This is a genomic window from Paenibacillus sp. FSL H8-0283 (assembly GCF_045040675.1).
In the GTDB taxonomy this organism is placed as follows: domain Bacteria; phylum Bacillota; class Bacilli; order Paenibacillales; family Paenibacillaceae; genus Paenibacillus; species Paenibacillus amylolyticus.
The window spans coordinates 6,570,480-6,628,150 of record NZ_CP150295.1 but is presented as its reverse complement, the minus strand read 5'-3'; the positions used below and the strand labels follow the sequence as shown (position 1 = coordinate 6,628,150).

Below are 57,671 nucleotides of genomic sequence, written 5' to 3'. Positions count from 1 at the left end.
TTGTCTCTTTACTTGGTGCTTGTCGTTCTTCATTGGTTCGTATGTATTGTATATCAAATATACAGTTTTCTACTTGAAATATCGGCATCCGGTCCATAAAGAATTAGCTCCCGAGTCAATTTGATCCGGGAGCTAGTTTCGTTTCAATCCTATATTGACCATGCTCATCATTGGAACACACCTCATTGTCACTACATAGAGGGGCTTCACATGACTGAGTGATTACGTCATTACATCGTTCCGCCGCCCTGGCGAACAGAGGCAGGAATCTTTTCAGGTCCCTGATTAATATATTTATTGATAAAAGTACCTACTTTGGCATCGTCGAATTGGTCGAGCTTCATTGTTTTGGTCCATGCGGTCACCACGACTTCACTGCCCTCGGGAATATCCTTGTTGGGTACAGCCAGAATACCTGCTCCGGCTTCGCGGAATTTGGCTAGGTATTTCAGATGTTCCTTCAAATCCTCGCTTGCGTTCTCACGATAATAGATGATGATGTCCCCGTGCTCCAGATTGTGTACCAGATAATTATAGCCTGGGAAGTCGGTGTAAAATCCAAACTTGATATCATGCGGATTATGCGGTCCCGATGTTGGAATTGTCATCTCATACTGAATGGGGTCCTCCGTATGGTCTGCCCCGTAATATTTATCGTCCGTTACGTCGATTGTCGCGTTGGACTCCAGATCGGCTACATTATATGTTTTACCTGCTCCTTGCATGAAGAACAGGCCAAACGTAATAATCGATACAGCCATCATTACATGTGCAGCCAGCCGAAGGGATCGACTTTTTTTTTGGATGTCCGCCCGCTCTTTCTTTTTCATGTGGCCCAGAATTTTGCCCTGTGTGCGTGATGCCCAGATATAGGCGGCGATGGAGAACAGCAATACAATTACACCTACGATGAGCCACAGGTAGGATGTACCTGCCTCGTGCTCCATTTGCATATGATTCATATGAGTCATGTCCATAGAGAGTTCCTCTGCTTTCTTTGTAAAATGAGTGATTAATACACTACATAATGTAGTGTTGGTGGCAGTGGTGAATCCACTCATTACGTAACGGGAGTTGCTAGTTCCGTGTTTGTTACGTAAATAAGAACATACATGTTGCACTACACATTATAGTGTATGATACATGCTCGGCGCAACGCTGCCATAGAAAACCTAAAAAAGGCCTTCCCGGCATGAGCAAGGAAGGCCTTAATATAAATCCAAAGAGTCAGTAAGATTTATATTTATTGAAATAACCATTTACACGAAACGTAGAGGACAGAAAGAACCTGAAGAAGCGGAAGCGTTCGCCTTTTTCTCCAGATTTTCACCTTTGTAAAAGTGAATAAAAAAATCTGGAGATAACAGCGATCGGAAGGTTGTTCTGTCATCGAAGTAACGAGTGTAAACAGCTTTATTCCAACTGATATAGTTTACAGACGTCCAAACGGCGAAAGCATCAAGCGGATCAGCCCAATAACAATCTCACCCAACAATCGATACAGAATAAAGAATACGACCACATTGGCGATCAGCACGCTGTACATGCTGTCGATGGCTGCTTGGGTACGATTCAGTGGATATTGGAACAGCACCGCGTTCAGCGCAACAAAGATAATAATATACGAGACAGCAAGTAATGAGATCGCGATGGAATACGAGATGATAATAAACAGATTCGCCAGAACAAGGGATACGACAGCAGGAACAAGCAATGTACCAAACTGGGCAACCAGTGTTTTGGGACGGAAGGTTATTTTTTCAATCTTCAGAATAGCGTACATCAGTGCAATAGAGGCAATCAGGATAATGACGGTGAACAACAACGGTCTTAAAAATCCACCAATGAACAAGCCGTCCATGCCTATGCGACTAAAGGTAATTAAGAAGTATGTAGAAGATAGAACTGCAATTAGCGCCATCGTTAGCCATCCGTTTAGGGAATGCTGGTCACCAACGGTTTTCATCGTCTGATAAGGACGGGCCAATACACTGAGGAAATAGGATAGATACTGTTTGCTTACTTCTTTGGCTTGCTGAACTTTCTCATTCTGCACAATATTATTCCACTGATTGGAGCTATTGTCTCCTGCAGAAGCATGGTCATTGGTACCTGTTGATTCTCTCGCCTGTTCCTTGTGAATGGAGACGGATGGTGTGTTGGATGGAACGGATGCCTGCGAAGAGGTAGCCTGCGTGCTGGACCAACGGGTATATTCGGGTTCGGAAGCAGCAGATTCCGAGTTCGGTACAGGAGTTGGTGATGAGGTTGTTTGCGTTAGATTAGAGCCGCACCTCTCGCAAAAATGGGCATCTCCATTTTCGTGATTACATACTGGACATTTCATGGTATAAGCCTCCAATTTCTAGAAAATAAAAACATGTCAACATTGTGTCTCATTTTAACGGTTAATGACGAAGTTTGTCTATGTTTCGCAGGAATTAGTACCCATTTAGGGAAAGTTGAAACAAAGCCTCGAATCCTGTGTATGAAAACGGATTGTAGAAGCAACAATAGTATAGGAATGACATGCAGGCATATTAATGTAAATTCACTGCGGTTTAAGACGAATTGTTTTTAGTTGTTAATGTCTCATCGTTCGCTTTTATGTGTTATTCTCATGTTAACTATATCTTTTGGGTTGCCTATGATCGTATATTTATGTATAATCAATCGTGTTAACACGTCGAATGTACGGTAGTAAGAGATGTGGGTGAGTTCATGGAACTACTGGACAGCAATGAGAGCAAGAAGAAGATGTGCCAGTATTATAACGAAATCTCGAAGGAACTGTTCGGATTTGGCACCACTCTCCTGAGAGTGACCATTGACCAGAATATTGTGACCTTCTACGCGAAGCACCGACGTTCACCGCGCTCTGACGCCCTGGAAGGGGAGGCCCCCGGCTTAAAGCTGGAAGTGGACTTCCGCATGTCTGTCTTATATAAGAAGAAATTCCGGGAGAAGCTCGAGCAACACATGGGTTTGCCAATTGAAGCTATATTGCGGGATTATGATGCGTCCACTCAGTGGGCAATCACAAATGTGATTCTGGAACAGGCCTAAGGATGGATCGGCAGGATTGATTCTTGTTGATGTATGCAGAGGTTATGGCCCGGATTCAGGATTAGGTTCCGTACAAATTTCATATGATGGCGTCTGTCTTTGGATTGATTCTGAAGCAGAAACCGATGATGTACCGGCAGCGGGTGTCGCTTTCCTTTGTTTACGAAGAAAAGTGTTCTTGTTTATACAAGAGCACTTTTCTTTTTGTTTTTTCATACACATCACATATATCAGGGGGAATCAGGATCATGATGAAAAAGTGGATTAGCGGTTTGGCAGCAGTGGCAATGACATCGGTATTACTTGCAGGTTGTGGCAGCAGCACGGATGATGCAACAGGCGGATCAGGTAGTGGGGGAACCGCAGCGAACAAATTGGTTATCTCCACTTGGGGCTTCTCTGAAGATTTCTTCAATGAAGAAGTATTTGGTCCATTCGAAAAAGAACATAATGTAGACATCGTGCTCGAAGTCGGCAATAATGCTGAACGTCTGAACAAAATCCGTCAAGGTACATCAAATGTCGATGTCATCTACCTGTCTGATTACTATGCACAACAAGGTATCGATGAAGGTCTGTTTGAGAAAATTGACCGCTCCAAAATTCCAAATGTAAATGACATTTATGATATTGCCAAAGCACCACTTGGTGAGGATTATGGCCCGGCCTACACGGTTGGACAGCTCGGTATCGCTTATAACCCGGATCTCGTATCCAAAGAAGTGACTTCATGGAGTGACCTGTGGGACCCGGCGTTCGAAGGTAACCTGACCATTCCGAATATTACGGCAACAGCAGGCCCGATGGTTGTGGATGCAGCTTCCCGTGTAGCTGGAAACGATACGTTTAATGAAGATGCGGCATTTGCTGAACTGAAAAAACTGAGCGGCAATGTGGTGAAATTCTACAGTCAAACATCCGAATTTGTGAACATGTTCTCCCAAGAAGAGATTGCTGGCGGACCGATCATGGAAATGTATTTCAAAGATCTGAAAGCAGCCGTGCCTAATGCGAAGTTTGTTACACCTAGCGAAGGTGCATATGCCGTGATGAACACAATCAATGTCGTGAAGGGCAGCAAAAACAAAGAGCTGGCTGAAGAGTTCATCAACTGGCAGCTTAGCCAGGATGTACAAGCAAAATCTGCCAAAGCTAAAGTCGATTCCCCGGTTAATGCAAAGGTTGAACTGACTGCTGAAGAAGCAGAAGGCGTAACATACGGCGCTGAAGTTGTTGAGAAGCTGAACAAGCTGGATATGGAATTCGTGAATCAACAGGTTAAAGGCTGGACAGATCGCTGGAACCGCGAGATTGCACAATAAACAAGTAACCGACTGACTTAAAAGTTATCTTTGGTCAACATGTTTAACTTATATCATTTGCAGCAAGCAACCATATCACCGCATAGGAGTTGAGAACGGATGAGTGAAGCGCAAAATCGCATCATTCTGGACGTGGACACGGGGATTGACGATGCACTGGCGATTTTGCTGGCAGTTAAAAGCCGGAAGCTGGACATCCTCGGCATCACCACAGTCTGTGGGAACGTATCACTCCAGCAGGCAACAGAGAATACATGCAAAATTCTTGAACTCGCGGGTGCACCTGAAATTCCGGTCATTGCCGGAGCAGCTGGGCCGCTCACTCGCAAGTCGCATTATGAACACCGGGTACATGGACAGGACGGATTGGGCGGTGCGCTGCCTGATCCGGCCGTGTCTAAGAAAGCCGAGGAAGGTTTTGCGCCAGACTTTATCGTGGAACAAGCCAAGCAATATCCGGGCGAACTGACATTAATCATGACCGCACCCTTAACGAACTTGGCACTCGCGCTGATGAAGTGTCCTGAATTGCCTTCTTTATTGAAGGAAGTCATCTTCATGGGTGGCGTAGTTCGTGGACATGGCAACATCACACCAACCGCCGAGTACAACACCTACGCTGATCCAGAGGCCGCACGCATCGTACTGCACGCAGGCATCGAGAAGCTTACCCAAGTCGGATTGGATGTGACGCGTCAAACATTGCTGAATGAAGCAACGATTGAGCGTCTCACTGATCCTGCACTGCGCGCATACGTTGCTCAAAGCACGGAGATTTACATCAACCGTTACGAACAAATGAACGGCGTCCGCGCTTGCGCTTTACATGATCCACTAGCCGTGGGCGTAGCCCTTGCCCCGGAACTGGTAGGACGTAAATCGTATTATGTCGATGTCGAAACCGCCAGCCGCCTGTGCGATGGCCAGATGGTATGTGACTTCCAAAACCGTTTAGGCGAGCAGCCCAACACCCTCGTCTGCGAAACCGTAGATGCGGAAGCATTCCTTGAACTGTTTATCAACGCGTTAAACGCGTAGCTATGAACTTCACGGCATTGGAGTTCAGTCTAAAATCAACCCACCTATTTCGCTGGTAGTGTAGGGGACGAAATCGATTCTGAAGAAGCAAAGCGTTCGCCTAAAAGCTTTCTGAAAGAAAGCTGCTTCGGAAGGCATACGCTATCCTTGGATTTTTTCCTTCTATTAAGAAGGAGATCAAGAAAATCCAAGGATAACAGCGATCGTAAGAACGATTCGTAACCGGAACGGCTGGTGCGATGAGTGAACGTTTATTTTTGAAATGTGCGCCAGTGAAACGTGTGAATAAAACCATTTTAAAAGTCAGGAGTATCGCGATGAAGAAATCAGTAATCTACTGGCTATTGCTGCCGGGATTCGTGTTTTTGGCGGCATTTATGATCATTCCGATTGTCCTGACGATCGGATCGACGTTTTTCCAAGAAAACTCCTTCACGTTTGAAGGATACATGCATTTTTTCAGAGACCCATACTTTTTGAAAATATTGCTTACGACGCTGCAAGTCAGCGTGGTCACCACCATCGTCTGTGTGGTGCTCGGATTCCCGACAGCTTATTATATTTCGCAGAAAGCGCCGCGCCGCAAAGGCATTTTGTTGGCACTGGCGATCTTCCCACTGCTGACGAGCCCGGTCGTGCGCTCGTTTAGCTGGATGATCATTCTTGGACGCAAAGGGTTGATCAATAACACCCTTGTTGGTCTGGGTATCGTGGACAAGCCGCTGGATATTCTGTATACACCAGCAGCGATGATGATTGGTCTGACGCATCTGTTCCTGCCACTGATGATTATCTCTCTGGTGGGGGTGCTGGAGAACATTGACGGTGACCTGCTCAAAGCAGCACAAAGTCTGGGTGCATCGCGCATTACGGCATTCCGCCGGGTCGTGTTCCCACTGGCTGTGCCAGGACTTGTGATCGGAGCCGTGCTTGTCTTTGTCGGAAGCCTGACGGCATATACCACACCTGCCCTCCTTGGAGGAAAACAGCGTGTAATTGCTACGTTCCTGTATCAAAACGCCATGACCCTCAACGACTGGTATCTGGCCTCGGTTGTTGCCGCGATTATGATTGTGATTACATTTGTCGTGGTTGGTGTCATGAACAAAATGGCCAAAACTTTAAATCCGAAGGGGTAGACATATGCGGGAGAAACATATCGGGCTGGGCCTGTTCAGTCTGCTGGTCTTTATCTTTCTGCTGGGCCCGCTTCTGATCATATCGGTCACTTCGTTTGAACCGGGAACGGTACTCAAATTTCCGCCGGAAGGGTTCTCCTTCCGCTGGTATGAGAATATTTTCAACACAGGCGGTTTCCTTCGCACATTCCAGACGTCCATCATCATTTCCTTACTGGGAAACTTGTTGGCACTGGTGCTCGGAGTTCCGGCTGCGTATGCACTTAGTCGTTACGATTTCAAAGGCAAGTCCGTGCTGAACGCACTGTTCCTGTCCCCGGTACTGATCCCGGGAATCGTGCTTGGTTTTACATTAATGAAATACCTGATCGTAATCTACCATCTGCCGATGTATCTCGGATTGTTGATTGGTCATACGATTATCATGCTTCCATTTATCATTCGGGTTATCGCGTCGAGTCTGTCGAGCTTTGACTTTGCAGTGGAAGAAGCTGCGCTGAGTCTTGGTGCGGGACGGGTAAGAACGTTCTTCACGATCGTGCTTCCTAACATCCGCTCAGGAATTATCGCTGCCGTGCTGATTGCCTTCCTGGAGTCCTTCAACAACGTGGACATCTCGGTGTTCATGACCGGACCAGGGGTAAGCACATTACCGATCCAGATGCTGACGTATGTGGAGAATTATTTTGACCCAACGATTGCAGCGATTTCCGTGCTATTGATGGTACTGACCGGACTCTTAATGTTCGTGATCGAACGGATCATGGGCGGATTTTCATACTTTACTAAACGTTAATTGGAGGCGCAGAACGCTATGGCATTGCTGACATTAGACCACGTATCCGTGGCATACGATAAGCAGACAATCCTGAAGGATTTTCAGTTGGAGCTGGAAAAAGGTAAACTGCTCTCCCTGCTCGGACCGAGCGGTTGCGGCAAAACAACTACGCTGCGCCTCATCGCCGGATTTCTGGAAGCATCACAGGGCAAGTTTATGTTCGGCGGCAAGGATTATACGAAGGTTCCGGCGAACAAGCGGAACTTCGGATTTGTATTTCAGAGTTATGCGTTATTCCCGCATCTGTCTGTCTATGACAACGTGGCCTTTGGCCTGCGGATGCGTAAGGTAAAAGACAAGGATATTTCTTCCCGTGTGATGCGAATCTTGGAAGTCGTTAACCTGAATGGATTTGAGAAACGTTTTCCACAAGAACTGTCCGGTGGACAGCGTCAGCGTGTAGCCATTGCTCGTGCGTTGGTCATTGAGCCTGACCTGCTCTTGTTCGACGAACCACTCAGTAACCTGGATGCCAACCTGCGCCTTAACATGCGGGTGGAGATTCGCCGTATTCAGCAAGAGTTGGGCATCACAACGCTGTATGTCTCTCATGACCAGGAAGAGTGTTTCTCGATCTCGGATCAGGTAGCGATTATGAACAAAGGCGTGGTCGAGCAGCTCGACCGCCCGGAAACGATTTTCAAATATCCGGCAACGGAGTTTGTAGCACGATTCATCGGGTTCCATAATTTCATTGAATTCGCGGAGCGCAGTGATGCAGGTGAAGTGATTACACTGACCGCAGGTGGACGCACATTTACAGCAACCGCACATCCTGGAACAGCACGTCCTGGTGCACGCAAAGGTGCGATTCGCCCGGATGATCTGATCGTTAGTGGAGATACTTCTGCGGATGTGGTGAATGCTTTGCCGGGGATTATCAAGGTCAGCACGTATCTGGGACGCAGTTATCAGTATGTGATCGAGACGGAACTCGGTGACTTTACAGCAAATCAGGAGATGGAAACACCATACCTTAGCGGGCAACGTGTTAGCCTGATCTTCCCACAGGACAAGCTTGTGCTGGTGGAGTAGTCGTGAATGTAAGGAACAGTATTAAGAAATAAGAGCAGCAAAGAAGGCATTTCATGCGGTGATTCCGGACGAGGCAGTGGTACGCAATCAAGTGTAGTGCATCTGATTAAAGTGCAGGTTCATTGTTCAGTCCGGATCTCGGTGAAATGCTTGTGAAAAAGGAGATTATGCCCCATGCGTGCAGATCAACTGATTGTGAATGTACATGTGTATAACAGTTATTATAAACGGTTTGAAATGAACAACGTCGCTGTATTGGACGGCAGATTCCTATATGTTGGACCCGGTGGACCTGAGATGATTCAGGCAGACGAAGTCATTGATGCGCGGGGAAGATACATGATTCCTGGCTTGATCGATATCCATCTGCATATCGAAAGTACGATGGTGACACCGGAAACCTTCTCCCATGGTCTGATTGGCTGCGGGGTAACGTCCATTGTCGCAGAACCGCATGAGATGGCGAATGTGTTCGGGCTGGAGGGTGTGCAGGAGATGATGGCTGTGAGTCGGGAGACGACAGTAGATATGTTCTATGCGATCCCGAGTTCCGTTCCGGCAACCCCGATGGAGACAACAGGTGGTTCGATTGAGATTGAAGATATGGACGTGTTGCTCGCGACTGGAGAGATCATCTGTCTGGGCGAGATCATGAACTATGTCGATGTCATTCGTGATCCGGAGTGCAAGACAAACCAGATTTTACAGCATATTCGCAAAAACTATCCCGATCTGGTGATCGAAGGTCACACACCGAAACTGCTTGGACTTGATCTGCATCGACTGATCTACGCAGGTATCGATTCCGATCATACTCATCAGAGCATTGAGGGATTACAGGCGCGGATTGCGGCAGGTATGTTTATTGAAATTCAGGAGAAATCAATGACCCCGGAAGTCATGGAGTACCTGATTCAACATGATGTGGCGCAGCATTTCTGCTTTGTAACGGATGATGTGATGCCGGATTCACTGGTGGAGCATGGTCATCTGAATCATATCGTACGTAAAGCGATTCAGATGGGGATGCGTCCGGAAGATGCGATCTACGCCGCAACATCTACCCCTGCTTCCCGGATGAAAATGACCGATCGTGGCAGCGTGGCCCCGGGCAAAGTGGCCGATTATGTGTTGGTATCCAACTTGAATGATCTCTCTATTGATCAGGTGTACAAAAACGGCCGCAAAGCTTATGACGATTACGAACCGTATAAGCAGGAACGAATAACCGGGCAGTTCTCACCTCACTTCTATAAGAGTGTACAGTTGGAGAAGCTGGGCGTAACAGATTTTGCAATTCAGTTGTCAGATCCAAAAGTCAGTGGATCAGGGGTTGATCTCGCTGGTGAAGGTGAGTACCAATGCCGTGTCATGATGGTGAAGGATGGTTCTACTTTTGTGGAAGAACATATTGCACCGGTTCAGTCTGCGGATGGCGAGTTGTTATGGGAAGAAAGTGGGTATGCGCAGATTGCTACCTTCGAACGTTATGGTGTGAACGGCAATCGTGCACACGGTCTGATCGGCGGAGACACCATCAAGCGTGGAGCTATTGCAACGACATACTCACATGATAATCACAACCTGCTGGTTGTAGGACGTAATCGTGAAGATATGATATTGGCAGCTAACACAGTGATTTCGAGCCAGGGTGGGTTCTGTGTGGTGGAAGACGGCAAGGTGTTGTCCCATCTGGAACTTCCCGTAGGTGGCATTTTGACGGAGGAACCACTTGCAGTGGTATCCCATCAAGTGAAGGAACTGAGAGCAGCGATGTTGTCTCTTGGGTACGTGCATTACAATCCGATCATGTCGATTAGCACGCACTCCCTTGCGGTAAGTCCCGCGCTGAAGATTACGGACTATGGCCTGATTGATGTGAATGCAGGTAAGGTTGTATCGTTGATTGTTTAGACTGAAGACACATATGTCGTGAAAAAACACTCTATTTCACAATTGTGAGCTAGGGTGTTTTTGTCTGTGCTTGTTGGAATTATTATTTTAGCAACTTCTCTGGGTTCTTCACTTTAATGGAAACAACTTCGCCGCAATCCAGACAAACCGTGTACATTTTTTCCACACCGAGAGTCATTTTCTTATCCAATGGACGAAGGTTGATGTAATCCGATGCTTCTACGAAAGATGTTCCTCCGCAATCATGACATTTCTTTTCTGATATACTCATAAGTTCATTCCACCTTTTATTCATTTGTAATGTGTTCATTAATATAATATTCATTAAATGGAAATACAAAATTATCTAATTATTCATCGTAGATTAGGGTCCGTTAGTCCGTGTAACCTAAATTTTTATTTTGCCTTCTAAAGTCCACTCCAAATATTTGGACACTGAAGGTGCGACCCATTTTCGGCTGTCATTTTCATGATTCCACACAAACACGTCATCTCTACACGTTCCATCCCCTGTCACAGGAAAAGCAAATAAATCGCCAATCCCACTTTCCCCGAAGAAGAGCAGGTGATCAAAGGGCATGTAGTAATCTTGGGAGTGGTCATCCCGATAATGTCTGTTTTCATTCTTAATTTGATCTTCTGACCAGATAAGTCCCAAATCGTAAATAGCTCTGACTCCATTGGTTTCGAGCAATATTTCTTTTAATTCACGAGGGAGCGTAACCTGTAAGGAGTCTTCCACCTTTGCAATGTCATCACCAGATGCAGGGGGACTGAACGTATACTCCTTCGAAATGCTATGAAGATGCTCTTTCCACATGAATAAAGGCCTCCTCGATATATTCTAACTGTCAGTAACGAATGAAACGGTATGTAATTGATTGAAAAAAGAATTCCTTCTTAACTTAAAAGGCTACTGATTTTGATGTAGCGCAGTAATGTTATGTAAGGACTACTCTTCTAACTCCAGTTTACCAAGTTAGCCAACCGCTCGTTCGTTTATAGTTGTGCAGAAGATCGTATTGCTCGTGGTGCATGAGACGCTTCATTTTGGTTCTATACAGACGATAATCATGTTTACGATCGGGTTTACTTTCTTTGTTGTAATGCGTGCTCTTGATTCCTTTACGGTGATCTTTCAGCTTTTCTTTTCTTGGATCAATGAACTTCTTGTTGTGTCTCTGTGCAAAAGCTGTTTCATTTTCCCATGATTGAATCTCTTCCTGTGTGAACATCTTCATCCTCGTTGTACCGGGCTAGATTTTGGCTTGAGTAGCCAGTGCCTTGAGCACAACTAATAGAAGAAGAATTTTGGGTTGAACATCGTCATCACCTCAGATTTAATCATCCTTATTTTAACATATAAAGCCGTCCGATCAATTCTGGTCTAAGCGTTATTATGGGCACTGTTCTGGAGTAGAGATGATCACGCAACAAATCCCTTTTGGACGAGGCATAGGAATACATATATAGTAGTAAGAAAAGAGTGTTTGGACGCAAAAGCAGGAGGATAGACAACCATTATGAGTGAAATAAATAATGCTAAAACCATATTTTTCGACGTAGATGATACGTTATATGATCACTTGCAGCCACTTCGTGGCGCGTTGCAGGACGTTCTCGGCCTGCCCGATGAGTTCCCTTATGCTGAGGCCTATCATCGTTTTCGTTATTATAGTGACTGGCTGTCTGCACAAGAAGATCTGTCCGCTGTACCAGAAGCGGATGCAGTAGAGCGAATGCGCCGTCGGAGGTTTGAGTTGACGATGGAAGAGTTCGGACTCCCCCTACAATCGGGACAGGCTGAAGAACTACAAGCACAGTATCTGAGCAGACAGTTTGAGATTGTACCTTTTGAAGGAGCGTATGAGCTGATCAGAAGGCTTCAGACAGAAGGCCATACCGTTGGTCTAATCACCAATGGAGAAGGAGAGCATCAGCGCCGCAAGCTTGAAGCACTGGATGTGCTCAGTTTCGTGGACGAGCATCTGGTCTTTATTTCCGGTACGACTGGTTATGCGAAGCCGGATCGCAGGTTGTTCGAATATGTGAGTAAGCAGACAGGGACTGATGCCCGTTCCAGCTATTACATCGGAGACTCGTGGCGTAATGATGTGGTAGGTGCAGTGGATGCAGGTTGGACAGTCATCTGGTTTAACCATCGGGAGGCGCTGCCGGAGTCCGATCATCAACCTCATTTTGTAGCATCAAGCTATGAAGAGATCAGTCGTATTCTGACTTTTGAGTGTGTTAAGCAATAAAATTGTACAGGTGGGTTCATGCAGTCCTATCATCTCGCGGAGATGAAGGGCTGTTTTTGCGTTATTTGCACTGTGAGAATATTCGCAGTATGTGAGCGTAATTAAAGGTATAAATAAAAAGTGGGATCTGGTGCAGGAAGTACTACACACCCTCATTAATCAGCCGTGTGGACAGTGTAACTCCCCTTTTTATAATGATATAGGATGAAGCTCAGCTTCATGGAATCTTCATGTACAAGACAGGGCTAAATCCTTCCCAAACAGGATATGCGGTGTTATAATTAAAACAAGATTTAGATTAAGTCTAAATTAAAAAGAAGCGAATCAAAGCAATCCATTATAAAATTCAAATTCTATTTTTATATTCGAGAGGGGATAAATTCCATGAGCACAATCCAAACTAGAAACAACACTTTTGCTAACAATGCCACCGCACTTCAAGAGGTCCTGAACCGTCAGATCGCAGGTTGGTCCGTATTGTACACGAAACTGCATAACTTCCACTGGTATGTCCAAGGGCCTCATTTCTTCACACTGCATGCCAAATTCGAAGAACTGTACAACTTGGCTACGGCAAATATGGACGAAGTTGCAGAACGTTTGCTTGCTATTGGTGGACGTCCAGTGGCTACGATGGGTGAACAGCTGCGTCTGTCTCCGATTGAAGAGGCACAAGGTCCGTTAACTGCTGAGCGTATGGTAGAGTCGGTAGTTGCTGATCTGCGCACAATGGTGGAAGTGATTCGTCAAGGCATTCACGAAGCAGGAGAAGCGGAAGATAACGCAACGGAAGATATGCTGATTGGATTCACCGCTGCGCTGGATAAAGAGGTCTGGATGTTAACCGCATTTCTGGGCAAATAAGCAAAGTCACCCTACATCCTGACAACGATATGTAGAGTCCGTGAACAAAGTGTCCGTTCGCTTACAAATCCGGTGCGCTTGCCGTATAATGATGGCATTCAAGATGTACAGAATGGGGAATGAACGATGCGGTCAGACCTGGAACAATTGCAGGAAGAAGCTGAACGGTTTATATATACATGTTATGAAGAGCTGGGCCATTCGCGTGAAGACGCAGAGGCCCGGCTTGTTGCCGTTATGGGAGAGATCGAAGTAACTGGTACTTATGTGCATACCACAGAGGAATTGGAGCAGGGTTGTAAAATGGCATGGCGGAACAGCAACCGCTGCATCGGGCGTCTGTTTTGGGATAAATTGCGGATCGTGGACGCCCGTCACGCTGATACGGCAGGAACGGCAGCGGAAGCTGTGCTGAATCATATCCATGTGGCATCCAACGGTGGCAAAGTAATCCCGATGATTACCATCCTTCCAGCGGATGGGCCGAATGGAACTCCGGTACGCCTCTGGAATCATCAGCTTATTCGTTATGCGGGATATGAGACAGAGCAAGGTATTATCGGAGATCCTGCTTCGGTGGAGCTGACCAAGGCGGCGATGTCACTTGGCTGGCAAGGGGCAGGTAGCCCCTATGATGTGTTACCGCTCATTATTCAGGCACAAGGACAAGCCCCAGAGTGGTATGTTGTACCTGAAGAAGAGATTGTGGAAGTGATAATTGAGCACCCGGAGCAGAAGGAGATTGCTGAGCTGGGTATGCGTTGGTACGGCGTTCCGATGATCGCCGATATGCGTCTTGAGATTGGTGGCATATCTTATCCGGCAGCGCCGTTTAATGGTTGGTATATGGGTACCGAGATCGGCGCCCGTAATCTGGCGGATACGTTCCGGTATAACAAGCTGCCTGCGGTGGCGGAAGCGTTTGGATTGAATACGTCGAGTGAAACGACGCTGTGGAAGGATCGTGCGTTAGTTGAGCTGAATGTGGCTGTGCTGCATTCGTTCAAAAAAGCAGGTGTGAGCATTGTGGATCACCACACGGCGGCAGCGCAATTTGCTATGTTTGAACAGCGGGAAGAGAAGGCTGAGAGAGAGCTGACCGGGGATTGGGTGTGGCTGATTCCGCCAGTATCTCCGGCGACAACACATATTTTCCACAGCTCCTATCGTAATGAGATCGTGAAGCCGAACTTTTTCCATCAAGATCAGGCGTATACCCTGAAAGATGGTGTAGCATCTGCCCCAGAACTGCGAAGCAGTGAGCAGCAGAATGCACAGGTAGAGAATTCCCAGCCACAGGCCGGAGATACACCAATGAAATGCCCGTTTGCACACTAAATTGTGCAGACGGGTTATTTTTTGTGATCCTTTTTTATCAAACGAAGGACTACCCCTCTTTCAATCGATATCGACTGCGCATCGCAGCCTGAACTACAATGGCAGCAGCAATCAGCACCAGATTGAACACAAACACGGAGTACAGCGAGCCAACTTCCATAAGTAGCGCTGCAACCAGTGGAGACACGATGGAGCCGATCTCGGCAGCAGAGACAATTTTGCCTATGACAGAACTTCGACTCTCGTCCGGGATATGATCGCCAATATGAGCAAAGAACGAATCCATGTAACATGCACCACCAACCCCGCCAATGAGCATGCCAACGTAGACCCATAGATGGGAGGACGTGCTTAGAAATACAGCAACTTCGATTCCAATCAGGAACATGCCGAGCATGCAAAGCAACAGACGATCGCCCATCCGGTCTGAGAGATAACCAACAAAGGGAGCAGCGGCAAGAGTAGAGATCCCGGATACAGTGAAGGCGAGACTGGTTGCAAAGGGGTCCCAATGCATGATGTGAGCTGCATACAGTGCAAAATAGGTGAGAAATACGGCGTAGGCGCTCATCTCCAGAAAATGTACCGTACCGTAGCCAACAAGCTGTTGCCGCCGGGTAAGCCTTGTAGTTGGGCCAGACATTGTTGAATTGAGAGCTTGGTTGGATAGGGCGGTATCCGCAGCTTGCGTATGCAGTGCATCAGAAGGTGATGAAGATAAAGGAGGCGCAGTTGATACAGTAGTATGAGGGTGGGAGTCATTTGTGGTGGGTTCTACAACTTCATCCGTGGAGATTAGTGAATGTGTTAAGTTGTCCAGAGGTTCTTGCTTTACGCCAGCTGAAAGCTCTTCCATCAGAGGATCACTTAGCGTATCCCCAGACTCATGATTAGCTCTAGCTTGTGCCGTCGTCTTCATCCCCATCGCAGCGACCACAGCCATCAGACAACACACGGTAACGAGTAAAAAAGGCACCGACAATGGCCAGTGCAGCGCGAGCCAGCCACTTATGACCGGACCGAGCACCATGCCGCCGCCCTCACTACTGCTGATATATCCATTGTACAGGCCGCGGTTGCCTACATTACCCTCATCTCCGATGATGGAACGTACGACCACGGTAAGGCCCGTGGAAGCGAGCCCCTGTAGAAGTCGGAGCAGGCCGAATAACACCGCAGCAGTAGACAGCGCGAAGCCGCCCATACAGACAGCCAGCAGGATCAGCATCAGGATGAGAGCTTTTTTACCACCTAGTTTCTTATAAATTGCCGCTGCTGGAACGCCACCAATTACTTTCCCCACATAAAAGAGTGCAAAAATAACCCCCATCATCCAGCCGGACAGGCCGAATTCCTCAATAAACAAAGGAAATAGGGGCAGGATCATGAATCCGCCCATCTGACTTAAGAAACAAATGGTCATCAGCAAAGGCAGGTTACGACGAATATCCAAGAGCCAAGACTCCTCTCACACATAAAATGGAATCCTAAAAATCCTTCATTTACTCCATATGGGTACGTATTATCGACATTACCCGTAATGTATGCAGAATTTTTGAAAATAAGAAGAAATGACACGCGGCGTTTACATCAAAACCATTGCGGATATACCTGAATCATATATAATAGATGGGTTATCTATAAGGATGCATGAACGAAAAGTGTACAGACTTAAGATGTACCTCAAGTATAAGGGGGCGATGTGAAGCATGTCAGAACAACAACCGATTATCCGCTTCGAAGCGGTGACTCAGCAATACGATCAGGATGAAGCCGTATTGAAGGCGGTCAGCTTTGAGATTGAGCGGGGTAAATTTTATACGCTTCTTGGCCCATCGGGCTGCGGGAAAACAACGATATTGCGGCTGATTGCCGGTTTTGCGGAGCCGACACAGGGTAGTATTTATTTTAACGGTGCGCTCATCAACCGAGTGCCTGCCCACCAGCGGCAGGTGAATACCGTATTTCAGGATTATGCGTTATTTCCACATTTGAATGTATTTGAGAACGTAGCCTTTGGTTTGCGGATCAAAAAGATGAAAACGGCTGAAATTCGCAGCAAAGTGTTGGAAGCCCTCAAATTCGTCAATCTATCCGGGTATGAAAACCGGGAAATTGGCGAAATGTCCGGCGGACAACGACAACGTGTCGCGATTGCACGCGCGATTGTGAACGAACCTGAAATTCTGCTACTGGACGAGCCGCTTTCGGCACTTGATCTGAAATTACGGACCGAAATGCAGTACGAGCTACGGGAGCTGCAACAGCGACTGGGCATCACGTTTATCTTTGTTACGCATGATCAGGAAGAAGCCTTGGCGATGTCCGACGAGATTTTTGTCCTGAATGGCGGCGTGATTCAACAGAGCGGTACACCGAATGATATCTATGATGAGCCGATTAACCGCTTTGTAGCAGACTTTATCGGTGAATCGAACATTGTATCGGGCAAAATGAAGCAGGACTTTGTGGTGGAATTCGCTGGCGCACAGCACGAGTGTGTCGATCAGGGTCTCCAGCGGGACGAGCCGGTAGAGATTGTCATTCGCCCAGAGGATCTGGAGATTACAACCGAAGACCAAGGCAAACTCAAGGTCAATGTGGATTCCCAGTTATTCCGCGGGGTGCATTACGAGATATCCACGTACGACGATGCGGGCAATGAGTGGCTTGTTCATTCAACCAAGAAAGCCGTTGTCGGCGCACGGATTGGACTGTATTTTGACCCGGAAGCAGTACACGTCATGCGCTTTAACGAGACCGAAGAAGAGTTCGACAAACGACTCGAAGCCTACCAAGAGGCCGCTCATGCAGACTAAGGCCAGCACACGCAATGCGTATCTGATTCCATATGTATTATGGATGGTGTTGTTTGTTGTGGCGCCGGTTCTGCTGGTCATCTATTATTCGTTCTTCGATGTGGAGGGTAACTTCACGTTTGGCAACTACACCAGATTTTTCACACCGGTGTACTTGCAGATGACGCTCAGTTCGTTCTGGTATGCATTTCTGATTACGGCGTTCTCACTGCTGATCTCGTATCCAACGGCGTATATGCTGACCCGGACGAAGCACAAGCAGCTATGGTTGCTGCTGATCATTCTGCCAAGCTGGATCAATCTTTTGCTAAAAGCATACGCCTTCATCGGCCTGTTCGGAACGTACGGTCTGACCAACTCCCTGCTTGAAGTGGTGGGTATTGGTACACAGCAGATTTTGTTCACCGATTTCAGCTTTATTTTTGTCTCGGTGTACATCTTCATTCCATTCATGATCCTGCCGATCTTCAATGCGCTGGAAGAGATGAATCCATCGTTAATCTACGCGGCGCGCGATCTGGGGGCCTCATCGTGGCTGACTTTCCGCCGGGTTATCTTTCCACTGACCATTAGTGGAGTAAAATCAGGCTGTCAGGCTGTATTTATTCCTGCGCTGTCTCTGTTCATGATTACCCGCCTTATTGCGGGGAACCGTGTAATTACGCTGGGTACAGCGATTGAACAGCATTTTCTCGTCACCCAGGACTGGGGGATGGGTTCTACGATTGCCGTCTTTTTGATTATTGCGATGGCGATTATTATGTTCCTGACTGGGTCAGGCAAGAAGGAGGTGCGTAATGGGAAGAAACGGAAAGCTGTCTAACGTCTATCTAGCCGTTGTATTCGCCATACTGTACGCACCGATTGCGTATCTGATCTTCTATTCCTTCAATAGTGGCGGCCATATGCGCAGCTTCGAAGGATTCACGCTCGAATGGTACAGAGAGGTGTTCGCCGATACTCGGCTACTCATCATTGTGCTGAATACATTTATCATTGCGCTCCTGTCATCAGCGATCTCGACGATCCTTGGTGTAGCAGGAGCACTGGCGATCTACCATGTGCGTCGCAAACGGACCAAGAACACGCTACTGTCACTCAATAACGTGCTCATCGTTAGTCCGGATGTCATCATTGGTGCATCGTTCCTGATCCTGTTCACCATGATTGGTATCAAACTGGGCTTCACTTCGGTTCTGCTGTCTCATATTGCATTCAGCGTACCAATTGTCGTGATCATGGTACTGCCGAAGCTGCAGGAGATGAGTCCAACTCTGATGGACGCGGCACGCGATCTGGGTGCTGGTTCATGGCAGATTCTGACGCGTGTGGTGTTGCCATACGTGAAACCGGGTATTTTTGCCGGATTCTTCATGGCATTGACGTACTCGCTCGATGATTTCGCAGTAACATTCTTCGTCACGGGTAATGGATACTCCACACTCTCGGTAGAGATATACTCCAGAGCAAGGCAGGGCGTTTCGTTGTCCATCAATGCATTGTCTACCCTGTTATTCCTGCTCACGGTTCTGTTGGTGGTCGGATATTACTTCATTAACCGCCGTGCAACACGGATAGCTCCCGGAGGAAAGGGGCTGCGACCATGAAGCAACTGGTACGGACATTTGCGCTTGTTTTTGTGGCCGCGTTTGCCCTGATGATCCTGGCTTCGTATCTGAATAAGAGTCAGGGTTATTCTGGCGGCAACACGCTGACCATCTATAACTGGGGCGATTATATCGACCCCGATCTGCTCAAGGAGTTTGAGGACGAGACCGGCATTAAGGTCATCTATCAGACGTTTGACTCCAATGAAGCGATGCTGACCAAGATTGAGCAGGGCGGTACTACGTTTGATGTGGCGATTCCTTCTGAATATGCGATTAGCAAAATGAAAGAGGAAGACCTACTCGTTCCACTCGATCATAGCAAATTGACCCACCTGGATAACATTGATCCGCGGTTCATGGACTTGTCCTTTGATGAAGGCAACAAGTACTCCATCCCTTATTTCTGGGGAACGGTGGGGGTTGTGTACAATCCCGAACTGGTGGATGGATTAACGTTTGATAGCTGGAATGACCTGTGGGACCCGCGCTTGAAAAATCAAATCCTGCTCCTTGACGGTGCACGCGAAGTCATTGGTATGGGATTGAACAGTCTCGGGTATTCTCTGAACGATACCAACGAATATCATCTGCAAGAAGCGCTGAAGAAGCTGTCTACATTGACACCAAACGTCAGAGCAATTGTCGGAGACGAGATCAAAATGTTACTCGCGAATGAGGAAGCAGCAGTTGGACTCGTGTGGTCCGGAGATGCGTCCGAGATTATGGATGAGAACGACAAGCTGGATTACATGGTGCCGGAAGAAGGCTCGAACCTCTGGTTCGATAACATGGTTATTCCCAAAACAGCGAGTAATATTGAAGGGGCACACCAGTTTATCAACTTTATGCTGGACCCGGATCATGCCGCTCGCAATGCCGAGTATGTCGGGTATTCCACTCCGAACGCCGAGGCGCTTAAGCTACTGCCAGAGGACATCTCGGAGGATGAACGTTTCTATCCAGACGAGACACTGACAGGCAAGCTGGAGGTCTACGATAATCTGGGTAAAAAAATGCTCTCACATTATAACGACCTATTTCTGGAGTTTAAAATGCATAGCAAATAACCGCCAATAACGTGTGCACAGTTCGTTAGATTCTGAAAAAAAGACAAAAAGGGTTGCTGCTCGTCATTTCATTTGAATGACAAGCAGCAACCCTTTTTTATTACTTACTTCAGAGCAATAGCGCTTGAAGTGCCATATAAGATGAACATTTAAGATCAAACGTTAACGGAGGGGACAGAACAAACGAAGGAAGCGAAGCGGTCGCCTTTATCAACGGATTTTCCCATTGCTAGATGGGATTCAAAAAAATCCGGGGATAACAGCGATCCGAAGTTGTGCTGTCACCGCAGTGACTCAGTTAATCGCACCCCATTCATCTTATATAATTGCCACTACATGCGTTTTTTGCGACCCACCATGATCCATGCCCCACCCATAATCAACACAATCGCCACGAACGGTTGAATAAAACTCAAGCTGCTCAGCATCGTGCCAATCGACATCACAGCGAAGAATAGCAACGATATCACCGTTAGAATGTTGATGGGAATCAGCAACCATTTGTTCCGACCACCGAACCAATACAATTCGAACAAACCAACAGCAACAGCCAGGATAAAGCCCGGCCACATCGTACCCCAGTTGTTAAACAGCATAGCGATCTGACAGACGATACCAACCGTGAGCAACAAGCCACCAGGAACCAGTAGTCCAACACCTCTGCCAATCATGGAGAAGTAGAGCCAGTGGAAGAACAGCCCGAGTGGGATCACGAATAACGTGGGCCAGAATGTAGCGAAGATTGTACCCGGACCGAGTGAACCTCCCTGGTTCAGAATCAGGTACACGCCCAGCAAAATGAGAACAGGCGCAAGGATCGTACGTTTAGCCATAATATCTCTCCTTCTTAATACAAGATCAATTTTCCGAACGGTTGTATGTAGAGCAATTACTTTCGTTATTCACAGCATACCATGAACTGGAAAACTCTATCCTCCGTCTTTGGAGTTAAAATGAACCTAGACCAAAGTCTAGGTTCGAAAGATACTCAGTCGTTTTTTCATGCAAACAATCTGTGCCAAACGGTGGTGAACAAGTTACACAGAAAAATGTGATTTAGGCTTGCATGTTGCAAGAGAGAATTATCATTGCTTTCGTAGCAGATGCTCCCAGTTTGTAGGGAATCCCAAAAGGGATATATCAACTATAGTGTAAGCTTCGATTAATGAGGATAGCTCAGTCACCCAACTATCCCAGATTGTTCTATCCTTTATCAGGTACTTCGCATTGTAGATAGCTCCAAAAAGAAAGGCTTTGTGTAAGCCTAATAATTCATCATTTCGTGTGTATCTTATGGTAACAGGGATTCTATAATTAAAAAGTCTGCTGTAGTGAGCACATCTATTCCTAAAAACAGTTAAGACGTGGAACCAGTTCTCAAGTTCCCTATAACTTATGTTTCGAGAAGGGTAGTATTCTCGATCAATAGATTTTTTGTCAGACGTTTTTAAATTTTTATAGAGTGAGGACATCATAGAAATTGTACTAACTTCAAAGGCCGCCCAGATAGGATATCTATCTTGGTAATTCTCTCTATGATGAGCAATAAGCACTTCTTTGTGCTGTTTTTGAATGCATTTTTGCAAATCCTCCATAAAGCGTTGGTGAAATTGAATTTTAGAAAAATTAGCGGCATTCGTATATCCAAGAGCACCATACTTGTGGGCGAGCTTGTATGAAATTTGTGATCTTAAGGCAATCTCGATGTACTCGACAATCTTCATAAAGTGATTTCTAAGGGCTGCATCAAACAAATAATGCTTATACACTTTGTTGAAAGTCGTTCCTTCAATGTAGTTGTCCGAGGTATCCTGTTTAAAAGTTAAGGCATATGCAGTAAACCTGTAATAGTGAATGCGTTTCAGGATTGTAATTGCTTCTACATCATTTTCAATTGTCATTTTTCGGTTTTTAAACTTTTCGAGCTGTTCTTCATATGTAGTATTCGCTTTCATTTCACGTAGCTGAACATCATCTGGCAAGGAAAATACCCCCATAACGCAAAAATGTCTCGCCCTGTTCCACATGCATAAGCAGAGGTGCGGGCGAGATCTGTTATTAAGAATATACGATTCGTTGATTGTTTATTCAACAGTTAAACTTAAATTGAGCAACTACTGAATGGTAAAGCTGAGTCATCCAAAACGAAGCTTGTTATTTCACCACATCCGAATGTTTCTTGCCCCAGCTGTTCACACCGTCATCCTCAATAATGGAGATGGCAGCGTCAGCGATGTCGGGGTTTGTCATCAGTTTCTCCTGAATACGGAACTTGATGTCATCCGCATCAGCCAGGCTGAGTCCTTTGGTAAGTTCAATCAGACCTTCGACATGATAATAACGGCCTTCCTGAATGATACGCATCATCTGAATGTCAGCAACGTGTGTGTCTGCGAGAATAGTCTGGGACACTTTGTCCTCAATATCCTGTGGAGCCGCAACACCGATCAATCCGATCATATTATCGTAACCGACACGGAAGGCTACAGCGATCATCAGACATCCAATAAGCGTTGTCACAATGCCATCGAGCAATGCAAAATTGGTTAATGCAATGACTACAACGGAGATCAAGGCGAGTGTCGCACCGAGTACTGCTACAACATCTTCGTAGAATACGAGACGGGTTGGTGGCGCAGCACGGCCTACATTTTTAATGGCAGCAGGGACCAAGGCAAATCCGGCGGCTTTGGGTGCGCGTGCTTCTTTTAGAATTTCCTTCATGGCTTTGATCAGGATGGCCCCGTCAATGACAATGTTCAGAACAAGCACTCCGATGTTAATCCAGAGACCGCCGGTATGACCAACAGGATGCTGCAAAAGATGGATGCCTTCATGGATCGTTTCATACGCCATAATGGTAACTACAATAACGGCGATCATGCAGAAAATGTTAATGACCCGTCCGAATCCGGTCGGGAAGCGGCGTGTAGGTTTTTTCTCGGACAACACACTTCCGACAAAGACAAACCCTTGGTTAATGGCATCAGCGAGTGAATGCATCGCCGAAGCGAACATGGCACCACTGCCACTGAATAGGAAGGCTCCCCCTTTGCACACAGCAAGAACAGCATTACCTGCCATCGCTACGGCGGAGGATGTGTTTCCTTTTTTGATGAGAGACATAAAGCTCTCAGACTTCGGTTGTTCAGCCACTTCGTATGTTCCTCCCAGATCAATGTATTAGGTGTAGAAAAGGCAGTCTTATCTATACAGCATGTGCATTTCCACTAAATGTTATTATAACCGCTTTGACATATCCCAGCATTATGCAAAAAAGGTCATATCATCATGCGCATTTCAGTACTCAATGGCTTCCAAGGCACGTAAATTGCGGTTGGATTGTTCCAATAGTTCCGTAAACGTCCCAGCGACATAATATACAAAATCCGGGTCATGCACGTACATAATAATCTGTCCAACCGTTCCTTGCTCTGTCGGATCAAAGTCGAACATCAGATACAGCGAACCACCTCCAAGCATGCCAAACGTGATCCATTTCTTTTGAAAAAGGTAGGGTTTGATTCGGGGATCAAGCTCACGGATCTCTTCTTCGGTAAAATAATCATCCATGCGGTTCTCCACCAGCGTGGACTGCTCCTTTTGAATTTTTTCCAGGGATAACAGGTAAAATGGCTCGGATTCCCGTCCTTCCTCAAGGCTTGGGTACAAGACGTGAAAGCCATAACCACTCCCATTTTTACGTTTATAAAACGCACGAAAATCAGCAGGTAATCGAATACCGTGTTCACGCTCGAATGCGTCGAGCTGCTCATCCGTTACGCCTTCAAACTCGCGATAAGCCTCCAAGAGCTCCCGGTTTTCCTCATCCTGTACCTTCTCCTCCAGCAACATATCCAGTTCATCCATCAATTCATATATACGTTGTTCTGGCATCCAATTCCCCTCCGTATGAGCTATTCAGATAATAGGGTGAGTGATATGCGAGCAAACTGTGCCTAATTTCACCTCATATTATAGTTATAATCCGAAAAAGCACACAAGAAACCGGAGTCCTTGCTTACATGCAACAATGGTCTCATTATTTAAAGGTGGTTGTTGCATATCAGCACACCTGTCTCCATCCCAATCGATTATGTACATCCATCATGGCAGTCACTCCTAACAACAAATAAAGCATGTGTTACAGGGGCAATCCCTGTAACACATGCTTTATTTTTTATCTACTATATAAGTGAAACTAACCTTTTACATAGTCCTCTTTATTCAAACTTCCAACAGGACAAGCTCAGGTTGCCATACTGATAGGCTTTAAACAGGAGCGATGCACGTTTGTTCTGATCTCCCGCACCCATGGCGAGTAACAGCGGTACAAAATGCTCCGGCGTAGGCACGGCGGCTTGAGCTGAAGGTGCCAGTTTATCATAGGAGAAGAGAGACTCCGTATCCCAGCTCACCAGCTTGTCATGCAGCCAGTTGTCGAACTCTGATGCCCACGGGTCAACGCCGTTACTTTCCCAGTTCAATCGACGTAGATTGTGGACGGTTCCTCCGCTACCAATGACAAGAATGTCTTGCTCACGCAAGGAAGCGAGCGCTTGTCCGACCTGATATTGCTGCTCACCTGTCAGATAGCGATTCACGGACAAGGCAATTACAGGAATATCCGCATCTGGGTAGAGCAGGCGTAGAACGACCCAAGCGCCGTGATCCAGTCCACGAACGTCATCGGTCTGTACCGGAATCCCGGCTTCTGTGAATAAACGTTCTACCTCGGCTGTGGTCTCTGCCTGTCCTTGAGCCGGGTACTTGATCTGATACAGCTCGGGCTGGAAACCGCCGAAATCATAAATGGTCTCATAGTTGGCTACCGAGGATACAAGCTGAGTTGTGGATTCCCAGTGAGCAGAGAACAATACGATTGCTTTGGGTTTCGGCAGTTCCTGTCCAAGTTTTTGCAAAAATTCGGTGTACACATTCTCCTCCAGTGCCAGTGATGGGGCACCGTGAGCAATAAAAAGAGATGGCATCATTATGAATTCAGTCCTTTCGGGTCTTCGGTAGTCAGATTTGCATCCGTCCGAAGCCAGTGTTGGAATTGTTGATATAGTTCGGGGGTCACCTGGTGTCCACCGTTGTAAGGTACATATGTGACGTGATTGGTGTGTTGACGGAAGAAATTGGCGTTATCTTCGCCCAGTTGCAGCGGGAATAGATGATCCTGATCTCCATGCGAGATGAACACAGACAGCTCCGAATCGGGGTGCAGCATGTACTCGTCTTTCACAAATTGCGGGATGTACCCACTCATCGCTACAATGCCTTTAATTGCATCTCCCATCACCAGCGATAGGGTCATTGCCATAATGGCGCCCTGGCTGAATCCGGCGATATAACGCCGCGTGGGATCAATAGCATATTTGGCGGACAGATCAACAATCAACTGTTGCAGTCCCAACACGGAGGCATCATACAATTCACGGATAGGGTTGCCAATGCTTTTGATCTGAAAATAAGCATAACCACTACCCTGAACGATAGGTCCACGGATGGCGACGATAATAAAATCAGACTGCATAGGCTCCATTAAACGAAGCATATCTTGCTCATCTGATCCCATGCCATGTAAGGCGAAAATGACAGGATAACGTTGATCTGGATTGTAATGAGATGGTAATCGGACTTCATGTATATAAGGAGAATTCATTAAAAACACCACCTGAAGAGGAATGAGTTAAATATATCGTTCTGACAATAAAGTTCACCAATATGAAATAAATATTCTTATTTATGAACAAAATTTATCATGGTTTCATTGTAGGGTCAATACTTTTTTTGTATGATGAATATATGTTGTTTATAAAAAATCTTGAATGGTTCTACACTAAATGCCGCTACGAATGGTTCATATCTTATTCCCGAGGACGTGATCAGGATGTTAAAGAGTATCGTGCCTATTTTGAGAATATTTGATGAAAATAAAGCTAGAGAGTTTTACCTTGAATACCTGGGTTTCCAATTGGATTGGGAACATCGATTTGAGCAAGAAATGCCCTTATATATGCAGGTTTCGCTCGATTCCATCGTGATTCATCTCTCCGAACATCATGGAGATTGTACACCTGGAGCTGCCTTGCGCGTGGAAACAGATAACTTGGATACATTTCATGGTGCACTTCGTCAGAAAGAGTACAAAAATGCGAGACCCGGTATAGAGGAGACCCCTTGGCAATCAAGAGAAATGACCGTGACAGATCCGTTTGGTAATCGGATTATATTTGTTGAGGCAAGCGCCGAATAGATAACCTGTAGTAGCTAAGCTTACGTCTGGTGTCTTATATAGATGAATAGAAGGGGAGGGACGCGATATGGATATTGGCTTGGCTATTCGTACGATCCGCAAGCAGAAACAGATTACGATCATGCAGATGTGCGAGGGAACGGGGTTGTCCAAAGGTTTTATCAGCAACGTGGAAAACAACAAAACGTCACCTTCCATTGCTACGCTTGAAAGTATTGCGGATTATCTGGAAGTGCCACTTCCTTATTTGCTACTGACACCAGAGCAACGGATGAACGTGGTACGCAAGAACGAGCGTAAGGAGACGACAGCAGGAAGCGGACAGATCAAAGTGCAGCAGCTTACAGCCAAAGGTGCGATGCGTATGTCCATTGTGGAGTTACCGCCAGGTGCTTCGACTGGGATTAGCAAACATGCTGGGGAGGAGAGCCATCTGGTGTTGCAGGGCAAGATTCGTGCGGAGCAAAGCGAAGATGTGGAAGTTCTTGAAGTGGGTGATTCGTTTACCTGGAATGCGATCGTGCCCCATGAAGTGACCAATATCGGTGAGGAGCCTGCGGTGGTGCTCATTGCGGTGTCCAGAGAATTGGGTCTGGATCATCTGTAAAATACAAAAAGGACGGCTCCCAAGTCATGAACATGAGAACCTGCATACATGTACAATGGGAAACGTCCTTTATATTTCTAACGAACTGAGCGAACCCTATTAGGTGAGTTTAAGCAGGTGCAGAGATGTAACGAACCTCATACGCTTTATTTCACTGCTGTATGTGTATTTTGGCTACAGTTCACAGACTTTTAGCGAAATAACGTTGCTGAGATTCGTTACGTTTCTCATTTCCTGCATATGACAACAATAAGGTGCGAGAGATTCCTTAGAAAGGTCAGAAGCACCTGTCTATTGTGGATTAGTTGTCCAGATGCCTGCTGTTTTAACGAAGACACGGTCGGACAGCTTGAGCGTTGCGAGTGCAAGTTCAGCTACATCTTCCGCTTGCATCATGCGATCTTCGTCGCCAATTTTCAGTCCGGCATTGGTCGCAAGCTCCGTATTAACGGTGCTTGGAGTCAGTGCCGTTACACGAATGTTGGACTTGCGCACTTCCTGCATCAGAGATTCGGTCATGCCAAGCAATGCAAACTTGGACGCGCAGTATGCCGAACCTGTAGCGAATCCGCGCTCACCTGCAGTGGAAGCAATATTGATAATGCTGCCGCTACTTTCCTTGATCATGCTCGGAAGGACAGCGCGTGTAACGTAATATGTACCCATAACGTTAACATGCAGGATGCGCTCCCACTCTTCCGGCTCCATCTCCATGAACGTTCCGAACTTTCCGATCCCCGCATTATTGATAAGGATATCCACCGCACCGAGTTCCATCTCGATGGCTGCTACAGCGGCTTCGGCCTGCGTGCGATCCGAGATATCTGCTACTGCACTGGTTACTTTCACACCGTATTCTTGACTCAGAGACTGTTGCAGAGCCTGAAGATCGGAAGCGGTACGTGCAATAAGGCCGAGGTGCACTCCTTCTTTGGCAAGAGCTTCAGCGATCGCACGGCCGATACCTTTTCCGGCACCTGTGATGATCGCTGTTTTATTTTTAAGTTCCATGTGGGTAATTCCTCCTTAGAAATGGACTAGCATTCAATTATACTATTATTACCCACAGTTCGGAAATTGGCTTCATCACTATCTGGTAATCTCGATGCTACCAGAAGAAGTACGGGCCTTGATCACTTCGCGGCTCACCATTGGCGATTCAGGTACATCGACACTTCCGGAAGTAGCCTTAGCATCATAGATTCCGTCAAAATCAGGTGCAGCTTGAATGAAAATATCTCCAGATGTTCCGGATGCATTGATTGGCGCAGCATGGGACTGTTCAATATGAATGCTACCCGAGGTGAATTTAACATCGGCCGCACCATTCAATTCAGTGATCTCAATATCTCCTGATTTAATCTCACTGTTGACTTGACCGACTATCTGATCAGCAGTGAAGCTTCCGGATGTCTGTTTCACGGTCATGTCTCCATCAATCATGGAAGCGTTAATGTCACCAGAAGTTAGAACCAATTCAATATTGGGCGCCTTAATATTTTCCAGACGTATGGAACCTGAGGTATTGTTCAGCTCAAGCTGATTGGCATTCAGACCTGTCAGATCCCAGTCACTTGAAGAGGAGTCCAGCTTAACCTCATTTAATTGGTGTCCTTCAGGCAGAGCAACCGTTATTGTGGAGTCTTGATCATTCCAGTACAAGGTGAAAAATTGCAATCGTTCACGTGCTGTCTGAGACAGTTGGAATGTGCCTTTGGATAAAGTGGCTTGTTCGAAGCTTTTGACTACGGTAGGGTCCCATTTACCATCCACTTCGATATAACCATTCGAATCGGGGCTTATGACAAATTCAATATCTGCACTGAAATTAGCATTCATGATAATGTTCTGCAATTCATCTGCTTTGAAATCCCATCGTTTAGAATAATGCTCCCGTTCATCCCCGAACTGAACGCCATAGATGGATGTCCCGAGCAAACCTATTCCGATACATATCACGGCAAGCGCAAGCCATTTTTTGGTACTCATGCGGAAACATCTCCTTTCATCATATTTTTATTCCATTGAATGTATTGAAGAGTAGTGTTTTTGAAGGCTCTAAAAACATACTTCGATGCGATGGCAAACAAAATGCCGACACCGAAAGCGCCAATCGCAACGAAAATCTCCGGTTTATCAAGTTGGCTCAGGAATAAGAAATCCACAACCGCTGCCACAGGAGCCAATACCAGCAAGGAAAGGCTGGCAATAACAAGCCATACCGACCACATCATGAGACCAAGAGGAATGCCAAGAATCAGATTCAGGAATAAAAGGCCGATGGCTGTGAAAAATTTGCGAGTGGCTCTGGTGTTGTTTCTAGGTGACCGCATTTCGCGATACGTCGGTGCATAGAACGCATCTGAACCCGGCGTATGCATGTCATAACGATCACCGAGTGCTTCCTTGGCGATTTCTTCCGGGTGTCCCAGTTCCCGAGCGATCTCTTCTTCCAGCCTGCCTTCTCGTAGTCCAAGCTCGAAATGTTGATCATAGTCGGCGAGCAACTCAGCCCGTTCGAATGGGTCCATCGGCCGTAGATGAATTTCCATGGCTTTCATAAATTGTTGTCTATTCATTAGGGGTTCCTTCCTCAATCAGATTTGCGACATTGCGCACAAATTCATTCCATTCTGTCGTCAGTGCCGTCATGTAGTCGCGACCTGTATCGGACAGTCGGTAATACTTGCGCGGCGGGCCTTCAGTTGATTCTTGAAGGTAGGTGGTGCAGTAACCGTCATTCACAAGCCGGCGAAGCAAGGGATACAGTGCACCTTCAGCAACTTCGATATGTTTGGAGACCGCCTGAGCCAGTTCGTAGCCATACCGATCCTGGCGGTTAATTAATACCAGGACGCACAGCTCCAATACTCCTTTTTTGAACTGGATGTTCACATTCACACAGGTTCCTCCTTCGTAGCATCATTTATAGCTAGTGTATATTGTTCAGTAGTGGTGAAGTCATCATAGCATCCAGTACTGTTTAATGCAAGGTAGTGACTTTAAAATAGTTCCGTATCACGATTGATCGATAATAAGTTTGTTTAAATGCGGATGCTTAGCCGAGGCTGTCTGTTTAGCTATATAATTCAGCATACGCAAAAACCGGATCGGTTGCTTCCGTCTGAAGGCGGATTCCGATCCGGTCTGTGAGATGAACTTTTGTTTCTTTGGTTACAGGTTAATCGCTAAATGTCGGTTATTCTTGTGCATCCAGAACTTTAAGGTCTTCCACAGCAGGGCCCTCAATGACATGGCCTGCATAATCGAAGCGGGAACCATGGCATGGGCAATCCCACGAACGCTCGCCCTCGTTCCATTCGACTTCGCAACCCAGATGGGTGCAGGTGGTATCCACCAGAAACAGCTTGCCACTGGCGTCCTTGTAGGCGCCAGCACGTTTGCCGTTATGACGAACGACGGCTCCTTCGTCTTCGCCAATATCAGTAACGTTTTTGTGCACAATGCCTACTTTACCGGAGATTAATTCCTTGGCTACATTCACATTTTCCACAATAAAATGTTTCATGCCAGGATCAGCTTTGAATCTTGCCGGATCGAATATGGCAGCATGAGGGTTGTCACGTCCAGTGATGCGATCCGCAAGAAGGTGTCCTGCCATCGTACCAGTCGTCATTCCCCATTTGGCAAACCCGGTCGCCACATAGACACGTTCATGTCTTCCGGTAATCGGTCCAATGTAAGGCACCTTGTCGATAGAGATCAGATCCTGGGCTGACCAGCGAAAAGGGATGTTGCGGATGCCAAATGTCTCCGCTGCAAACTGCTCGAGTCGTTCATAATGTCCGAAGGTGCAGATGCCTTGTCCGGTTTTGTGATTTTCGCCGCCAAAGAGGATAAGTTCCTTACCGTCATGTAAGACGGTACGCAAGGAGCGGTATGGTGTATCGTCCGAGATGTACATGCCGCCCGCATAGGGTTTCTCCGGTTCCACTAATACAGCGTAGGATCGTTCGGCGTGTAATCGTGTGAAATAAAATCCGGGATCATAGACGGGAAAATGAGAAGCCACAACAATATGTTCCGCTGTTACAGATGGGCCATCTCCATAAGTTCTGACATGTAGTGAAGCGTCTTCCTCTACATCCGTAACTGTCGTATGCTCGTAGATCTGTACCCCTTGTTTCACAGCGGAATCGAGCAAGTAGTGCAGGTAGGCCAGCGGATCAAAGCGTGCCTGACCCGGCATGCGGATACCCGCTCTGGCAGGAACTGGAATAGGGAGTGGATCTACCCACTCACCAGGGATATTGAGTTTGCCATAGGCGGTCAGCTCGATCTCCAGTTTTTTGATGTTTTCCTCGGACTGAATATAGACGTAGGCATCTTCCTCTGCCCACTGGCAATCAATCCGTTTTTCCTTCACCAGATTGCGCATCCAATTAGCGGCATCGGCATTGCCTTCATAGTACATCCGAGCCTGTTCTTGTCCGAAGTGATGCATAATTTCATCAAATATGACGCCGTGCTGTGCAGATACCTTGGCCGTGGTATGACCGGTCGTGCCATCCAATACTTTTCCAGCTTCCAGCACGACTACACGCATACCCGTCTGCGCGAGCAGATAGGCTGTAGTGATCCCGGCAATACCGGCACCAATAATCGCTACATCAGCGGTGATATCTTCGGTCAGTTTTGGATAGGCATCGAATTGATGCGTAGCACGCCACAGCGATTCGGGGACCGGGGGCAGACCCGTCTTGGGCTGCTGATTGTCGCTCATTTTTTTTCCTCCTTGATTATCTTCAATCTATCGCATGGGATGTTGTTCAGCGCACATCGTTGTACTCTTATTCATGATTGCCAGACTATGCCAGGAAAAAACGGTGTTGTTCAGATTTTGCAGAGGGGATGTTCACAATTTCCTGCACAGTACCTCTGTTTTTTTTGTTAAACATGCTATATGATAGGATTACCGAAATCGTTTTAGGTTTTGAAAAGGAGATCAAGTTTTACACCTGTAAACGTTGATTATAAAAGGATTAATCTATCCATCGGAAGAAAGATTTCATCCGAATTAATCCCCGTTTTTTCTTGATATATGTATTCGCTATCATTTTAATTTACTACCGATAACCAAAGGAGATTCTATATGACGACCAACCAAACGAAATATCCGTTTCAAGATACAGCACTAGAGTTAGACATGCGTGTGAAGGACCTTGTATCCCGCTTGACGGAAGATGAAAAAATTGAATCCATGTTGCAATATCAACCGGCAGTAGACCGTTTGGGTGTACCTGCATACAAACATGGTACAGAAGCGGCCCACGGCTTGGCCTGGCTTGGAGAAGCAACATCTTTCCCACAACCGGTGGGGCTTGCATGCACATGGGATGCGGATCTGATGAAGGAGATTGGCTCCGTACTAGGAGACGAGGCGCGTGTATTTTATAAACGAAATCCGGCAGTGAACGGTCTTACGCTGTGGGCACCTACAGTGGATATGGAACGTGACCCGCGCTGGGGACGGAATGAAGAGGCGTATGGTGAAGACCCGGAACTGACAGCCGAGCTGACGACAGCATTGGTCAAAGGAATCCAGGGCGACCATCCAAAGTATTACAAAGCGGTCGCTACCTTGAAGCATTTCCTCGCCAATAATAACGAAGTGGATCGCGGAAGTGGTTCGTCCAGCATTGATCCACGTAACATGCGTGAATATTATCTGAAGGCGTTTGAGAAGCCATTTAAGGAAGGCGGCGCACAGTCCATGATGACGGCGTACAACTCCATTAATGGTACGCCAGCGTTGTTGCATCCTTTTGTGAACGAGATTGTCAAAGGCGAATGGGGCATGGATGGTTTCATTGTCAGTGATGCAGGCGACGTAATGGGCATCAAGAATGATCATAAATACTATGATTCCCACACACCAGGTACCGTAGAATCCGTGAAGGCCGGAATTGATAGCATCACCGATGATGCTGAGCTGTCCAAACAGGCACTGCGTGAAGGATTGGAACAAGGTACACTCACGATGGATGACATCGATAAGGCGTTGTTCAATACGTTCCGTGTGCGTTTCCGTCTAGGCGAGTTCGATCCGGAAGAAGACAACCCGTACGCTGCTATTGGTGAAGAGTCCATGATGACGGAGAAAGCAAAAGAACTGTCGCTCAGAGCCGCAAGAGAACAAGTGGTATTGCTCAAAAACGACAAAGGCACGCTCCCGCTGGACAAAACAAAAGCTGGTAAAGTGGCTGTGATTGGTCAATTGGGCGGAACCGTCTATCGTGACTGGTATGCAGGCACCATGCCGTATAACGTATCCCCACTTGAGGCGATCCGTGGCAAAGTAGGCAGCGACAAAGTATCGTTCAAGGATGGTAATGACCGTATTACGTTAACTTCCGTAGCCAATGGGAAGAAAATTGGACTGGCAGAAGGTGAGAAATCACCTGTGATTGCTTCGGGAGAAGCGGAGACGTTTATGGTTTCCGACTGGGGCTTCGGAAGTTATACCTTGCAGGCGGAAAGCAACGGCAAATATCTGACCACAGATGAAGAGACCGTAACGGCTTCCGCTGATGAAGTGTACGGCTGGTTCGTGAAGGAAGTATTCCACCTGTTGCCACAACAGGACGGCAGTGTAGGTCTGACCACTTGGAATGGCAAAACGGTGACTGCACCTAATGGTGGAAACGATGCATTAGTAGTGTCCGAAGAACTGAAAACCTTTGGTGCCACAGAGACGTTCAAGCAGGATGTGATTGTGAACGGACTTGAAGAAGCGGTAGCAGCGGCTAAGGCTGCGGAAACGGCGATTGTCTTTGTTGGTAATAATCCGCTTGTAAATGGTAAAGAAGAGATTGACCGTCCAAGTCTGGATCTCGCCGAATCCCAGCAACGTCTGGTTGAGGCGGTCTATGCCGCGAACCCGAACACGGTAGTTGTCATCGTGGGTAGTTATCCGTTCACATCCAACTGGGTTCAGGAGAACATCCCGGCGGTATTGTATACTTCACACGCAGGACAGGAACTGGGTAACGCAGTAGCAGACGTACTCTATGGCGACTATGCGCCAGCAGGCCGTTTGAACATGACATGGGTACAATCAGCAGATCAACTGACCGACATCAAGGATTACGATATCATTCAATCCGGTCGTACGTATCAATATTTTGAAGGTAATGTATTGTATCCGTTTGGACATGGTCTGACGTATGCAACGTTTAAATACAGCAATTTGGAACTTAGCCCAGCTCAAGTGGGTACAGAGGGCAGCGTTACGGTAACTGTAGATGTAACCAATACGGGTTCAATTGCCAGTGACGAGGTTGTTCAGTTGTACGTTCGTGCAGGCAAATCCCGGGTGAAACGTCCACTCAAAACGTTAAAAGGATTCCGTCGTCTTCATATCGAAGCGGGAGCTACAGCGAAGGTCAGCTTTACTTTGCCTGTTCAGGAACTGGCAATCTGGGATGTAACTCGTGATCGGTATGTCGTGGAAGGTGGAACTTACTCTATTATGGTTGCCAAGTCATCCTCCGATGTTCAGCTGGTTGCAGACCTGACGGTAGAAGGAGAGACGATCCCTGCCCGTAATCTGGGTGTGGCTACTCGTGCCGAGAATTATGATGCATACTTGGGTGTTGATCTGGATGAGAGCAAAGAGGGCGGAAGTGCTGTCCGTGTAGTTGGTGAGCAAGGATGGATTGCCTTTAAGGATGCCGATCTGGGTAGTGGGGCAGCAGCAATTGAAGCTCGTGTATCCGCGGAACAAGCAGGCGCTGTGTTGGAAGTTCGACTCGGTTCACCAGACGGTACGCTCGCAGGACGTGTGGAACTGGCACAAGGTGAAGCCCAGCAGTGGTCTACCGTGAAGGCGGAACTCACAGGTGCATCAGGTGCGCAGGATGTATACATTGTGTTGTCTGCGGGTGTGCGCATCAGTCACTTTGAGATTCGTTAAGTCAAATAGCTCATGAAAAAGCCTCCGAATGCATTCGGAGGCTTTTGTTGGTCTATACGCTGGTTGGATCGGGATGCTTCTTCCTGTCCAACTCTTTTATCCTGAGCGGTAACACTAGAATTATACAAAATGCTTTGCCATCGCACGTATTTTTATTTACCGTCAAACGTAATCATTTTTTGCACAAATTGCTTCAATTGTTTGTTGGTTTCATTCAGTTGCTCAATTGTGCTCATGAAATTGTTTACGAGTTCAGCCTGCTCTTGGGAGCTTGCAGTGATCTCACCAAGTTCATTCTCCATGCCTTGAATGGATTGCCGAACCGAGAGAAGAGAATCTTCAATACGGGCCGTTGCTTCTTTGGTATCGACAGACAGTTTGCGAATTTCTTTGGCAACAACGCCAAAACCTGCACCAGCTTCCCCTACACGGGCAGCTTCTATAGCTGCATTCAAGCCAAGCAGATTGGTTTGCTCGGAGATTTCACGAATGAAACTGGCGACCTGAGTGACATTGCCTGATTTCTGTACGGCTTGTTTGGAATTGTTCCGGATCTCTTCGGTTGTGGCACTGAGTTCCTCGGAGTGTGCAGCTACATGCTGTACACTGTCAATTAACTGGTTAGTCAGATTTTCGGTAGCATCCATGAGCTGTTGCAACTGGTCTTGGTCATCCATACTGTAGAGCAGATTAAACAGGGCGATGACTTCACCTTTTTCATTTTTAATGGGGATAAAAGCCACATCAAAAGGAACACCGAATAAATCTTTAGGGTAGTGATCGAATCGTTTGACTGTACCGCCGTTGAGATCAGCAAAATTTCGATTTCCATCCAATAGAGGGTCGCCGGGTTGATAATTCAGTTGTTTTAACGATTCCCCTGCTGAGAAATATAGGAATTTCTCATGATCAATCACGGAGAGGGTTACATCCTGACGAATCGTATCTCGAAAGAAAGGCATACATGTAATTAATGCTTGAACAATATCCATATAAAAGATGATTCCTCCCTGGTTACCTTATGTAAACGGTTAAATTTTAAATGCTAACTTAATAACTACCTATATTATATATCGTCATGCAATAGAGAAGAAAATAGAGAGAATGGATAAAACCTATTTCTTAAAGAAGACCGCTATACGCCAAAAAGACACGAGTCCGCTGGGGACCCGTGCCTTGTTAGTTGGTGAGGGGAATAAAACCAATGTTACAGCATACTGAGCTACATTGTAACGATGGTTCGAGTGGCAAGTGTTGCACTGACATCAATCAAACGCTGATTCCGGCTGCCGCGGAAGGGAAGGGAAACATCACGCTCCGCTTCAACGTATCGACCGTCAATAATCACATCGCACAACCGGGCAAGCTCCGCTCTTGCAGGGTCGGTAATCAGTTCTTCATATTCGAATCCCGTGTAGGCCCATACCGTCAGATCAGGACGTGCAGCGCGGAGCTGCTGGACCCAAGACGTACATTCTGCTGCCGAGAAAAAGGGATCACCACCACACAACGTAACGCCATCCAGCAATGGATGGGTCGTCACTTCATGCAGAATCTGCTGCTGCTGCCGCTCTGTAAAGGGCTCACCCGCTCGAAAGCTCCATGAATCCGGACTGAAGCAGCCCGGACAGGCGTGACGACATCCGCTGATGAACAACACGGCACGCAGGCCGGTCCCTTCATTTACCGATTCCGGGATGTAACCATATAGATTCACCGGTGTTTCACCCGATCCCGCACTTCGGCCTGCTTTGCAGCATTGAAGCGTACTTTGTAATCTCCGGTCAGATAGCCAGTTACGCGGCGTAACCGCTGGAAGTGTACATGGTTCTCGTGGGCTTCACAGTTTGGGCATACATCCCCAATGACGCCTTCATAACCACATGCAGGGCAGCGATCAATTGGATGATTAATGGAGAAATAACCGATATCCTGCGCCAGTGCATACTGTACAATTCGCAGGAAAGCTGCGGTGTTGGCCCGAACGTTTCCGTCAAGCTCCACATAGGAGATCGCACCCGCGTTACATAAAGTGTGGAATGGAGCCTCCAGTTCAATCTTCCGATATGCTGGAAGCGTGTGGTAGACCGGGATATGGAATGAATTCGTATAATACTCCCGATCATTCACTCCGGGAATAATGCCATAACGCTCTCTGTCGATCTTCGTGAATTTGCCGGACAGCCCTTCAGCAGGTGTGGCAAACAGTGTGATATTCAAATTATGCTGCTCGCTCATCCGGTCACAGAACTCTCTCATGGTCCGAATAATGTTGAGCGCTTCGCGATGTACATGAGGGTCCTGCCCATGATGGCGCCCATAGAGAGCTGTCATACATTCCGCGAGACCGATAAAACCAAGAGATAATGTTCCATGCTTTAACAGCTCGGCAACCGGCTCGTTCGGGCCAAGCTGTTCTCCACCTTCCCATACACCCTCCCGCATCATGAAGTCCGATGCCTTGGCAGGCTGCAATGTCTGAATTCGGTAGCGGTGCAACAGGCCGGAAGCGGCATTATGCATAACTGACTCCAAAGCAGTATAGAATCCGGCTCGGTCAGCGACAGCTCTTGCACCTTGGCAGATGCCAAACCGGATGCCGAGCTTCACGAGGTTAATGGTGTTGAAGGACAGATTACCTTTACCACTTTGACGATTGCGACCAAACCGGTCAGCCAGTGTACGTGTGCGGCATCCCATGGTTGCGATGATCGTATCCGGATCTTCCGGATGATAGAAAGGCAGATTGAAAGAGGCATCCACATTGACAAAGTTAGGATACATCCGCCGGGATGAACAGCTGACTGCGAGCCGGAACAGATCATAGTTCGGCTCTCCTTGAGCCTGATTGATCCCCTGTTTACATTGGAAAATATGTTGAGGGAACACGGGAGTCTCCCCGTTGCCCAGGCCACGAATGGTTGCTTCCAGCAACGAGCGTGATACCAACCGTCCTTCCGCAGAAGTACATAATCCATAGTTCAGTGAAGTAAATGGAATCTGACCACCCGCCCGGCTACTCATCGTATTCAGGTTATGAATCAGTGATTCAGCAGCTTGTCCTGTCTCCAATTCAGTCTCTTCATAGGCGAAGGCATATGCCCGCGGACATTGATTCTTCGCTTCGATGCTATCCAGATGAAGCTGTTCATCCCCGATCAGAACATTTTCACCAAAGAGCCGTTGCCCTTTGCGGTAGTGTTTGCGGAATGATCGCTGTACATAAGGGGCCAGATCCCAGTCAATTTTATTGGCCGATACACCGCCATATTGACTGTTCTGCTGGGATTGGAAGATGATCGCAACCAGAGCCATGGCAGACATGATCGTCTGAGGTGTGCGAACCGATCCGTTACCTGTGTTGAAACCCGCAGCAAGGAGACGGTCAAACGGGATAAAGATACAGTTGGTCGTTCCAAGTGCATACTGATCCAGATCGTGTACATACAGATCCCCATTCTCCACAGCTTGGGCAAGCTCTTCCGGCAACACATGACGCAGAGCATGCCACTTGGCGGTCTCCGAACCGAGCCTGCTCATCTTACCACTGAAGGAATCCCCGTTCAGATTCGCATTTTCCCTCAGCGTATCGGCGTCTTCTGCGCCAATAATTCGTCTTCCCAGGTCGGATAATAGATCGGATGCCAGTGGGGTGGCATACTCAAGCATGTTCATGTAAGGTTCCTCCTAAAATGATTTTGGTTATCATTCAATTCACGTTAAATACTATATGTAGATTCGTCTTATCCATTTATAAACTATATGTGGTTTTTTGGGTGTGATAATGATCACACAGCTTACTGAACAAAGTGGACTTTCCTTTAATTGCTGCGGATAAAGGTTCCCAAAGTCTGAGCGGAAGCGTATAATTTCTAGTTATTCTGCAAGTATAATATCCGAAGTCGGACAAGATGGACTTTAATCGAGCTGAAAAGGCGAGTTGCAATGAATTCGCGGTCGTTAAACCATCCGTTTAAGACCTGCTTTTGTTCACAAATGGGCAATAGGCAGGGAGTATGATTCTCTTATACTTCTACGGTGTTAATCATATAAGTATAGATTGTGACAGCTATTCGGATTTTTGATGACCCCTGTACGTGATTAAACATTCTGAAATACAGATTTGAAAGTGCAGCTTAGATAAGAGGGGTGAATCATGGGGACGGCAGAAGGCATTACAAGAGGCTTCTATGAAGATATAAAGGAAGCTGCGGCCCATATCGTAGACGTATTAAGTGGTATATTGAAGGTCAATACCATCTTTGTTGCCACGAATGACGGGGTGACCAATGTCATTTTGGAGGCCTTTAATCGTACGGAAGAGTTAGTTGTTAAAGGCAGTGCACTTCCATTTACGGATTCATATTGCAGCCTGGTATTAAGAGACAACGGTAGCGTTCTTACGATCCCGGATACATGTGAACATCCGATGACACGATCCATGGGCGTTACGAGCGGACTTGGCAATCGCTTCTTCGTGGGCGTGCCTATTATGAGAAGATCGGGCGAAACATTTGGCACCATCTGTCTGATGGATGATCCTGGTTATGTGATCAGCGAAACCGATATGAAGACACTGAAGGCGATGGCTGTATTCCTGGGTTATGTTGTTGATCTGGAAAGCACGTTGCATGTTCAGGAGCAGAAATTGAGTGATTCGGAACAAATGCAAGAACAGCTCCAGGCAGAGAAAGAACGTGCCGAATCTGAGGCTATGACCAAAACACAGATGTTGAAGCTAATGAGTCACGAGATTCGCAATCCTTTGAACGGTATTTTGGGACTGACAGATCTGATGCGCACACCGGATATGCCTGAGGAGCAGTCCGAATATGTGAACATGATTGAGACAAGCGGCAATATTCTGCTTTCCTTGCTGAATAATATGATGAATTTCAACATTAATGAAGCAGGTAAAACGGTTATACATGATGATCCGTTTGATCTGGTAGGCACCATTGAGAATACCGTGTATCTCTATGCCGGGATTGCGACGGGCAAGAACATTGAGCTGGGATTAAATCTTGAACTGAATGTATCTCAAGTGTTCGTTGGTGATGAAGTCAAGATTGGACAGTTGCTTGCACACGTCATTCAGTATGCTCTCGATTCAACGCGTGAAGGTTCCGTTCTGATCACAGCAGTGGTGAACGGAGAAGAATTGGAGGAGACCGGTACACTTCAGCTCAAGGTGAAGTACACGGGTCAGATGTTATCGGACAAGAAGACACCAACCTGTAACAGCCAAGATGAAAATTTGAATATCCAAAAACTGATTGGAAGCAATCTGGGTTTAGCTGTAAGCCAGAATCTTGCCATTCTCATGCATGGCCGTATTCAGGTGAGTAGTGTGAAGGAAAATGAGACGGAATTCAACATCTCCCTTCCATTGCGCAGATACTGGGAGTTACCTCAACTCGCAAGTGTTCAGCAACGGTTAAAAGAGAAAAAGGTGTTGCTTGCTAAGGACCCTGACATTTTGCAAGGTGTCTCTTCCCTGATGCGCAGGTGGGAGATGGATGTACACATGACCTCGGGTGTGACATTAGCGCATGATTGGATCAAGGAAGGATTCATGCCGGATGTAGCCGTTGTGGATATGGGATTAATGGAAGGCGGCGCGGTTGATTTTGTACATGAACTGAAACAGCGACTGGAGAATCTGCCCGTCATTGTTCTTGTTCCTTATGGTATGCACATTGAATTGCATGAAGCAGAAGCCTTTGATGCTGTTCTGACCAAGCCGGTCAGACAGGCTGATCTGTTGAATGCATTGAGCATTACTTTGCCTTAGATCATGATCATAGATCTTTATTCGGCGCACCTTATAGGTGCGCTTTTTTTCATTTTCCATTTTCTGAGCCAAAGCCCTTTTATTCCGAGCTGGTTACGTTACAATAGAAAGTGAACTTCATCTTTATAACCAACAGAGGAGGATATGCAATCAATGGATTATCGCAGATTAGGTGGAAGCGGACTGAAAGTAAGCGAGATCAGCCTGGGAAGCTGGCTGACGTACGGAGGGTATGTGGAACGTGAGAATGCGGTGAAATCAATTGAAACTGCATTTGATGAAGGCATTAACTTTTTTGATACTGCCAATGTATATGAACGGGGTGCAGCAGAAGAACTGCTGGGGCAGACGCTCAAAGCGTATTCCCGTGACTCTTATGTACTTGCAACCAAAGTATTTGGCAAAATGGGTGATGGTCCGAATGACCAGGGGTTGTCTCGCAAACATATCAAGGAGCAATGTGAAGCCAGCTTGAAGCGCCTGGGCGTTGAATATGTGGATATCTATTACTGCCATCGTTATCATACCGAAACACCAATTGAAGAAACACTCCGCGCGCTCGATGATCTGGTACGCCAAGGCAAAGTGTTATATGTAGGCGTCAGCCAGTGGACAGCGGCTCAGATGGAAGCTGCGTTGGGTACAGCAGATCGTCTGCTCCTGGATCGTATCGTGGTCAATCAGCCGGTGTACAACATGTTTGACCGTTATATCGAAAATGAGATTATCCCGCTCGGCGAGCGTAAAGGCATCGGACAAGTTGTATACTCCCCGCTTGCTCAAGGTCTATTGACCGGGAAATATACGTCCGTTTCCGATATCCCAGAGAATAGCCGTGCTGCCAAGCTAGGATGGGACGAAGGAAAGATCAATGCGGATCGTATCGGGAAAGTTCGTCAACTGATTGAAGTGGCGGACAAGCTGGATCTGAAGGTTGGGCAACTGGCCCTTGCCTGGATTCTTCGCCAGAACAATGTATCCAGTGCACTTGTAGGGGCGAGTCGTCCCGAGCAGGTAAAAGAGAACGCGGCTGCATCTGGCGTGAAGCTGGATGCTGCCATTGTGGAGGAGATTGAGAGTATCCTTGCTTGACCTCCTGTTAGCACACAAGCTGAGATGATATCTAATGATCTATAAAGAAAGGGATGTCCTGTGCGCCTGAATAGGCGAACGAGACATCCCTTTTTTGGAGAACATTGAAAGGCTAGTTTATTGAAAGGTTAGATCGGAATTTAAAGTGTAAGAGGCAAGGAACGAAAAGTTAAGGCACACACACGGTTACGCCCTGTATTCTTGGCTTCATATAAAGCGCGATCGGCCTGTTCGAAGAAATCATCATCGTCATGATCATCACAATGATCGGGATATACGGCTACACCAATGGAGATGGTTAGACGTGTCGTGTGCCCGTCGGGAAGAGCAAAATGGTATTTCTCTACAGCCTGTCGTATAGATTCGGCGGTAGCCACGGCCTGACGGTGTCCACAGTCGAGCAAGAGAATGGCGAATTCTTCCCCACCGTTTCGTGATACGATATCAGCAGAACGTGCATGCTCAACAAGCAGTTGTCCAAGTTGCTTCAGGACCGCATCGCCAGCGGAATGACCATAGGTGTCGTTTACCTTTTTGAATCGGTCAATATCAATGGCAAGCAAGGAAAGCTTCTGTTGGTAATCCCGCGCACGCTGGAGTTCCAGTTGAAGTGATTTTTCGAACTGTCGTCGATTGCTCAGGTTGGTAAGATGATCGGTAGAAGCTCTTTTTTCCAATAGAAATAACATTTCATTGGATTTATTAATGAATTCTGCAATGAAATAGATAAATATTCCACCAGCAAAAGAAATGGTCATTTGTAACGGATATATCTTCATTAATGAATTCATGCTGTCCGTGTTCAACATAAGGATGATAAAGATTAATGTCATGCCAAGCAGATTCATTGTAATTATTTTAGTCAGTCTGGACCAAGGTGCATAGGCGAAGTATACACCGGACAGTCCGATCAGAGTCATGACAAAACCTGCATCTATGGCAGAGGATGATAAGCCGAACATCAGAATACGAATGATCGAGATCATGAGTCCCGTAACGACCGAAGCCAATCCTCCCATATATACCGCTGCGGTAACGATGGCCAGATGCCGTAGATCTACAATCGTAGTTTCGTTCAGAGGGAATGAATAGTTCATGAGTACTGTGCCATATATACCGAATAATAAGCCGCCGATCAACTGAACACGTAACGAGGGAAAAGGCAATCGGATACTATAGAACTTTGCGATGATCCCGGACACATACATAAACGTAATCATGACACAGATATTAATGAAAAAAGTGCTAAACAACCGACATTCCCCCTTTTTACGCACATCCCTATATTTTATCTGAAAATTTGCGCTGTAGCGAACCATATTATCCCAAATTTATGAGGGGATTGCTGGTAAAGGTGGTTTATTTGCATATACAGGATGTTAGAGTGATATTGACTTCAATATGCAATGAGATTTATACTTAATCTAAATCAAAATATATTCCTTCTTTTTGGGAAGACCATCATAAGTAGAAGATCAGTGTCTGATTTCATATAAAATGGATCAATAATAAAGGAGAAATGGTTGTGAGAACTTTAAATCTGACGATACAACGGCAAGCGGTATATGATGTGGTGCGCCATTCAGAGGATCATCCGACAGCTGCTGATGTCATGAATCGACTCGTGGAACAAGGATATAATCTGGCCTATGGTACGGTGTATAATTCTCTTCGTTATCTGACGGACAAAGAATTGATACGGGAACTTAAACTCGGAGAGACAGCAAGCCGATACGATGCCCGTATGGATGATCATCAGCACATTATGTGTGAAGTGTGCGGCAAAGTGGACGAGGTGATGACGGAAGTTCCTCCACAATGGATGAAACAGGTAGCTGAAGAAACCGGATATGCAATCGATCATGCTCATGTGGTCTTTGGAGGTGTCTGCGGGGAATGCAGAAACAAACGGATCAAGTGAAAATAAAATTGCCTGGCCGCCGTTTACCCCTAAGGGTTAAACCAGCCTTGTCTGACTCAACACCCCTTGTGGACAATTGTCCTGTTACACGGCGTGTTATTCTGATCAGCCCGATGCCGGGGCAGGTTCATGAACTGGTAAAGGCCTTAACGGATAGCTGCTTTGATGTACTGGTTTTCCATCGCTGGGAACCGGATCTGCATGAGCGCCTTGTCTTTGATCTGTTGATCTATGATCTGTCTGTTGCTGGAACTATCGATGCATTTGCCGGCATTAGCAGCCGATTGAATCGTGAGGCTGAGCATACAACCCCTTGTTTGTATCTGGTTGGTGAGAAGATGATTGGCAGTGCAAGTGGACCGATGCTTCAGGAGGAATTGCTGGTGTGGCCTGCACGCCCGCAGGAAGCACTTTACCGAGTGCAGCGCATGATTGGCAACAGCCCTGCTCTGCCCAACCGTGGTTTTTTGCCTGAGGAAGGGCACCGTATCGGATTCAAAGATCTGTGGCTCGATCGTGAACGGATGAGTGTACAGCGCGATAATAACCGGATTCATCTAACCAAGACCGAATATGATCTGTTACTCAAGCTGATTGATGCCAAAGGTGCAGTCATTTCCCGTGAGGAAATGCTCAGCGATATCTGGGAGACGGACTTTACGGGTGGAAGTAATGTGGTCGATGTTCATATCAAAAGCTTGCGCAAAAAATTGGGCGATAATGCGTCTTCGCCGCAATATATTGTAACAGTAAGAGGAGTGGGCTACCGCCTGGCGGATTAGTCCGCTTTTTTTTGCCCAAATTTTATCTTTCACTTCATGCTTTTTCGGGTACTACCTAATAGAGAGGCAGATCAGAATCATTCCCTTAAAACATGTTCATAGTTCATTCATGAATGTTGAAGAACCTCATCTTAATCTCATGTGAACCTCATGCAAGAGTAGAGTGGGACATGTTAGAATCAATTTAACAGTTAGATCAAGTCTAAATGTATATTTAAACCGAAGCCGAATATGATTTTAATAGTAGATATATAACAGCCGTGAGACCCATTAGAGGAGGACGACATGATGACAGAACGTATGACAACGAATCAGGGAGCACCTGTAGGTGACAACCAGAATTCCCGCACAGCAGGCAGAAGAGGGCCGACACTGCTTGAAGACTACCATCTCATTGAGAAAATAGCCCACTTTGACCGTGAACGTATTCCCGAAAGAGTCGTACATGCGAGAGGTGCCGGAGCTCATGGTGTATTCACGCTGGAGCAGAGTATGAAGGCTTATACAACAGCTGACTTCCTACAAGATCCAGGTACGGAGACGGATGTGCTGGTTCGTTTTTCAACCGTTATTCATGGTACGGGATCACCAGAGACTGCACGAGATCCACGTGGATTTTCCGTCAAATTTTACACACGGGAAGGCAACTATGATATTGTCGGTAATCATCTGCCCGTTTTCTTCATTCGTGATGCGATGAAGTTCCCTGATATGGTGCATTCCTTGAAGCCGGCTCCGGATACAAACATTCAGGAACCTGCTCGATATTGGGACTTTATGACCCTCTCACCGGAATCAACACATATGATGACCTGGTTGTTCTCTGATCTGGGCACACCAGCAAGTTATCGGGAGATGGATGGTTTCAGCGTACATGCTTTCAAATGGATTAATGCACAGGGACAGGTCCACTATGTGAAATACAAATGGGAGTCTGCACAAGGCGTGCGAGGCTTCTCTCGTCAGGAAGCTGCCGAGGTACAGGGGCAAGACTTTAATCATGCTACCCGGGACCTGCATGAACATATCAAGAACGGGCAGTACCCACAGTGGAAGCTTCAGGTACAGCTCTTGAAGCCTGAGCAAATGGATGATTTTGCTTTTGATCCGCTCGATCCAACCAAAACATGGCCTGAAGATGTATTGCCGTTCCATACGGTAGGGACCATGACCCTGAATCGGAATCCGCAAAACTTCTTTGCTGAAGTGGAACAGGCGGCCTTTTCTCCTAGTGCGCTTGTACCCGGAATTGAGCCTTCCGAAGACAAATTGCTGCAAGGACGCCTATTCTCCTATCCAGATACACAGCGTCACCGGCTTGGACCGAACTATTTGCAAATTCCGGTGAATTGCCCGTACGCACCCGTTCGTAATCATCAGCGTGATGGACTCATGAATGTGAATCAGGACCCATCTCCGGTGAACTATGAACCCAACAGTTCAGGAAACAGCCCGCAAGAAGATCCGGCATACCGGGACAGTCAGGTTCCGTTGCAAGGGCATGTTACAAGAGAGAAAATCGAGAAGACGGATGATTATACGCAGTCAGGGGAGCTTTTCCGTTCATTTACTCCTGTAGAGCAGCAGCATTTGCTTGATAATCTGATCAATGACCTTAAGGGCGTATCTGTTGATATTCAAATGCGTGCCCTGTGCCACTTCTTCCGAGCGGATGGACAGCTTGGCGGACGTTTGGCTCATGGACTCGGCGTGGATATTTCTGCACATATGCCGTCACAGGATGGAAAATAAAGTACAGTTTGACCATGTTCTACAACATCATACGGACTAATATTCGTTGAAGACCGGGCAGAACCGCGAACGTGCGGAACTCCCGGTCTTTGGCCTTTTTTACTGAAATGGAAAACAAATTTACAAATCATTTACATAAAATAGCTGACATAGAGGTTGACTTCTCATTTGATGGCACTACAATGGGTAGTGTGAGGGGTGTCAGAAAATGAGAATACACAATTTCAAAGTGGGTGAGCGTGGGCTCAACCGATTTTTCGGTCCGCTGGAGGCCAAGATCATGGACATTTTATGGGCTCGTCCTGGCAGCAGCATCCGTGAAGTGCAGACCGCACTTGAACAAGACAAAGACGTCAATTTTAATACAGTCATGACCGTGATGAACCGGCTCGTAGACAAGGGACTTCTCGGAAAGTCACAAAAGGGCAGAACATCTTTGTACCAACCGGTACAGAGCAAGGAGGAGTTTATGAACGACCAATCCAAGGAACTGTCACATGAGTTGGTAGATGAATTCGGAGCTTTGGCATTGAATCATATGCTGGATGCGCTGGACGAAGCAGATGCGGGTCTGATTGAACGCTTGGAACAGAAGATCAAACAATGGAAAAAGGATAGCGATTAAGATGTGGAAGACCCGCTCGAAACTTTTGTTTACCGTCGGGTTTGGCATTCCGTTACTCGTGTTCATGCAGATGTTCATGTACGCGATGTACAAAATTTTTGGCTGGGATATCCCGTTTAACCTGCTCTGGCTCTGCAATCATTGGATGAGTCGACTGGGATGGTTATCCGTGGGACATTTCCTGCTGGCACTGGTATTGCTGACATTTGCGGGAACAGGTTGGTTGTTAATGGTGCGTATGATGAAAACCAGAGCAGCCGTACGTAAACTTCGCTCCATGGAGGTGCGTGCATTGTCTCACGAACTGGAGTCCAAGTATCACCATCTCGGACAGCCGGGATTCATTGTGGTGGACAAGCATTCTCCAGTTGCATTTACAATTGGTTTATGGAGACCTTGCATCGTACTCTCCACGGGGCTTCTGACGATGCTGGATGCAGAAGAGGAGACTGCAGTTGTGTACCACGAAGTCCATCATCTGTGGCACCGTGACCCACTGAAGACAACACTGTTATCGGTATTTGCAATCATGATGCCGTATATTCCTGTATTGAAGCATACTTCGAAACATTACAATATTGTTAGAGAAATTCTGGCAGACAATGAGGCCATTGAGCGTACAGGCAATGTGGCAGGCATTGGCAGTGCTTTGCTCAAGTTGCTCCGTGCTTGTCCTGAACCTTGGGGGGCCAAAGAACTGACCGTTCAATCCTCATTTGCGGATACGTCGGTGAATGTCCGCATTTCACGTCTGCTGGACCCGGAACAGGACGTGACGCTGAGGTTGCCACGTTATGCTGTTCTGATGTCGGCTACTGTTTTTCTATTGCTGTCTATCTTGTTTGTTTGGTCCATCGGATAGATTAATTGGGCTAAATGTGAAGTCGAATATAATGAGGAAGGAAGATGAACATGAATAATAAAAGTGTAGAGATTGGATTACTTTTCTCAAGGATTATGATCGGTTTGATCTTTGTATTGCACGGCTGGAGTAAATTCGAAGGTGGAATCAGCGGTACGGTAGGTTTTTTCGAAAGTATTGGTATTCCCGGATTTCTTGCATCCGTTGTAGCCATCATTGAGTTGGTAGGTGGTGCAGCGATGATTCTGGGTCTGGGAACACGTGTGTTTGCTGCCCTGTTTGCCATCGTGATGGTTGGCGTTCTGTTTACAGCCAAAGTGGGTGAGCCGTTCCTGAGTGGTACCGAGTTAGATTACCTGCTGCTTGCGGGTTCCCTGACACTGCTCTTCACAGGAAGCCGCCTCCTGGCCGTGGATTATCTGTTCTCCAGACAGGGGAATGCTCGCCAAAATGTGAGTGCTTGAATTGACTAACGATTGCTAAAAATAATGAAGTGCAGGATGAGTCCTGTAACGAGGTTCTTTATTGGCCAGGCCGGTTCGGGAATTGATTTGCGAACCGGGCTGATCAGTAGAGAACTTTTTTCGTTTGGACGACATGCCTATGGTTTGTTACAATGAGAATAAGTATGCTACTAAGAAAAAATAAGGAGGATGCATTTTATGATTAACGTCATTCCATCCGATGCCCGCTCCAGCTTCGATCGAGGCTGGCTCCGTGGTAGTCACAGCTTTTCTTTCGGAGAATACCAAGACCCGGAGAATACGGCGTTTGGACCGATGCGGGTAGCGAACGACGATGTGATCGCGCCTGGTCGCGGTTTTGGAGCTCACCCACATAGTGATATGGAGATTGTATCGATCGTACTGAACGGCAAGTTGCGACATGAAGATAACCTTGGGAATGTAGCCGTTACAGGCTTTGGCGGTATCCAGCGGATGTCAGCAGGCAGTGGCATGATTCATACCGAACATAATGCATCCGATACCGAAGAAGTACGTTTGCTTCAGCTCTGGTTCATGCCACAGACAAAAGGGTTGGAGCCCTCCTATGAGACGACATCATTTGATCCAGCGGCATTGGCAGGAGCACTCGTGCCGATTGTATCCCCAGATGGGGGACCAAGAGTTGCGACCATTCATCAGGATATGACGATCTACCTTGGCCGATTAGCCAAAGACGAAACGTTAACCTTTAATCAGGATTCGGGCCGCCGAATGTACATTTTCTCCATCGAAGGCAAGCTGGGATTGGACGCAGAGTACCTGTTGAACGAAGGCGACACGGCTCGTGTGGAAAAGCGGGATTCAATCGAACTGCAAGCAAACGAAGATACGTTCTATATGATTATTGATTTGCCGTAGATGGCTGATGAAATGAACTCCAAGATGAAGGAGGATATACACGTATGGCGCAACAGGAATGGTTTATGGTTAAACATGCGGTGACCGGGCGAGGATTAGCTAATAGCAAAACAGATTCCCTGTCCTATCGGTTCCAACAGGAGGGTACAGGCTTCATGTTTACCGTTACGGGTCTGGACGAGCAGATTGTGGAACAGATTATGGAGCTTAGACAGGAACTGAACGTATTTCGCTTCGTCCAACGCAAGGACCAGCCCCTTTTGAAACACTGGTACTACGCCGATGGTGAACGGGTAGTATACGACAGGGAGAGTCACACGCTAAGCATCTATGCGAAGTCGGAGATTCGTTATGTGCCTGAAGATTATTTTGCGGATTAACTAAAATAGCTTGAACAGGTTTTCGAATAGTTAAGGAGGTCTCTGTTAAATACAGAGGCCTTTTTGCTGTCTGAACTCAGAGAATTTAATCGTAACTTTACAAAAAAGACCACATAATTCCCCGCTGTCTGGCACAAGCTACCTTGTATAAAAAACAAGAATGGAGGGGCGGCATATGGCGGACAAAACATCTGGGAAAGACAAGTCCCGACAACCGGGACGAGCTTCAGAAGAAAAAAAACATATTCCTTTGGGACTGCCGTCCCCGCCTTTTCTTCGGCAGCCAATTAGTGCAGTACATGAAACTCAGATTAAGGCGGTAAAGGAGATATTCTCCGATTGTTCTGATGTGGTTTTTCGCAACGTCATGATTACGCCTGAAGTGAAAGGACTTCTCGTCTATATTGAAGGTATTGTCAATTCGGCTGATATCCAGGAACACATGCTGCGACCGATTATTCGAGGGCTGGTGCAGCAGCGCACAGATGAACCTGATGTTCCACTGGATGATACAACCGTTGAGCTAACACAGGTGAAGCGAGTGGATACCTGGGCTGCTGCGACAGAAGGGGTGCTGGCATCCTCTGCCCTTCTGGTGGTCGATGGAAGTAACAAAGCCTGGATGTTCAATGTCAAAGGTGGCGTCAGACGTGGTGTGGAGGAACCGCAGACAGAATCCGTCATTCGGGGACCGCGGGAGGGATTTACCGAAACGCTCCGTGTGAATACGGCCTTATTGCGGTTCAAGCTGAAAACACCTGCGCTCAAGATGGTGAGTATGACCCTTGGAACAGACACCAAGACAGATATTGTGCTGACCTATCTAGAAGGTATTGCTGATCCAAAAACGATTCAAGATGTCAAGAAACGTCTGGAAAAAATCAATATTGATGGCATCCTGGAGACGGGTTATATCGAGGAACTGATTGAAGATCATCCGTATTCCCCTTTTCCTCAGATGCACTACTCGGAGCGGCCGGATACCGTTGCAGGCAATCTATTGGAAGGACGCTTTGCCATTATGGTAGATGGAACCCCATTCTCGCTGATTGCTCCAGTCACGATGTGGCAGATGCTGCAAGCCAGCGAGGATTATTACGAGCGATTCTTCATCAGTAATCTGGTGCGGTGGATTCGCTTCCTATTCGTAGCCATCGCTTTGTTCCTGCCAGCCTTGTATATCTCTATTACAACATTTCATCAGGACATGCTGCCAACTACGCTGATTCTGAGTATTGCGGGTGCACGGGAGGCTATACCTTTTCCGGCTTTGGTGGAAGCCCTCATCATGGAGCTGTCGTTCGAAGCTCTCCGGGAAGCGGGGGTCAGGTTACCCAAGACAGTGGGTCAGGCTGTCAGTATCCTCGGTGCACTCGTGATCGGACAGGCGGCAGTTCAAGCGGGGATTGTATCCGCACCGATGGTTATTATCGTATCCATGACAGGAATAGCTTCCTTCACGATCCCGCGATTTAACTTCGCGATTACGGTGCGTCTGCTCCGATTTCCGATCATGTTACTAGCAGGTATGCTTGGACTATACGGCATCGTCATCGGCTTGGTCCTGATCTCGGTGCATCTGACACAGATGACTTCGTTCGGTGTCCCATATCTCTCTGGTCTTAGCCCGTACAGTAAAACAGATACCAAAGACATTCTCATTCGTGTGCCATGGTGGAAAATGATCAATCGTCCTTCTACGGTACATCGGGATCAGAAACGGATGACCGAAAAGATCAACGGTTCCCCTGAAGCTGAGGAAGGGTGGTGAACCCATGCAGATGATATATAAGTACCGGGCAGTGATAGCGCTGTTGTTATGTACCACTTTTATTTCAGGTTGCTGGGATCGTAAGGAGATTAACGATGTTGCCTTTGTGATTGGTATTGCTGTTGATAAGGAGGGGGACAATTACAGATCCAGTCTTCAGATTGCTCTGCCAGGACAATCCGGTTCTTCCGGTAGTGAAGGAGGCGGAGGCGGCACGAGTGGGGATAAATCCTGGTTCATGTTATCCAATACAGCCAAATCTGTGCATGGTACGTCTATTGAAGGTCAAAAGGAACTTTCACGAACAATCTATTACGCGCATCGCCGTACGATGCTTATTGGTGAGGAGCTTGCCCGGGATGGCGTGGCCCCCATGCTCGATCTGTTTACACGGTATCCGCTGAACCGACTCTCTGCATTGCCAGTGGTCACAAAAGGTGCAGCATATGAGGTCATGGATACGGATGCACCTATAGAGAAGTTTCCATCCGAGATGGTGCGGGAACTGTGCTTCCTCAATATGCGTAATCCACGTTCACTTAAAACGTTTATAGATGCCATTCTGAGTGAAGGTGTCGATCCATTCCTGCCGGTCGCTTCGAAAGTGAGCAATGTTCCAAAAGGGTGGAAGGACGCCAAAACAAACATAAAGCTGGATGGGTTGGCCATTTTCAAGAAAGATAAGCTGGTTGGCATGATTGACAAAGCTCCAGCCGATGCGCTCATTCTTGCTATGGGCGAGGCCAATGCACCGGAGATTATGGTTAAAGCTCCTGGCGGAGATGGAAATATGTTCATCAAGTTGAACGAGAACAACGCTTCACTACATCCCAGTATCAAGGCTGATAAGGTCACCGTGAATATTGAATTATATGCCAAGGGAGTTCTCGTAGATAACGAATCCAATTATGGCGACCGGCGTGAGAATGAGATTCTGAAGTTACATGAAGCCATTCACGAGAAAATAAAATTGGATATCGAGGAAGGTGTCCGGTTGGTTCAGGGAAAATACCATGCGGACATCCTTGGAATCGGTCGATCCATTCATCAACATCTGCCGGCCAAGTGGGACACGATGAAGGATCGTTGGGATGACATATACCCTGAAGTTGAGGTGACGGTTACCCCCCATGTCCTTATTGAAAACGTTGGGGTGAGCAATAAACCAATTGGCGTCGGAGAGGATGAAGTTGTACATGATTAAACCACTCTTATTTACCTTCCTGGCCATGGTAATCGTGGTCATTTTGATGGATTTCAGACATTTGAAACAGGCAGCTGCCATTAATCGCTGGCTATCCTATAGTTTGATAGCAGTGGCTACAGGCATTTGGTTCTATGTGACTAATCTAAGCAAAACCTTATTTGTGTCGGTATGGATAAGCCACGTTATCCAGCGCTTACTGCCACTGCCCTAGGTTGTGGACAGGATGCATTAAGTTTGCGAGATCGCGAGAGGGAAAGGAGGTATATCATGAATCAGAGAGTGACACACCGTCAGATGATCCTGCTCGTGCTGCTGCTCAGTATTTCAGGAACGTTAATTCAGCCTCACGCGCAAGCTATCTACTATGCGGAACAACACGCTTATCTCTCGTATATACCTGTAGTCTTAGTGATGCTTGCATCCATGTGGATGTTAAGTCGGGTCCAGCGGAGATTTCCGGATCAGGATCTATTTCAAGCCCTTGCTGGGCGATTCCCCTTTTTGGGAAGGCTCGCAGGATTGATGTACATTTTGTTTTTTTTCTTTGTGTTTGCGAGGGATATCCGGTTAACGGGGGATTATATCAGCATAACTTTGTTAGAGACCACGCCCATCTCCATCATTGTGTTATCTCTGATCGTTATGGGAGTTTTTATCGTTAGAGGTGGGCTCGGCTCCTTAATCGGTATGTCGGAGTTGTATGTGACATTGTTTCTCTTAAACTCCGTGATTGTGCCTTTCATGCTCATTCAACAGATCAATATGGATAATTTGATGCCGTATTTTCACGTTGATGTTACGGGAGTGGGCAAGGGGAGTTGGTACATATTTTCGTTTTACGGAGAGATGATTGCATTACCTTTTGTTATCAAAGGCAGTGATTTTCGATATAAATCGGTTGTGTCAGGTATTATCCTCTCTGCACTCCTGATGATGTTAATCCTTGTGGAGACCATTACCTCCATTGGAGTTCCTATCGCTTCAAGGTTGGTGTATCCCTCCTATGAACTGGCAAGACAATTGCAAATCAGTGATTTCTTGGATCGGTTTGACCTTGCCCTGGCAGCGGCAACCTTGCCTACCATGATTACGAAGATTGCATTTGACCTGTACTTTGTCTGCTGGGGATTGAAGCGAATGATTCCGAACGTATCGGGAAAGGTGTTGACAGGTCCGATTGCCCTCGTCGGATTTGTCTGTGCATTCTGGTTCTTCCGAAATGCCATTCAGCTCAATCGTTTTACTCGGGAATGGACATGGATTGCCATTGTTTTTGAAGTACTGTTCCCTATCGTGCTGTTTCTTTTCCTTCGTCCTCGCAAAAAGGATAAAAAAGAATCTACCCAACAGAGATCGGGAGACCAGTCCAAGAAAGAGAAGCATGAGCCGGAACAAAAATCGGCTGATTCGGAAAAGGACGGAGAGAAAAGACGGAAAGATTCTCATGGCGGAGAACTCCAGCCTTCCTGATGCATTCCATCAAAAATCCTTATAGATGAACGGGCAAAAAGAGGGAAAGCACAGTTTCCCTTCACAGAAGTACCCTGTATACTGTAGTCAGACTGATGAACATTCGGCTGAACTAACGGGGGGAACATGAATGGCTCAACATTTGGCAGGTGTGCGTGTAGCATTGACAGGACCACGAAAATCGAAAGAAATGTCCATACTGGTTGAAAAAATGGGTGGAATCCCGCTTGTGCGACCAGCACAGGGGACCGTATTCCTGGATGATCGGAGTATCAGAGATGGGCTGGTATCCTGGATCTCAGACCCGCCAGACTGGGCGGTGTTAACAACGGGTATGGGATTGGACGCGATATTTGAAATGGCCGAGGATATGGAAGTGGCGGGACAGTTGCTGGATGCACTGTCGGAATCCTCGATTGCGGCGAGAGGTTACAAGACAGTGAATGCACTGAAAAAGCGCAAGTTAACGCCGCTAGTACGGGACGATGATGGCAGTACGGACGGGCTTATTCGTGAATTTTCCCCACATGATCTCGCAGGAAAAAAGGTTATGTTGCAGCTTCATGGGGAGACAGCTCCCAAACTTGTCGCATGGTTGGAAGAACAAGGCGCAATCGTCACACAAGTGCTTCCTTACCGCCATGTACCGCCGGAAGAGACAGAGCTGGAACAGCTATTGAATGAAATTCTAAATTTCGGAGTAGATGCTGTTGCGTTCACAAGTGGACCGCAGGTTAGGTTTCTGACGCAATATGCGGCCTCCCAGGACAAGCTTGAGCCGATGCTTGCAGCCTTCAGACAAGGTGTAATTCCTGCGTCTGTAGGTAAAGTTACCGCAAACTCCATGCGTGAAGAAGGCATTGAGGCACTGGTCATTCCGGAGGAAGAGAAGATGGGAGCACTCATCGTTGAGCTTGGACGTTACTTTGCAGCAGGGCGTGCGGCCAAGATTAGAGATTAGTGGCCTGCTTTTAGATCAGTTCGATAAAAAGCTTTTGGCGTCGCTTCATGAATAAAAAGTGTGCATTAATCTTAACCGCATCGCTATATGATGCGGTTTTGTTTAGATTATGAATTTATACGTTACAACTAAAATACGAATGTACATCCTTGATAGTGCTTCGATCAGAAGCTTTTCTTATCTCGAAGAAAAGGTGGAAATGACGATGACCATTGCAGATCGTAACGCCAGACCCCGACTGATCATTGCAGGCACCGGAAGTGGTGCAGGGAAAACGACAGTAACCTTGGGGCTGATGAGAGCACTTGCCCAGCGTGGCTTGAGTGTACAAGGGTTCAAATGTGGCCCGGACTTTATTGATCCGACATACCATACCGCCGTCACGGGCAGATCGTCACGTAATCTGGATCCATGGATGACATCGCCTGAGTATGTGAGAGATACGTTCGAGAAGGCATCGGCGGGACATGATATTTCCATTATCGAGGGCGTTATGGGCCTCTACGATGGCAAAGATCCGCTTAACAATACAGGCTCAACTGCAGAGATTGCTCTGGTCACGCAGACCCCTGTGATTCTGGTTGTGGACGTACGCAGCATGGCTCGCAGTGCGGCCGCGATTGTCTTGGGTTTTCAACAGCTGGAGCCTGAATTAAATATTGCCGGAGTGATCGTCAACCGGTGTGGAAGTGCGGGGCATTATACCATTGTGCAAAAAGCCATTGAGCAGATGTGCGGCATTCCTGTGGTTGGCTGGCTGAAGCGGGACGAAGACATGTCCATCCCGGAGAGACATCTGGGGCTGGTACCTGCCATTGAGCGCGGTGAACTGGAGCCATTATTTCAGCGGGCTGCCGATGTGCTGATGGAAGGCACCGATCTGGATCTTCTGCTGGATCTGGCGACAAGCGCCCCGCCTTTGAATGCAGAAGAAGTGAGTCCTGCGGCTACTGCCCACGCTGATCCTGCTAATGCTGAATTAGGCCAAAGTTACGATTCACTTTCCAATTCAGTGATCCACGTTAATAATCGACATGTATCATATGCGGTACAGCCTGTCATTGCCGTTGCGCGCGATGCGGCATTTAATTTCTATTATCCCGATAATCTGGAATTGCTCGAAGCAGCCGGGGCCCGATTACATTACTTCAGTCCGCTCGCTGGTGAAGGTATTCCAACGGATGTGGATGGCATCTATTTGGGTGGCGGGTTTCCAGAGGAATTTGCAGCAGAGATTGCCGGTAACCAAGAGTTCTTGGAAGGACTTCGACAGGCAGTAGAATCCAACATGCCTTTATTTGCCGAGTGTGGTGGTTACATGGTGCTTGGAGAAACGTTGACCGACCGAGAGGGAGTTACTTTCGACATGGCGGGCATTATCCCCGCACAGGTGCAGATGCAGAAGAAGCGCGCTGCGCTTGGCTACCGTGAAGCAAGTAGCGTTCGGGATTCCTTTTTGCTGAAAAAGGGTGAAGTACTTCGGGGTCATGAATTTCATTATTCGACAATGACCTATCGTGATGAAGAAACGATTCCTTATGCGTATGAGACCAAGGGGATGCGTGGCTTGAAGCAAGAGGGATATGCCGCAGGCAACATCGTGGCGGGGTATACGCACGTTCATTTGGGCTCTTACCCGGCAGCTGCTCGAAGATGGGTGGAACATTGTTTAGCCTATCGGCAGGAGCGAGATATGCAGAGATAATAACAGCTATTTATAGCTCAAATAGATAGCTGAATTCAATAAGCAAAATGGCTCTAATCTCGCTTTTGCCTCCTGAGTCTTTGGTCGTGAAGTTGGCGATCCCATTCTGAATTAAAGGTTTTTAGATGAATATGTGGAATGAATAAAAGACAGAATCATTATGCGAGGGAGGGACATCATGATGAGAACCGTATGTGTAACGGGAGCTGCTCGGGGATTGGGATTGGCTTTGACGGCACAGATGCTGAAGAGAGGGTATCTCGTGTATGCGGCCGGTCTGGACGTGGAGGATTCCGAGGGGATTCGTATGCTTGCAGAAGGATATCCTGACCATCTGCGCGCCATCGAACTGGATATCGCGGACGACCTGTCGGTAGCTCTGTTCACGGAGACATTGAAGCTGGATACGAATCATTTGGATATGCTGATCAATAATGCGGCTATACTAGGAAGTATTACGGATCATATCCGCGGGCCGTTGAATATGGCGGAGATGGCTGAAGTATTTAATGTGAACACCTTAGGTACACTGCGTGTGACTCATTCCCTGTTACCCCTCCTTCTTCAAGGACAGGTCAAGCTGATTGTTGATATCTCTTCCGAGGCTGGAAGTATAGAACAATGCAGTCGGGATGGGTGGTATGCCTATTGTATGTCCAAAGCTGCTTTGAACATGCAGGCCCGTCTTGTGCACAATGGTCTGAAGGATGAAGGCGGACAAGTGATGCTTGTGCATCCCGGTTGGGTACAGAGTTATATGAGGGGCGAATTGGATGTTGCTGCGGATCTCACGCCCGAGCAATCTGCACAGCATATCGCAGTACTTATCGACCGCCATGAACAGTTTAAAGGAGATCAGCCCGCATATG

55 protein-coding genes (1 of these 55 only partly in view) are annotated in these 57,671 nt (G+C 47.0%); 34 read left to right on the top strand and 21 right to left on the bottom strand.

Annotation, left to right across the window (positions count from 1 at the left end; all coding sequences use genetic code 11):
• Nucleotides 1-230: 230 nt before the first annotated feature.
• Both MHI52_RS29110 and MHI52_RS29105 read right to left on the bottom strand, forming a co-directional pair.
• Nucleotides 231-962: a DUF3105 domain-containing protein gene (locus MHI52_RS29110; protein WP_253503919.1), complete on the bottom strand. Its 732-nt coding sequence runs from the start codon at nt 960-962 to the stop codon at nt 231-233.
• A 470-nt stretch (nt 963-1,432) separates the two neighbouring features.
• A complete protein-coding gene (locus MHI52_RS29105; RefSeq protein WP_253503917.1) occupies nt 1,433-2,347 on the bottom strand; it encodes a hypothetical protein in 915 nt (304 codons plus the stop codon).
• A gap of 374 nt (nt 2,348-2,721) precedes the next feature.
• Between MHI52_RS29105 and MHI52_RS29100 the strand changes: the two genes are divergently transcribed.
• From MHI52_RS29100 to MHI52_RS29070, 7 genes are all read left to right on the top strand, one after another.
• Nucleotides 2,722-3,066, top strand: coding sequence for a Na-translocating system protein MpsC family protein (locus MHI52_RS29100; RefSeq protein WP_017691786.1), 345 nt, complete (start codon nt 2,722-2,724; stop codon nt 3,064-3,066).
• A gap of 251 nt (nt 3,067-3,317) precedes the next feature.
• A complete protein-coding gene (locus MHI52_RS29095) occupies nt 3,318-4,388 on the top strand; it encodes a PotD/PotF family extracellular solute-binding protein (RefSeq protein ID WP_405159431.1) in 1,071 nt (356 codons plus the stop codon).
• Nucleotides 4,389-4,487: 99 nt separating this feature from the next.
• On the top strand, nt 4,488-5,426 hold the full coding sequence (locus MHI52_RS29090) for a nucleoside hydrolase (RefSeq protein WP_282320004.1): 939 nt from the start codon (nt 4,488-4,490) through the stop codon (nt 5,424-5,426).
• 317 nt (nt 5,427-5,743) lie between these two features.
• Nucleotides 5,744-6,565, top strand: a complete 822-nt coding sequence (locus MHI52_RS29085) for an ABC transporter permease (RefSeq protein ID WP_036612869.1) — start codon at nt 5,744-5,746, stop codon at nt 6,563-6,565.
• A 4-nt stretch (nt 6,566-6,569) separates the two neighbouring features.
• Nucleotides 6,570-7,361 carry an ABC transporter permease gene (locus MHI52_RS29080; RefSeq protein ID WP_017691790.1) on the top strand — a complete coding sequence of 264 codons (792 nt, stop codon included), beginning with the start codon at nt 6,570-6,572 and terminating at the stop codon, nt 7,359-7,361.
• Between the two features lie 18 nt (nt 7,362-7,379).
• Nucleotides 7,380-8,438, top strand: a complete 1,059-nt coding sequence (locus tag MHI52_RS29075; protein WP_047840797.1) for an ABC transporter ATP-binding protein — start codon at nt 7,380-7,382, stop codon at nt 8,436-8,438.
• Nucleotides 8,439-8,612: 174 nt separating this feature from the next.
• Nucleotides 8,613-10,352 (top strand): adenine deaminase C-terminal domain-containing protein, encoded by a 1,740-nt coding sequence (locus tag MHI52_RS29070; RefSeq protein ID WP_405158093.1) that lies wholly within the window; start codon nt 8,613-8,615, stop codon nt 10,350-10,352.
• Nucleotides 10,353-10,434: 82 nt separating this feature from the next.
• Here MHI52_RS29070 and MHI52_RS29065 read toward each other — a convergent pair whose 3' ends face one another.
• From MHI52_RS29065 to MHI52_RS29055, 3 genes are all read right to left on the bottom strand, one after another.
• A complete protein-coding gene (locus tag MHI52_RS29065; protein ID WP_036612861.1) occupies nt 10,435-10,623 on the bottom strand; it encodes a hypothetical protein in 189 nt (62 codons plus the stop codon).
• Between the two features lie 117 nt (nt 10,624-10,740).
• Entirely contained in the window at nt 10,741-11,172 is a 432-nt protein-coding gene (locus tag MHI52_RS29060) for an SMI1/KNR4 family protein (RefSeq protein ID WP_036667867.1), read from the bottom strand.
• A 151-nt stretch (nt 11,173-11,323) separates the two neighbouring features.
• On the bottom strand, nt 11,324-11,587 hold the full coding sequence (locus MHI52_RS29055; protein ID WP_051447285.1) for a hypothetical protein: 264 nt from the start codon (nt 11,585-11,587) through the stop codon (nt 11,324-11,326).
• 288 nt (nt 11,588-11,875) lie between these two features.
• Here MHI52_RS29055 and MHI52_RS29050 point away from each other — a divergent pair, with 288 nt between their 5' ends.
• The 3 genes from MHI52_RS29050 (at nt 11,876) to MHI52_RS29040 (ending at nt 14,815) form a co-directional block, all read left to right on the top strand.
• Nucleotides 11,876-12,613, top strand: a complete 738-nt coding sequence (locus MHI52_RS29050; RefSeq protein ID WP_405158092.1) for an HAD family hydrolase — start codon at nt 11,876-11,878, stop codon at nt 12,611-12,613.
• A 384-nt stretch (nt 12,614-12,997) separates the two neighbouring features.
• Nucleotides 12,998-13,477 carry a Dps family protein gene (locus tag MHI52_RS29045; RefSeq protein ID WP_405158091.1) on the top strand — a complete coding sequence of 160 codons (480 nt, stop codon included), beginning with the start codon at nt 12,998-13,000 and terminating at the stop codon, nt 13,475-13,477.
• Nucleotides 13,478-13,603: 126 nt separating this feature from the next.
• Nucleotides 13,604-14,815, top strand: coding sequence for a nitric oxide synthase oxygenase (locus MHI52_RS29040; RefSeq protein ID WP_405158090.1), 1,212 nt, complete (start codon nt 13,604-13,606; stop codon nt 14,813-14,815).
• 49 nt (nt 14,816-14,864) lie between these two features.
• Here the strand turns inward: MHI52_RS29040 and MHI52_RS29035 are convergent, their stop codons facing one another.
• Nucleotides 14,865-16,268, bottom strand: a complete 1,404-nt coding sequence (locus MHI52_RS29035; protein WP_405158089.1) for an MFS transporter — start codon at nt 16,266-16,268, stop codon at nt 14,865-14,867.
• 256 nt (nt 16,269-16,524) lie between these two features.
• Between MHI52_RS29035 and MHI52_RS29030 the strand changes: the two genes are divergently transcribed.
• From MHI52_RS29030 to MHI52_RS29015, 4 genes are read left to right on the top strand one after another with little or no spacing between them, the layout of a single operon-like run.
• Complete coding sequence (locus tag MHI52_RS29030) at nt 16,525-17,634, top strand: ABC transporter ATP-binding protein (protein ID WP_036612848.1); 1,110 nt, start codon at nt 16,525-16,527, stop codon at nt 17,632-17,634.
• Entirely contained in the window at nt 17,624-18,457 is an 834-nt protein-coding gene (locus MHI52_RS29025; protein ID WP_405158088.1) for an ABC transporter permease, read from the top strand. Before MHI52_RS29030 ends, MHI52_RS29025 begins: the two co-directional genes overlap by 11 nt.
• The gene (locus tag MHI52_RS29020) at nt 18,432-19,241 is read left to right on the top strand and encodes an ABC transporter permease (RefSeq protein ID WP_405158087.1); all 810 of its coding nucleotides are present in this window, start codon (nt 18,432-18,434) and stop codon (nt 19,239-19,241) included. The genes MHI52_RS29025 and MHI52_RS29020 overlap by 26 nt, the downstream gene beginning before the upstream one ends.
• Nucleotides 19,238-20,311 (top strand): PotD/PotF family extracellular solute-binding protein, encoded by a 1,074-nt coding sequence (locus MHI52_RS29015; protein ID WP_405158086.1) that lies wholly within the window; start codon nt 19,238-19,240, stop codon nt 20,309-20,311. The genes MHI52_RS29020 and MHI52_RS29015 overlap by 4 nt, the downstream gene beginning before the upstream one ends.
• A 332-nt stretch (nt 20,312-20,643) precedes the next feature.
• Here the strand turns inward: MHI52_RS29015 and MHI52_RS29010 are convergent, their stop codons facing one another.
• The 6 genes from MHI52_RS29010 to MHI52_RS28985 all read right to left on the bottom strand — a co-directional run bounded on the left by MHI52_RS29010 (nt 20,644) and on the right by MHI52_RS28985 (nt 25,979).
• Nucleotides 20,644-21,144 (bottom strand): hypothetical protein, encoded by a 501-nt coding sequence (locus MHI52_RS29010; protein WP_017691802.1) that lies wholly within the window; start codon nt 21,142-21,144, stop codon nt 20,644-20,646.
• 252 nt (nt 21,145-21,396) lie between these two features.
• Nucleotides 21,397-22,293 carry an Abi family protein gene (locus MHI52_RS29005; protein WP_405158085.1) on the bottom strand — a complete coding sequence of 299 codons (897 nt, stop codon included), beginning with the start codon at nt 22,291-22,293 and terminating at the stop codon, nt 21,397-21,399.
• Nucleotides 22,294-22,465: 172 nt separating this feature from the next.
• Entirely contained in the window at nt 22,466-23,467 is a 1,002-nt protein-coding gene (locus MHI52_RS29000) for a cation diffusion facilitator family transporter (RefSeq protein WP_405158084.1), read from the bottom strand.
• A 144-nt stretch (nt 23,468-23,611) separates the two neighbouring features.
• Nucleotides 23,612-24,208: an SMI1/KNR4 family protein gene (locus tag MHI52_RS28995; RefSeq protein ID WP_315371114.1), complete on the bottom strand. Its 597-nt coding sequence runs from the start codon at nt 24,206-24,208 to the stop codon at nt 23,612-23,614.
• Between the two features lie 326 nt (nt 24,209-24,534).
• Nucleotides 24,535-25,305, bottom strand: coding sequence for a DODA-type extradiol aromatic ring-opening family dioxygenase (locus tag MHI52_RS28990; protein WP_405158083.1), 771 nt, complete (start codon nt 25,303-25,305; stop codon nt 24,535-24,537).
• On the bottom strand, nt 25,305-25,979 hold the full coding sequence (locus MHI52_RS28985; protein ID WP_076253695.1) for an alpha/beta hydrolase: 675 nt from the start codon (nt 25,977-25,979) through the stop codon (nt 25,305-25,307). The genes MHI52_RS28990 and MHI52_RS28985 overlap by 1 nt, the downstream gene beginning before the upstream one ends.
• A gap of 228 nt (nt 25,980-26,207) precedes the next feature.
• Here MHI52_RS28985 and MHI52_RS28980 point away from each other — a divergent pair, with 228 nt between their 5' ends.
• Together MHI52_RS28980 and MHI52_RS28975 are read left to right on the top strand one after the other, a co-directional pair.
• Nucleotides 26,208-26,573 carry a glyoxalase superfamily protein gene (locus MHI52_RS28980; protein WP_047840788.1) on the top strand — a complete coding sequence of 122 codons (366 nt, stop codon included), beginning with the start codon at nt 26,208-26,210 and terminating at the stop codon, nt 26,571-26,573.
• Nucleotides 26,574-26,640: 67 nt separating this feature from the next.
• Nucleotides 26,641-27,180 carry an XRE family transcriptional regulator gene (locus tag MHI52_RS28975; protein ID WP_315370641.1) on the top strand — a complete coding sequence of 180 codons (540 nt, stop codon included), beginning with the start codon at nt 26,641-26,643 and terminating at the stop codon, nt 27,178-27,180.
• A 291-nt stretch (nt 27,181-27,471) separates the two neighbouring features.
• Here the strand turns inward: MHI52_RS28975 and MHI52_RS28970 are convergent, their stop codons facing one another.
• The 5 genes from MHI52_RS28970 to MHI52_RS28950 all read right to left on the bottom strand — a co-directional run bounded on the left by MHI52_RS28970 (nt 27,472) and on the right by MHI52_RS28950 (nt 31,924).
• A complete protein-coding gene (locus MHI52_RS28970; RefSeq protein ID WP_036612827.1) occupies nt 27,472-28,191 on the bottom strand; it encodes a 3-ketoacyl-ACP reductase in 720 nt (239 codons plus the stop codon).
• Between the two features lie 78 nt (nt 28,192-28,269).
• Complete coding sequence (locus MHI52_RS28965) at nt 28,270-29,169, bottom strand: DUF4097 family beta strand repeat-containing protein (protein ID WP_036667854.1); 900 nt, start codon at nt 29,167-29,169, stop codon at nt 28,270-28,272.
• Nucleotides 29,166-29,759, bottom strand: a complete 594-nt coding sequence (locus MHI52_RS28960; protein ID WP_405158082.1) for an HAAS signaling domain-containing protein — start codon at nt 29,757-29,759, stop codon at nt 29,166-29,168. Before MHI52_RS28960 ends, MHI52_RS28965 begins: the two co-directional genes overlap by 4 nt.
• Nucleotides 29,752-30,081 (bottom strand): PadR family transcriptional regulator, encoded by a 330-nt coding sequence (locus tag MHI52_RS28955; protein WP_091036026.1) that lies wholly within the window; start codon nt 30,079-30,081, stop codon nt 29,752-29,754. Before MHI52_RS28955 ends, MHI52_RS28960 begins: the two co-directional genes overlap by 8 nt.
• Before the next feature lie 298 nt (nt 30,082-30,379).
• The gene (locus MHI52_RS28950) at nt 30,380-31,924 is read right to left on the bottom strand and encodes an FAD-dependent oxidoreductase (RefSeq protein WP_405158081.1); all 1,545 of its coding nucleotides are present in this window, start codon (nt 31,922-31,924) and stop codon (nt 30,380-30,382) included.
• Between the two features lie 369 nt (nt 31,925-32,293).
• Here MHI52_RS28950 and MHI52_RS28945 point away from each other — a divergent pair, with 369 nt between their 5' ends.
• A complete protein-coding gene (locus tag MHI52_RS28945) occupies nt 32,294-35,116 on the top strand; it encodes a glycoside hydrolase family 3 C-terminal domain-containing protein (RefSeq protein WP_405158080.1) in 2,823 nt (940 codons plus the stop codon).
• Between the two features lie 152 nt (nt 35,117-35,268).
• Here the strand turns inward: MHI52_RS28945 and MHI52_RS28940 are convergent, their stop codons facing one another.
• The 3 genes from MHI52_RS28940 to MHI52_RS28930 form a co-directional block, all read right to left on the bottom strand.
• Nucleotides 35,269-36,108, bottom strand: coding sequence for a methyl-accepting chemotaxis protein (locus MHI52_RS28940; protein WP_036612816.1), 840 nt, complete (start codon nt 36,106-36,108; stop codon nt 35,269-35,271).
• Between the two features lie 230 nt (nt 36,109-36,338).
• Nucleotides 36,339-36,833 carry an anaerobic ribonucleoside-triphosphate reductase activating protein gene (nrdG, locus tag MHI52_RS28935; RefSeq protein WP_405158079.1) on the bottom strand — a complete coding sequence of 165 codons (495 nt, stop codon included), beginning with the start codon at nt 36,831-36,833 and terminating at the stop codon, nt 36,339-36,341.
• Nucleotides 36,830-38,791: an anaerobic ribonucleoside triphosphate reductase gene (locus MHI52_RS28930; protein ID WP_405158078.1), complete on the bottom strand. Its 1,962-nt coding sequence runs from the start codon at nt 38,789-38,791 to the stop codon at nt 36,830-36,832. Before MHI52_RS28930 ends, nrdG begins: the two co-directional genes overlap by 4 nt.
• 481 nt (nt 38,792-39,272) lie before the next feature.
• Between MHI52_RS28930 and MHI52_RS28925 the strand changes: the two genes are divergently transcribed.
• Entirely contained in the window at nt 39,273-40,910 is a 1,638-nt protein-coding gene (locus MHI52_RS28925; protein ID WP_405158077.1) for a histidine kinase dimerization/phospho-acceptor domain-containing protein, read from the top strand.
• Nucleotides 40,911-41,063: 153 nt separating this feature from the next.
• The gene (locus tag MHI52_RS28920) at nt 41,064-42,002 is read left to right on the top strand and encodes an aldo/keto reductase family protein (protein WP_047840782.1); all 939 of its coding nucleotides are present in this window, start codon (nt 41,064-41,066) and stop codon (nt 42,000-42,002) included.
• 140 nt (nt 42,003-42,142) lie between these two features.
• Here MHI52_RS28920 and MHI52_RS28915 read toward each other — a convergent pair whose 3' ends face one another.
• The gene (locus tag MHI52_RS28915; protein ID WP_076319286.1) at nt 42,143-43,255 is read right to left on the bottom strand and encodes a diguanylate cyclase; all 1,113 of its coding nucleotides are present in this window, start codon (nt 43,253-43,255) and stop codon (nt 42,143-42,145) included.
• A gap of 272 nt (nt 43,256-43,527) precedes the next feature.
• On the opposite strand from MHI52_RS28915, the gene MHI52_RS28910 reads away from it, so the two are divergent.
• From MHI52_RS28910 to MHI52_RS28840, 15 genes are all read left to right on the top strand, one after another.
• Nucleotides 43,528-43,923 carry a Fur family transcriptional regulator gene (locus tag MHI52_RS28910; RefSeq protein ID WP_036612807.1) on the top strand — a complete coding sequence of 132 codons (396 nt, stop codon included), beginning with the start codon at nt 43,528-43,530 and terminating at the stop codon, nt 43,921-43,923.
• On the top strand, nt 43,899-44,705 hold the full coding sequence (locus tag MHI52_RS28905; protein WP_036612804.1) for a winged-helix domain-containing protein: 807 nt from the start codon (nt 43,899-43,901) through the stop codon (nt 44,703-44,705). Before MHI52_RS28910 ends, MHI52_RS28905 begins: the two co-directional genes overlap by 25 nt.
• A gap of 288 nt (nt 44,706-44,993) precedes the next feature.
• Complete coding sequence (locus MHI52_RS28900) at nt 44,994-46,457, top strand: catalase (RefSeq protein ID WP_047840780.1); 1,464 nt, start codon at nt 44,994-44,996, stop codon at nt 46,455-46,457.
• A 208-nt stretch (nt 46,458-46,665) separates the two neighbouring features.
• Nucleotides 46,666-47,082, top strand: coding sequence for a BlaI/MecI/CopY family transcriptional regulator (locus MHI52_RS28895; protein WP_017691824.1), 417 nt, complete (start codon nt 46,666-46,668; stop codon nt 47,080-47,082).
• A gap of 25 nt (nt 47,083-47,107) precedes the next feature.
• Nucleotides 47,108-47,944, top strand: a complete 837-nt coding sequence (locus MHI52_RS28890) for a M56 family metallopeptidase (RefSeq protein WP_405158076.1) — start codon at nt 47,108-47,110, stop codon at nt 47,942-47,944.
• A 50-nt stretch (nt 47,945-47,994) separates the two neighbouring features.
• The gene (locus MHI52_RS28885; protein ID WP_100528505.1) at nt 47,995-48,408 is read left to right on the top strand and encodes a DoxX family protein; all 414 of its coding nucleotides are present in this window, start codon (nt 47,995-47,997) and stop codon (nt 48,406-48,408) included.
• Nucleotides 48,409-48,606: 198 nt separating this feature from the next.
• The gene (locus MHI52_RS28880; protein ID WP_340984037.1) at nt 48,607-49,308 is read left to right on the top strand and encodes a pirin family protein; all 702 of its coding nucleotides are present in this window, start codon (nt 48,607-48,609) and stop codon (nt 49,306-49,308) included.
• Between the two features lie 44 nt (nt 49,309-49,352).
• Nucleotides 49,353-49,688, top strand: a complete 336-nt coding sequence (locus tag MHI52_RS28875) for a hypothetical protein (protein ID WP_339284580.1) — start codon at nt 49,353-49,355, stop codon at nt 49,686-49,688.
• 175 nt (nt 49,689-49,863) lie between these two features.
• A complete protein-coding gene (locus MHI52_RS28870) occupies nt 49,864-51,459 on the top strand; it encodes a spore germination protein (protein ID WP_091036071.1) in 1,596 nt (531 codons plus the stop codon).
• 4 nt (nt 51,460-51,463) lie between these two features.
• Nucleotides 51,464-52,663: a Ger(x)C family spore germination protein gene (locus tag MHI52_RS28865; protein ID WP_340984039.1), complete on the top strand. Its 1,200-nt coding sequence runs from the start codon at nt 51,464-51,466 to the stop codon at nt 52,661-52,663.
• Nucleotides 52,656-52,877, top strand: coding sequence for a hypothetical protein (locus MHI52_RS28860; protein ID WP_036612790.1), 222 nt, complete (start codon nt 52,656-52,658; stop codon nt 52,875-52,877). Before MHI52_RS28865 ends, MHI52_RS28860 begins: the two co-directional genes overlap by 8 nt.
• A 56-nt stretch (nt 52,878-52,933) precedes the next feature.
• On the top strand, nt 52,934-54,136 hold the full coding sequence (locus MHI52_RS28855) for an endospore germination permease (protein WP_340984041.1): 1,203 nt from the start codon (nt 52,934-52,936) through the stop codon (nt 54,134-54,136).
• A gap of 130 nt (nt 54,137-54,266) precedes the next feature.
• Nucleotides 54,267-55,097 carry a uroporphyrinogen-III synthase gene (locus tag MHI52_RS28850; protein WP_405158075.1) on the top strand — a complete coding sequence of 277 codons (831 nt, stop codon included), beginning with the start codon at nt 54,267-54,269 and terminating at the stop codon, nt 55,095-55,097.
• Nucleotides 55,098-55,302: 205 nt separating this feature from the next.
• A complete protein-coding gene (locus MHI52_RS28845) occupies nt 55,303-56,802 on the top strand; it encodes a cobyrinate a,c-diamide synthase (RefSeq protein WP_405158074.1) in 1,500 nt (499 codons plus the stop codon).
• A gap of 178 nt (nt 56,803-56,980) precedes the next feature.
• A protein-coding gene (locus tag MHI52_RS28840) for an SDR family oxidoreductase (protein ID WP_235193706.1) crosses the window boundary here: on the top strand, nt 56,981-57,671 show its 5' portion. 32 nt of this gene lie beyond the right edge of the window; only the first 691 of its 723 coding nucleotides appear in the window; its start codon is at nt 56,981-56,983; the stop codon falls past the right edge of the window.

Bases quoted from the DNA above. Each gene is read 5' to 3' on its own strand.
- MHI52_RS29110 (WP_253503919.1), bottom strand. From the start codon at position 962: ATGAATCATATGCAAATGGAGCACGAGGCAGGTACATCCTACCTGTGG.
- MHI52_RS29105 (WP_253503917.1), bottom strand. From the start codon at position 2,347: ATGAAATGTCCAGTATGTAATCACGAAAATGGAGATGCCCATTTTTGC.
- MHI52_RS29100 (WP_017691786.1), top strand. From the start codon at position 2,722: ATGGAACTACTGGACAGCAATGAGAGCAAGAAGAAGATGTGCCAGTAT.
- MHI52_RS29095 (WP_405159431.1), top strand. From the start codon at position 3,318: ATGAAAAAGTGGATTAGCGGTTTGGCAGCAGTGGCAATGACATCGGTA.
- MHI52_RS29090 (WP_282320004.1), top strand. From the start codon at position 4,488: ATGAGTGAAGCGCAAAATCGCATCATTCTGGACGTGGACACGGGGATT.
- MHI52_RS29085 (WP_036612869.1), top strand. From the start codon at position 5,744: ATGAAGAAATCAGTAATCTACTGGCTATTGCTGCCGGGATTCGTGTTT.
- MHI52_RS29080 (WP_017691790.1), top strand. From the start codon at position 6,570: ATGCGGGAGAAACATATCGGGCTGGGCCTGTTCAGTCTGCTGGTCTTT.
- MHI52_RS29075 (WP_047840797.1), top strand. From the start codon at position 7,380: ATGGCATTGCTGACATTAGACCACGTATCCGTGGCATACGATAAGCAG.
- MHI52_RS29070 (WP_405158093.1), top strand. From the start codon at position 8,613: ATGCGTGCAGATCAACTGATTGTGAATGTACATGTGTATAACAGTTAT.
- MHI52_RS29065 (WP_036612861.1), bottom strand. From the start codon at position 10,623: ATGAGTATATCAGAAAAGAAATGTCATGATTGCGGAGGAACATCTTTC.
- MHI52_RS29060 (WP_036667867.1), bottom strand. From the start codon at position 11,172: ATGTGGAAAGAGCATCTTCATAGCATTTCGAAGGAGTATACGTTCAGT.
- MHI52_RS29055 (WP_051447285.1), bottom strand. From the start codon at position 11,587: ATGTTCACACAGGAAGAGATTCAATCATGGGAAAATGAAACAGCTTTT.
- MHI52_RS29050 (WP_405158092.1), top strand. From the start codon at position 11,876: ATGAGTGAAATAAATAATGCTAAAACCATATTTTTCGACGTAGATGAT.
- MHI52_RS29045 (WP_405158091.1), top strand. From the start codon at position 12,998: ATGAGCACAATCCAAACTAGAAACAACACTTTTGCTAACAATGCCACC.
- MHI52_RS29040 (WP_405158090.1), top strand. From the start codon at position 13,604: ATGCGGTCAGACCTGGAACAATTGCAGGAAGAAGCTGAACGGTTTATA.
- MHI52_RS29030 (WP_036612848.1), top strand. From the start codon at position 16,525: ATGTCAGAACAACAACCGATTATCCGCTTCGAAGCGGTGACTCAGCAA.
- MHI52_RS29025 (WP_405158088.1), top strand. From the start codon at position 17,624: ATGCAGACTAAGGCCAGCACACGCAATGCGTATCTGATTCCATATGTA.
- MHI52_RS29020 (WP_405158087.1), top strand. From the start codon at position 18,432: ATGGGAAGAAACGGAAAGCTGTCTAACGTCTATCTAGCCGTTGTATTC.
- MHI52_RS29015 (WP_405158086.1), top strand. From the start codon at position 19,238: ATGAAGCAACTGGTACGGACATTTGCGCTTGTTTTTGTGGCCGCGTTT.
- MHI52_RS29010 (WP_017691802.1), bottom strand. From the start codon at position 21,144: ATGGCTAAACGTACGATCCTTGCGCCTGTTCTCATTTTGCTGGGCGTG.
- MHI52_RS28995 (WP_315371114.1), bottom strand. From the start codon at position 24,208: ATGCCAGAACAACGTATATATGAATTGATGGATGAACTGGATATGTTG.
- MHI52_RS28990 (WP_405158083.1), bottom strand. From the start codon at position 25,305: ATGATGCCATCTCTTTTTATTGCTCACGGTGCCCCATCACTGGCACTG.
- MHI52_RS28985 (WP_076253695.1), bottom strand. From the start codon at position 25,979: ATGAATTCTCCTTATATACATGAAGTCCGATTACCATCTCATTACAAT.
- MHI52_RS28980 (WP_047840788.1), top strand. From the start codon at position 26,208: ATGTTAAAGAGTATCGTGCCTATTTTGAGAATATTTGATGAAAATAAA.
- MHI52_RS28975 (WP_315370641.1), top strand. From the start codon at position 26,641: ATGGATATTGGCTTGGCTATTCGTACGATCCGCAAGCAGAAACAGATT.
- MHI52_RS28970 (WP_036612827.1), bottom strand. From the start codon at position 28,191: ATGGAACTTAAAAATAAAACAGCGATCATCACAGGTGCCGGAAAAGGT.
- MHI52_RS28965 (WP_036667854.1), bottom strand. From the start codon at position 29,169: ATGAGTACCAAAAAATGGCTTGCGCTTGCCGTGATATGTATCGGAATA.
- MHI52_RS28960 (WP_405158082.1), bottom strand. From the start codon at position 29,759: ATGAATAGACAACAATTTATGAAAGCCATGGAAATTCATCTACGGCCG.
- MHI52_RS28950 (WP_405158081.1), bottom strand. From the start codon at position 31,924: ATGAGCGACAATCAGCAGCCCAAGACGGGTCTGCCCCCGGTCCCCGAA.
- MHI52_RS28945 (WP_405158080.1), top strand. From the start codon at position 32,294: ATGACGACCAACCAAACGAAATATCCGTTTCAAGATACAGCACTAGAG.
- MHI52_RS28940 (WP_036612816.1), bottom strand. From the start codon at position 36,108: ATGGATATTGTTCAAGCATTAATTACATGTATGCCTTTCTTTCGAGAT.
- MHI52_RS28930 (WP_405158078.1), bottom strand. From the start codon at position 38,791: ATGAACATGCTTGAGTATGCCACCCCACTGGCATCCGATCTATTATCC.
- MHI52_RS28925 (WP_405158077.1), top strand. From the start codon at position 39,273: ATGGGGACGGCAGAAGGCATTACAAGAGGCTTCTATGAAGATATAAAG.
- MHI52_RS28920 (WP_047840782.1), top strand. From the start codon at position 41,064: ATGGATTATCGCAGATTAGGTGGAAGCGGACTGAAAGTAAGCGAGATC.
- MHI52_RS28905 (WP_036612804.1), top strand. From the start codon at position 43,899: ATGCAGAAACAAACGGATCAAGTGAAAATAAAATTGCCTGGCCGCCGT.
- MHI52_RS28900 (WP_047840780.1), top strand. From the start codon at position 44,994: ATGACAGAACGTATGACAACGAATCAGGGAGCACCTGTAGGTGACAAC.
- MHI52_RS28895 (WP_017691824.1), top strand. From the start codon at position 46,666: ATGAGAATACACAATTTCAAAGTGGGTGAGCGTGGGCTCAACCGATTT.
- MHI52_RS28885 (WP_100528505.1), top strand. From the start codon at position 47,995: ATGAATAATAAAAGTGTAGAGATTGGATTACTTTTCTCAAGGATTATG.
- MHI52_RS28880 (WP_340984037.1), top strand. From the start codon at position 48,607: ATGATTAACGTCATTCCATCCGATGCCCGCTCCAGCTTCGATCGAGGC.
- MHI52_RS28875 (WP_339284580.1), top strand. From the start codon at position 49,353: ATGGCGCAACAGGAATGGTTTATGGTTAAACATGCGGTGACCGGGCGA.
- MHI52_RS28870 (WP_091036071.1), top strand. From the start codon at position 49,864: ATGGCGGACAAAACATCTGGGAAAGACAAGTCCCGACAACCGGGACGA.
- MHI52_RS28865 (WP_340984039.1), top strand. From the start codon at position 51,464: ATGCAGATGATATATAAGTACCGGGCAGTGATAGCGCTGTTGTTATGT.
- MHI52_RS28860 (WP_036612790.1), top strand. From the start codon at position 52,656: ATGATTAAACCACTCTTATTTACCTTCCTGGCCATGGTAATCGTGGTC.
- MHI52_RS28855 (WP_340984041.1), top strand. From the start codon at position 52,934: ATGAATCAGAGAGTGACACACCGTCAGATGATCCTGCTCGTGCTGCTG.
- MHI52_RS28850 (WP_405158075.1), top strand. From the start codon at position 54,267: ATGGCTCAACATTTGGCAGGTGTGCGTGTAGCATTGACAGGACCACGA.
- MHI52_RS28845 (WP_405158074.1), top strand. From the start codon at position 55,303: ATGACCATTGCAGATCGTAACGCCAGACCCCGACTGATCATTGCAGGC.